This window comes from Flavobacterium sp. 2 (genome assembly GCF_049949195.1).
In the GTDB taxonomy this organism is placed as follows: Bacteria; Bacteroidota; Bacteroidia; order Flavobacteriales; family Flavobacteriaceae; genus Flavobacterium.
In genome coordinates, this window is sequence record NZ_CP188206.1 from 2,306,857 (window position 1) to 2,364,527 (window position 57,671).

Genomic DNA, 57,671 nt, shown 5'->3' on the forward strand with positions numbered 1-57,671 from the left:
TGAATTCAACAGCCTGAATCCAGTTTACACCAACTACAGGATATTCAGCATAAGAAGGATGTCTTAAATAGTTATTAGTCATCGTTTCGTTATATCCTAAACGATTTCTCCATACTAATGTATCAGGAGACGCCCCTGTGTAAATGTTTTTGTAATTTTCTTCTGTTGGAGGGAAAACTTTTTTCAACCACTCTAGGTATTCTAAGTACATACCATTAGTAACTTCGGTTTCATCCATGTAGAATGACTGAACGTGTTGTTGGGTTGGTGTGTTATTCCAATCGTGCATAACATCATCCTGTACTTTACCCATTGTAAATGTACCTCCTTCAACAAAAACTAAACCAGGACCAGCCTGTTGTTTTTTTCCTGCATTTCTAGCAGCCGTTCCATTCTGACTATCTACATCCCAACCTGTCGCTCGAGAAGCGTGAGAGGAACTCGATTTTTTGCTACAACTAGCCGTGCCCAACATCAATACCATTGACATCATTAATTGCAGGACTACAATTTTGTTTACTTTCATACTCATTCTTAGGTGATAAATTTAGGTGTTGCAATATAATAATTAACATTTAATTAGCAACATCTGTTCTAATAATTTTATTTAGCTGTTTTTTTACCAGAAAATAACCTATAGTTACGAACGCAAAAATATACTTTTTATTATTTACTATAACATGAAATACTATATTTTTACTTAGTAAAATAATTTGTTAACAATTTCGTTTTCTTAACCTATGAAACAAGCCCTAATCTTATACTTTTTTTTAGTTCCAATCCTTGCATTTTCCCAGATAAATGGGAGCTTCGCAATAGATTGGCAAGGCAAAAAAGAAATGAGTTTCGGTGATTTCAAAACCACAGTTCCTTATTTTTCCGGAAGCAGTTTTCGATACGATACTACTAAAAAAAGCCTAACACTGCTGCTTAACATCACTCAATCGAGCTCTGGAACGAACAATTCTGTGCAACTTTTTAATATTGTTTACGAAACAATTTCAATTAATGATCTTGGCGATTTAAATTCGGAAAACCTTCCTGAAAAACCAAATGAAACGTTAAAAATTGCTTCTTCAAGAGATCAAAAGCAACTTTTTCTTTCGCTTTCGCCAATTCTCAAAGATGGAAATGGCTTTAAAAGGATCCGATCTTTTTCCTATTCTTCAAACGGTTCAACATCAAAAAACACCAATACTTCTGCTTTTCAAAAATCAAGCGTAATTTCTAATTCTGTTTTAGCATCGGGAGATTGGTATCGTTTTTATGTAGAAAAATCAGGCGTTTATAAAATATCAAAATCATTTCTACAAAGTTTAGGCTTTGATCCAAGCAAAACCGATCCGAAAAGAATCAAAATATACGGAAACGGAGGAAGAATGCTTCCTTTAGCAAACAGTACTTATTATCCAGATGATTTGGCTGAAAATGCAATACAGATTATTGGCGAAAGCGACGGAATCTTTAACAATGATGATTACATCCTTTTTTATGCTGAAGGAGTCGAAAACTGGAATTCAGAAAGCCAGACCAACCTTAATCTATTTGACTCAAAATCGTATTATTACATCACAACGACTGGTGGTGACGGAAAAAGAATTCCGATTCTAAATCAGCCTTCAGGAAGTACGACTTTAGAACTAAATACGTTTGATGACTATCAATACCACGAAATTGACCAGACTAATATAGCGCATTTAGGCCGCCAGTGGTTTGGAGAATCATTTGACATCAATCAGGAACAAGAATTTACTTTTACATTTCCAAACGTAGACAACTCTGTTCCTGCAAAAATAGAAGTTGTTGGCGCTGCTGCTGCATTTACTCCGACATCTTTTGCTATAAGCGCAAACGGACAAAATATTGGAAACATTAACTTCAATTCTTTGGTTTCTAGTTCTGATATTAAATTTTATACTGGCAAATTACCTGTAAATTCAACATTTACACCTGCCGAAAGTGTAAAAATAAAACTTACCTATAATAATAATGGTGTACCAGGATCAAAAGGTTATCTTGATTACATTAATATTATCGCAAAAAGAAAACTACTCGGAACCGGAAAACAATTCAAATTCCAATATGATTTGGCCGGCTCAACACCTGGAATTGCAAATTATACCGTTGGAAACGCTGCAGGAATATCTCAAGTTTGGGACATCACAGATCCTTATAATGTTTCCAAAATTGAAAATTCAAATCAGGCAACTTTCAGCTTTAAAGCTTCATTGGGAGAAATCAGAAAATATATCGCTATTGACGCTTCAGATTATTTTACACCTTTAAAAGAAAATCAGTCAAAAGTTGCCAATCAAAATTTAAAAGGAACACTTTTTAGAAATGCTCAAAATAGTATTCAAGATATTGATTATGTTATTATCTCTCCTAAATCTCTTGCCTCTCAAGCTGAAAAATTAGCTGCGTTTCGTCGCACCTATTCCAATTTAAATGTAAAAGTGATTACTTTAGAAGATATCTATCAAGAATTTTCATCAGGAAAGCAAGATATTGCCGCGATTAGAAACTGTATACGATATATTTACGAAAACGCTTCTTCGCCAGACAAAAGAATCAAATATGTGAATTTATTTGGAGATGCATCTTATGATTATAAAGATCGAATTTCAAACAACACTAACATTGTACCTATATATCATTCCTTAATTAGCAACACAACAGGAGAAGCTTCTTTCGCATCTGATGATTTCTATGGATTGATGGATGCCGACGAAGGAAACATTACCAATTTCTTTGGTGGAATTGACATTGCCACAGGCAGAATGCTTGTTTCTGACAATACACAGGCAAATGAAATGGTAAATAAGGTTTTAGAATATCATGACACTAAATCTTATGGTAATTGGAGAAATAATTTTGTTTTAGTGAGTGATGACGCTGATCAAAGTTCTGATGCAACGCTTCAATCACGTCAAAATGCCCTTGCAGATGTTATCGCAACTCAAAAACCATTTTTTAATATTGACAAAATCATTTTAGACTCCTATACTCAGGAAGCTTCTGCAGGCGGATCAAGATATCCTAAAGCCCGTACTGATTTATTTGATGCATTTGAAAAAGGCGCTTTGGTTTTTAATTATTTAGGACATGGTGGCGAAGACGGATTAGCCAGCGAAAGAATTTGGGAAAAATCAGATGGACAAAATCTGAATAATCAGTATAAATATCCTTTATTTATAACAATCACCTGCGAATTTTCGAGATTTGATGACCCAACCCGACCAACAGCGGGAGAATATACTTTTTGGAATCCAAAAGGTGGTGCAATTTCAATGTTGACCACCATTCGGTCAATTGGTCAGTTTAATGCCGAGAATTTCAATGATAGCCTAAGCAAAAATTTACTTTCTTACGGATCAAACCAATACACCACTATTGCAGAAGCGCTTCGAATTTCAAAAAATGAAAATCCGAGCTCATCCAGCAATGTTATATTTTACATTGGAGATCCAGCACTTATGCTTGCAATTCCAAAACCGAGAATTAATTTAACAAAAGTAAATGATGTTGTGATTTCTCAAACCATTCCAGATTTAAAATCACTTTCAAAAATTAAAATTTCAGGAGAAATTACAGATGAAAACAATACACTTCTGAGCAATTACAACGGCGAATTAGCAACTGCAATTTTTGACAAATTAATCACAACATCGACTCTCAATAATGATGGATTCAGTCCGCCAATGTCATTTAAAACTTTAGGAGAAACTATTTTCAGAGGCAATGCTTCAGTCACAAACGGCCAGTTTGAATTTAGCTTTGTTGTTCCAAGAGACATTCGAATTAATGTCGATTATGGCCGAATCAGTTTTTATTCAAAGAAAAATCAAGCCCTAGAAAATCAATCAGGTTATAACACCACTATTAAAATAGGAGGTATAAATGAAAATGCTCCTCAGGACAATATTAGTCCAAAAGTGAAGTTATATATGAATGATGAAACATTTGTTTCTGGTGGCATTACAAATGAATCGCCGTTTCTTTTGGCGTTTCTGGAAGACGAAAACGGAATTAATACAGCGAGTGGAATTGGACATGATATAGTGGCAGTATTAGACGGAGACGTAAGCAATCCGTACATTTTGAATGATTATTATCAGACAAAACTAGATGATTATACAAATGGAAATTTACGCTTTCCGCTTCGAAATTTAAAAGCAGGACTGCACACGATAACTTTCACAGCATGGGATGTTTATAACAATCCTGTAACAAGTGAAATACAATTTATTGTAGTTGGAGATGAATCATTATCTTTAACCCACGTTCTTAATTACCCGAATCCATTTTCAACCTACACACAATTTTGGTTTTCGCACAATAGACCTTATGAACCACTAGAAGTTCAGGTACAGGTTATGACTATAACAGGAAAAGTAGTCTGGACAAAAAACCAAATTATTACAACAGAAGGATTTCTTTCAAGAGAAATTACCTGGGATGGAAGAGACGATTTTGGAGACCGGATAGGTAAAGGAGTTTATATTTATAAATTGACTGTTAAATCAAATTTAACAAATAAAAAAGCAGAAAAGTACGAAAAACTTGTCATCTTATAATATTATATATATTTTGCACCACCAAAAAACATTAGTCCCATAAATGAAAAAAATATCACTTTTATTAATTTGCCTTTTAATTATTACCTACGCTAAAGCCCAAGAAACCAGACCAATTACTACTGGAGTTCCTTTCTTATTAGTTGCTGCTGATGCAAGAGCGGCAGGTTTAGCTGATCAGGGCGTTGCTACCTCTGCTGACGTTTTCTCTCAGCAATGGAATCCTGCGAAATATGCATTTTCTAAAGATGCACAAGGACTTTCTATCAGTTACACCCCTTATTTAACTGATTTAGCCAATGACATTTCACTTGGACAATTAACTTATTACAACAAAATCAGTGACCGAAGCGCCTTTGCAGGAAGTTTTCGCTATTTTGGCTTTGGAGATATTGAGTTAAGAAAAACTGGTGACCCAAATGAAGTTCCGAATATTGTATCGCCAAACGAATTTGCTTTAGACGGATCGTACTCACAAAAACTAAGCGAAACCTTTTCGATGGCAGTTGGAGCAAGATATATACGCTCTAACTTAAGAGTTGCCTCAGAAGATGTAGATGCAACTGCAGGAACATCGTTTGCTGTTGATGTTGCCGGATTTTATCAATCTGAAGAAATTGCTTACAGTGATTTCAACGGAAGATGGAGAGCTGGTTTTAATTTTCAGAATATTGGACCAAAAATCAGTTATGACAATGACGATTTGAGTTCTAACTTTTTACCTGCCAACATGCGTTTAGGAGGAGGATTTGATTTTATTCTTGACGATTATAATAAATTTGCAGTTAGCGTTGAATTTACAAAATTACTTGTACCAACTCCTCCGGGACAACAAGCAGCGGTAGATTTAAACGGAGATGGTGATTTTACTGACCCAGGGGAAAGCGCACAGGATCAAAGCTCAATTGCCTACAACAAATATAATGACATAGGCTGGTTTCAAGGAATGTTTAAATCTTTTGGAGACGCTCCAGACGGATTTAGTGAAGAAATAAAAGAAGTAACTTATAGTCTTGCCGGAGAATATATGTACCAAGATTCGTTTGCATTTCGTGCAGGATATTTCCATGAAAGCCCTCAAAAAGGAGCTCGTCAATTCTTTTCTTTAGGCGCCGGTTTCAAATACAACATCGTAAAAGTTGACGTTTCATACTTATTCTCAACTTCAAAAGTTAAAAATCCGTTAGAAAACACGCTTCGTTTTTCTTTAACGTTTAACTTTGGCGACAAATACGAAGAATATTAAACGATCTAAATAAAAAAACAATAACAATCCAAATTTCTATTTTTAGGAATTTGGATTTTTTTTCCCATAAAAACAATGAAAGAAATAAATATTACGTCATCCTTTTTAGTTTACAGCGGCATTGAAGAACTTTCAGAGGAAATTCAGAATTTAATGAGCCAAGCTGTGGAGATTCGGAAAAAAGCCTATGCTCCCTATTCACAATTTAAAGTTGGAGCAGCTTTATTATTGGATAATGGAAAAATAGTTTTAGGCTCTAATCAAGAAAATGCAGCATATCCATCAGGATTATGCGCAGAACGCGTGGCGATTTTTCATGCGGGAAGCATTTATCCTGAAGCTAAAATCTTAAAAATAGCGATTACAGCTGCTTCAGACACAAACCAAACCACTGCTCCTATTCCGCCTTGTGGTTCTTGCCGCCAATCAATTGCAGAATACGAAATCAAACAAGATACCCCTATAGAAATCTATTTTATGGGCGAAATAGGCGAAGTTTACAAATCGGCATCCCTCAAAAATTTGCTTCCTTTTATGTTCGACAAAAAGTTCTTGTAAAAAAAAGCCAAAAAGTAGCCATTAAATTTTAGTTCTTAAATGTAATGTCTTATTTTTGCATCCCGACCTTTCGGGCGCAAATTTGTGGGAGGAAACTATTTTGCGTTATAGGCAACAATTGATAACACAAACAAACTTTAGCAAAAGAAAGAATTCAGATGAAAGAAGTTACAAAAGAAGTATATTTAAAGTGGTACGAAGACATGCTACTTTGGAGAAAGTTTGAAGACAAACTTGCAGCGTTATACATTCAACAAAAAGTTAGAGGTTTTTTACACCTATATAATGGTCAAGAAGCTGTATTAGCGGGAGCACTTCACGCTATGGACTTGACTAAAGACAAAATGATTACTGCTTACAGAAACCACGTTCAGCCAATTGGAATGGGCGTTGATCCAAGAAATGTAATGGCTGAGCTTTTAGGAAAAGCAACAGGAACTTCTAAAGGTATGGGAGGTTCTATGCACATTTTCTCTAAAGAACACCGTTTTTACGGAGGACACGGAATCGTAGGTGGACAAATTCCTGTGGGAGCTGGTTTAGCTTTCGCTGACAAATATTTCAACACTGGTGGCGTTACTATGACTTACTTTGGTGATGGTGCTGCTAGACAAGGTTCTCTTCACGAAGCTTTCAACATGGCTATGTTATGGAAACTTCCAGTAGTATTTATCGTTGAAAACAACGGATACGCAATGGGAACTTCTGTAGAAAGAACTGCAAACCACACTGATATCTGGAAATTAGGTTTAGGATACGAAATGCCTTGCGGACCTGTTGACGGAATGAACCCAGTAAAAGTTGCCGAAGCAATGCACGAAGCTATCGAAAGAGCACGTCGCGGAGACGGACCAACTTTCCTTGAAATGAAAACGTACCGTTACAGAGGACACTCAATGTCTGATGCACAATTATACCGTTCTAAGGAAGAGGTTGAAGAGTACAAAAAAATTGACCCAATTACACAAGTTCTTGATGTAATTCTGGATCAAAAATATGCTACAGAAGAAGAAATTGAAGTTATTGACCAAAGAGTTAAAGACTTAGTTGAAGAATGTCAGAAATTCGCTGAAGAATCTCCGTACCCAGACTTACAACAATTATACGATGTAGTATACGCACAAGAAGACTATCCATTTACACCTCATAAACTATAACATCATGGCGATTAAAGTAACAATGCCTCGTTTGAGCGATACTATGACGGAAGGAACGGTAGCGACTTGGCTTAAAAAAGTAGGCGACAAAATTAGCGAAGGAGATATCTTAGCTGAAATTGAAACAGACAAAGCAACAATGGAGTTCGAATCTTTTAACGAAGGAACTCTTTTACATATTGGAATTCAAGCTGGAGAAACTGCTCCTGTTGATTCATTATTAGCAATCATTGGTAAAGAAGGAGAAGATATTTCTGCTCTTTTAGCTGGTGGTGATGCTCCTGCTACTGAAGCGCCAAAAGCGGATGCTCCTGCTGCAGAAGCAAAAACTGAAACTGCTGCTCCTGCAAAAGCCGCAACAGAATTACCAAAAGGTGTTGTAGTTGTAACTATGCCACGTTTGAGTGATACTATGACTGAAGGTACAGTAGCAACTTGGTTAAAGAAAGTTGGTGATGCTGTAGCTGAAGGCGATATTTTAGCAGAAATTGAAACAGACAAAGCGACTATGGAGTTTGAGTCTTTCAATGCTGGAACATTATTATACATCGGAATTCAAGAAGGAAATACTGCTCCTGTTGACAGCTTATTAGCTATTATTGGGCCAGCTGGAACTGATATTTCTGGAATCGCTGAAAATTATACTGCTGGAGGCGCTGCAACTGCAAGTGCTCCTGCTGCAGAAGAAACAAAAGCTGCTCCTGCTGCTGAAAAAGCACCAGAAGCTATAAACAATACTTCAGATGGAAGAATTTTAGCTTCACCTTTAGCTAAGAAAATTGCTTCTGATAAAGGAATCCAATTGAACCAAGTTAAAGGTTCTGGAGAAAACGGACGTATCGTGAAAAGCGATATCGAGAACTTTACTCCATCTGCGCAAGCACAACCAGCCGCAGCTGCAACTTCTGCTGCTCCGAAAGCTGAAACTGCTGCTCCTGCTGCACCAAAAGTATTTGTTCCTGCTGGTGAAGTTTTCACAGAAGAGATCAAAAACTCTCAAATGCGTAAAATCATTGCTAAACGTCTTGCAGAATCATTATTCACTGCTCCTCACTACAACTTAGTGATCGAAGTAAGCATGGACGAAGCTATGCAAGCAAGAGCCGCTATCAATAGCGTTCCAGATACAAAAGTATCTTTCAACGATATGGTTATTAAAGCTTGTGCTTTAGCATTGAAAAAACACCCAAAAATCAACTCTACTTGGAAAGAAGATGCTATCATCATCAACCACCACGTAAACATTGGTGTTGCTGTAGCAGTTGAAGACGGATTAGTAGTTCCTGTATTAAGATTTACAGATGCTATGAGTTTATCTCAAATTGGTGGAAGCGTAAGAGATCTTGCTGGAAGAGCTAAAAACAAAAAATTAGGACCACAAGAAATGGAAGGAAGTACTTTTACAGTATCTAACCTTGGTATGTTTGGTATTACTGAATTCAATTCAATTATCAACCAACCAAACTCTGCTATCCTTTCTGTAGGTGCAATTGTTGAGAAACCAGTAGTTAAAAACGGGCAAATCGTAGTTGGAAACACAATGATGTTATCATTAGCTTGTGACCACAGAACAATCGACGGTGCAACTGGCGCTCAATTCTTACAAACATTAAAACAATACATCGAAAGCCCAGTTACAATGTTGGCGTAATTAGTTGTTAATTTTATAATTAAATCCCGTTTTGTTTATTCAAAACGGGATTTTTTGTTTAATTTTCATCCTCTAATTCAATACCTCACAATATGAAGAAATTAATTCTTGCCGCTTTATTTCTGACAGCAATTGCCTGCCAGAAAAAAGAGCAAACCGAAAAACCAACAGCTATTGTCGATGAGCACAGTTATTCGAAACCAGAGCTAGCTGTTGTAAAACATCTTGACCTTGATATTAAAGTTGATTTTGATACACAAACAATCTCAGGAAAAGCATCTTGGCAGATCGATAATATCAGCAAAGGAAATGAAATCATTTTCGACGAAAATACCTTAAATATTACAAAAGTAACTTTAGGCGATGATGAAAAAGAAACAAAATTCGAGCTTGGCGCAGACACAGAATTTCATGGAAAACCGCTCCATATTACTATAGAACCAAATACAACTAAAGTAAACATTTACTACAACACTACTAAAGATGGTGTAGCACTACAATGGCTAAAACCAGAACAGACAGCAGATAAAAAGAAACCTTTTGTTTTCTCTCAAGGCGAAAGTGTTTGGTCAAGAACATGGATTCCATGTCAAGATTCTCCAGGAATTCGTTTTACTTATAATGCAAAAGTTACGGTTCCTAAAGATTTATTAGCGGTTATGAGCGCTGTAAATCCGCAGAAGAAGAATGATACTGGCGTTTATACTTTCAAACAAGATAAAGCAATTCCTTCTTACTTGATGGCAATTGCAGTTGGAGATATTGAATTTCAAGCTATCGACAACAGAACTGGTGTTTATGCAGAACCATCAATGCTAAAAAAATCGGCTTGGGAATTTGCTGAACTTGGAAAAATGGTAAATGCTGCAGAAAAACTTTACGGACCTTATCGTTGGGGACGTTATGATGTTTTGGTTTTACCTCCAAGTTTCCCTTATGGCGGAATGGAAAATCCAAACTTGACTTTCTTAACTCCGGGAGTTATTGCTGGAGATCGTTCGCTAACGAGTTTATTAGCACATGAATTAGGCCACAGTTGGAGCGGAAATTTAGTTACAAACGCAACATGGGATGATATTTGGCTTAACGAAGGTTTTACAACTTATGTTGAACACAGAATTGGAGAAGCTATTTTCGGTAAGAAAGAATTTGAAATGCAAAATGTTATCACAAACAAAGAATTAACTGATAACGTTGCAGAATATGGCGATACAAATCCAGACACAAGATTAAAAGTCAGTTTAACTGGCCGAAATCCAGACGACGGAATCAGCCAAATTCCATACGTTAAAGGATATGCATTTTTAAGAGTTATTGAAAACGCTGTTGGACGCGATAAATTCGATCCGTTTATTAAGAATTATTTTGATTCTCATGCATTCCAATCTATCACAACAGAAGATTTTGTAAAGTATTTAAACGAAAATCTTATTAAAGGTGACAAAGCTTTAGCAGATAAAATTCAATTAGAAAATTGGATTTACAAACCGGGAATTCCGTCAAACATTCTTCCGGTAAGTTCAGTTGATTTTGATGCTATTGATGCAATCCAAAAAAGCTGGAGAGAAACTGGCATTACAGGTTTGAGCAAAAAAATCACAACGACTGCAGAAAAACAGCACTTTATAGATCATCTTCCAGCTGATATTACAGTCGCAGAAATGGACGCAATTGACAAAGAATTCAACTTTACAAAAGGTGGAAACTTCATTATCAAGCGTCAATGGTTTGTTCAGGCATTACGTCATCAATACAAACCAGCGTATCCTGCAATTGAGCAATTTTTGATTGGAATCAGTAGAACTGGATCTGTGATGATGCTTTATAAAGAAATGGTTAAAACTCCTGAAGGGAAAGTTTGGGCGAAACAGATTTTTGGCAAAGCGAAATCTGGTTATCATGCTACAACTATTCAGGCTGTTGAAGGTGTTTTGAAATAAACTTTCAATAATATAATTTCAAAATAGGCTGCTCCTAAGGAACAGCCTATTTTTTTTTTAAGTATTATTTGTCATTCCGAGGAACGAGGAATCTCCGCAAGAAACTCCTCAATCAGAATCGACAATCTTTGTCGAGCTACTTGCGGAGATTCCTCGTTCCTCGGAATGACAAGATTGCGAAAAGCTTTGCTACGAACTTTGACAAAGTTTACTACACACAAAGCTTTTCATTGCTGATAAAATAAACAAAAACAATCTTATGAAACTGAGTGCCCTAGCCCCGATAGAAGTGGAAATCCTTTTGTGGCGGGGTTCGCCACAAAAGATTGTAACGGATAGCGGGATTAGCTCCTAAAAAGGTCCTCCATCATTGAAATCTAAAACCCAGGATTGTACTCAAAAATAGAAGAGGGAAAATTATCCATCACATAGCGTACATTCTCCATGTTCTAAAATCTGTAATCGTCGCAACTTTGTAATGTCAAAAGACAACAACAAATAACAACTTAAAAAATTAAATAAAATGACACGATTAACAGCATTAAACCCAGACGAAGTAACAGGAAAAACTAAAGATTTATTCAACGCAGTTCAAGCTAAATTAGGCGTTGTACCAAACATGATGAGAACAATGGGAAATTCTCCAGCAGTTCTTGAAGGATATTTGAATTTAAGCGGTGCTTTAAGCCACGGAAAACTAAGTGCAAAAACTGGCGAATTAATTGCCTTGGCAGTTTCAGAAAGCAATTCTTGTGATTATTGTTTAGCTGCCCACACTTTTATTGGGGAAAAATTAGTTAAAGCGGATCCAGCAGTTTTAAAAGCAGCAAGATCAGGAAATTCTGCAGATGCTAAAACAGAAGCTATTTTACAATTAGCTAAAACATTAATCAGCAAAAATGGTTTAGTAAACGATGAAGATGTAAATAAAGCTAAAAACGCAGGAGTTTCTGACGCTGAAATTGCTGAAACTATTGCACATGTAGCTTTGAATGTTTTAACAAACTACTTCAATAATCTTGCTAATACTGAAATTGATTTTCCAGCAGTATAATTTAAAAAAGCAAAGTCACTATAACAAAAAACAATTTATAAGGATAGTTGTGAATTTATTTCATAACTATCTTTATATTTTCAAAAAAGAACCAAGATATGAGCTCTCAAAATGTTTCCACTTTAATAAATCCGCAAACTGGTAATTTGGCTTTTAAAATCCTTCCGTTTGAGGACAATATTCATTTTGATCATTTGCAGCGAAATAATTATTATTCGTTAATCTGGGTAAAGAAAGGAAAAGGCAAAGTAAAAGCCGATTTTGCAGAACATCATTTTGAAGAAAATTCACTTCTCGCCTTTTCTCCATATCAGCCTTTTATGCTTTGTGTAAACGAACCAATTGAAGGAATTGCGATTCATTTTCACCCTGATTTTTACTGCATTCACATGCATCAGAAAGAAGTTTCATGTAATGGCGTATTGTTCAACAACATTTATCAGCCGCCTTATGTAAAGGTTACGGAACAAGCTGAGCAAACTTTCAAAATGGTTTTAGAACAAATGAAAGCCGAAATTCAAAATGCAGAATTAGCACAATATGAATTGCTTATTTCGTATTTAAAAATCTTTTTAATTACAGCTTCAAGATTAAAAACCGAACAATTAGAAGAAATGAAATCGGTTCCAGATGCTAAAGAACCTGTTATTCTTCAAAACTTAAAAGATGCGATTGAACTGAACTTCAAAACCAAACATTCGGCAGGGAATTATGCTGATTTACTAAATATTTCCCCAAAAGCTTTAGCCAAATTATCGAAGAATTATTTCAATAAAACCCTTACTGATTTGATTTCAGAAAGAATAATTATCGAAGCTAAAAGAGAATTATATCTCACCAACAAAACCGTCAAAGAAATTGCATACGAATTAGGCTATGACGACGAACATTATTTCAGCCGTTTCTTTAAAACTAATGCTGATGTTTCGCCTCAAATGTATCGTGAAACAGTTGGATTTGGCAAAATGCAAGCTTAATTATTGTTCTTCGCTTCAATCCATTTTGACATATACATGGTGCTTTTATAGGCGTGATGTTGCAGCAAATTTCCCATAAAATTATGAAGACGATGACTTTCAGAATCAGTAAAAAGTGAATTTACCAGCAAAATTAATTCAGTTGAATAACTGCTTTTTTGATAACATTTATTAATAATTGCAATTCCGTTTTTTTGCGATTCTTTCCAGAGATTTTCATCTTGATAAAGTGCAATTGCCTTTTTTGCAAACTCCTCTGGATTATCTTCAATAAAACCATTCCAAGCTAAATCTTCATGCATTGCTTCAGAACCAATGGAAGTCGTTACGCTTGGTGTTCCGCATTGCATGGCTTCTAATAATTTTCCTTTTAAACCTGCACCAAAACGAATTGGAGCTAAAACAACTCTAGCATTTTTAACCACTTCATTAGCGTCTTCTGCCCTTCCCATTATAAAAAATCCATTTTTAGGCTGATGCAACTGCAATACTTTCTGTGACGGATAAGCGCCGTAAACTTCTAAAACTGCTTCTGGAAAATTCTTTTTTATTAAAGGCCAAATAGCTTCTTTTAGATATTGAACGGTATTCCAATTTGGTTCATGAAGAAAATTTCCAATGAAAACAAAGTTCTTTCGATCACTAAAAGAAGGCAGTTTCTGAAGATCTTCTTCATTCATTTTTTCGACCAAAAACGGAAGATAGAACAACAAATCATTGCTTATTTTGAAAACATCTCTCAAAATATTCATTTCAAATTCTGAAATAATCAAAGATAAATCACATCTCAAAATGCTGGCGATTTCACGTTTCGCCACTTCTTCAGACAATAAATCATGAATTTCAAAAGCTCGATTTTCTTTAAAAGCTTTTTGTCTTGCAGTTCTTAGGCAATGCAAATCTTCTGTATCTAAAATTCGGATTGCTTTTGGGCATTTTTCGGTAACTCGCCAGCAAAATTGCTCTTCAATCATAAAACGATCAAACAAAACAACGTCTGGATTTAATTCGATTATAAAATCATCAAAACTTGATGAATTGAGTTCGATGCTTTTTTTTGTTACCTTAAATTCAGCTAAATCAACCATAAAATCACTGTCTTGCGCGGCGCTGACAAAAGTAATTTCGAATCCGTTTTCCTTAAAAATCGAAATCAGTTGCATCATTCTTCCGCCCGCTGCAGAAGAATTTGGTTCTGGCCACACAAAACCAATTATTAAAAGTTTTTTTATCTGATTCATAATATTTGTTTCATATTACAAAATAATGCTTTTTTGCGCGGATTTGCACCCAATTTCCCAAGATTCGGTCATAAAAAAACACTAATTTTGCAGTAAATAAATGCTGGGAAATTATGTTGGGACTAAAATTAGCTACAGACCCTCGCTGGGTAAATATCGTTGAGTCAAATATCGAAGAAATTTTAACGGATCACGCTTGGTGTGAACAAAAAGCGGCTTCAAACGCGATTAGTATCGTTACTTACAACTCTGAACTTGAAGAATTGGTAACTGAAATGCTCGAAATTGCCAGAGAAGAACTAGAGCATTTTCAAATGGTTCACAACATTATAAAACAACGCGGACTCACTTTAGGCCGTGAACGAAAAGATCATTATGTAAATGAACTTTTTAAATTCATGAAAAAAGATGGCAGCCGAAGAGACGCTCTTTGCGACCGATTATTATTTTCAGCCATGATCGAAGCCAGAAGTTGTGAGCGTTTTAAAGTACTTTCAGAAAACATCAAAGATGAAGAATTGGCAAAATTCTACAGAGATTTAATGATTTCTGAAGCCGGTCATTATACTACTTTCCTTGGATTCGCCAGAAAATACCAAGACAATATCGACATTGACAAACGCTGGAAAGAGTGGATTGAATACGAAGGTTCTATCATTACCAATTATGGTAAAAATGAAACTGTTCACGGATAAAACAACTCCAGTTTTACCATTTTTTACCCTTTTTCTAATCTAAATATTTTATCATGTCCAAAAGCAAAACCAAATCCATTTTATTAAAAATCGCAAAGTATCTTGGAATAACTTTCGCCGTTATTATCGCCCTGCTTTTTTTGACTCCGATTGTTTTTGCCGATAAAATCAAAGAACAAATTAAAAAAACAGCCAATGAAAAGCTTAGCGCAGAATTAAATTATTCTGATGTTTCGGTTTCGTTTTTTCATCATTTTCCTTCACTGACACTGACACTAAGCGACTTAAATCTTAATGGATCTGCACCTTATGCAAAGGAAAAATTCATTACTGCAAAAGAAGTTTCTTTCGGAATAAATGTTGCCAGTCTGGTTTTCAGCAAAACCGTAAAAATTGATCAAATTTACCTATCCGATTCTTTTATCAATGTAAAAGTGAATCCAAAAGGAGAAGCTAATTATAACATTTATAAATCTTCAAAACCTTCAAATCCTAAAGACAGCACCGAAACAGCTTTGAAATTAGAGCGAATTGAAATTTTAAACAGCAAAATAATTTATGATGATCAGTCGACAAAAGTTCATTTTGATGCTTTTGGTTTTGATTATTTAGGAAAAGGAGATTTAAACAAATCGATTTTTGATCTGTATTCAAAAGCTAAAATCGAAAAGCTGAATGTAGTTTATGAAGGCGAACCATATTTAATGAATAAAAAGGTCGATGCTGATTTGATTACCAAAGTAAACGTAAACTCGCTTTCTTTCTTTTTTCAACAGAACAACTTAAAAATCAATCAACTTGTGGTTGATTTTAAAGGAAAATTTGACTTCTTGAAAGATGGTTACAATATGGATTTTGTCATAAAATCAAACAACAGCAACTTATACGATGTTTTTACGGCGTTCCCGCCAAAATACATTACATGGCTTTCTAAAACCGAATTAAAAGGAAATACCAATCTGCTTTTAACACTGAAAGGCGATTATATCGCTTCTCAAAATATTGCGCCAGAATTAGATTTGGACGTAAAAATTGACAGCGGATTTGTAAATTATAACAAAAGTGCATTTCCGGTTTCAAATTTGAATTTAGATATTAAAACCAGAGTTCCAAATCTAAATCCGGATCTTGCAGATATTGAGGCTAAAAATCTCTCATTAAATATTAATAAAGATTATTTGAAATCGAAATTTCACGTAGTCGGTGTAAATACTCCAAATATTGACGCGGATTTAAAAGCAAAAATAGACCTTGGGAAATTGATGTCAGCTCTTGGAATTCCAAATATTGTATTAAAAGGAAATCTTGATGGAGATGCCGTTGTAAACGGAAAATTCGACCAAAAAAACAGACTTTTCCCAAAAACGCAAGGAACTATTAATTTAGAAAACGGTTATTTAAAAACACCTTATTACCCAAATCCAATTACCAATATCACTGTTAAATCCAGAATTGACAATCAAAAAGGAACCTATGACGATTTGAAAGTAAAACTAAAACCAGCGCAATTTACTTTTGAAGGAAAACCAGTTTTTGTAGAAGCAGATTTAAGTAATTTTGATGATCTGACCTATGACATCAAAGCCAAAGGAGAATTGGATGTTAATAAAATCTACAAAGTTTTTTCTCAAAAAGGTTTTGATTTAGATGGATTTGTAAAAGCTGATGTTGTTTTAAAAGGAAAACAAAGCGATGCCGAAAAAGGAAATTACAGCAAACTCCATAACAAAGGAACGCTTGAATTAAGAAATATCGGCATTACATCTGAATATCTTCCTAAAAAATTTATTATCAAGGAAGGGATTTTCAAAATTAACCAGGACAAGATGTATTTCAACAACTTTTTGGCCGCATATGGAAAATCTGATTTTAAAATGAACGGTTATTTGCAGAATGTATTTAACTACGCAACTACAAATACTGGTATTTTAAAAGGTGCTTTTACTTCTACATCCCGATATATTAATGTTGACGAATTCATGTCTAGCACAGATCCGAATGCATCAGTAAAAACAAATTCAGGCTCACAAGAAGAATCTAAAAAAACAGAAACTACCCAAACAGGAGTTATCATAATTCCGTCAAACTTGAATTTGCAGTTTACAGCCAATGCGCAGAAAGTCAATTTCGACAAACTTAATTTGCAAAATGCGACTGGAAATTTAAGCATGAAAAACGGCAAACTGACAATGCAGAACACTGGCTTTGATTTAATTGGCTGTAAAGTAGCCATGAATGCCAATTATCAGGCTGTAACGCCTCAAAAAGCAAATTTCGATTATGCTATAAAAGCTTCTGATTTTGATATTAAAAGAGCTTATAATGAAATAGAAGTTTTCAGAAAAATGGCCAGCGCCGCTGAAAAAGCACAAGGAATTGTTTCTTTAGATTACCAATTAAAAGGACGTTTGAACGGAAAAATGGAACCTGTTTATCCTTCACTAACCGGAGGAGGAATACTTTCTGTTAAAGATGTAAAAGTTCGAGGCCTGAAAATGTTTAGCGCAGTAAGCAAAGAAACAAATTCTGAATCGATGAAAAATCCTGATGTTTCTAAAGTTGATATTAAAACTACAATCAAGAACAATATCATGACCGTAGAACGCTTTAAATTCAAATTTGCAGGCTTTAGACCTAGAATTGAAGGCACAACAAGTTTAGACGGAAAACTGAACTTAAAAATGCGTTTAGGATTACCTCCTTTGGGCATTTTCGGGATTCCTCTTATGGTTACCGGAACTCAGGATAATCCAAAAATAAAAGTTGGAAAGAAATCTCAGGATTTGGAAGAAACTAAAGATACTGAGGAATAAAAAGTTCAAACTCTAAATCTTAAATTCCAAATTCCAATTATTGCTAATAACATAAAAACCTTTGTCAAAATTTTAAACTTTGACAAAGGTTTTTTCTTTTTTGTGATTTCTCCTTTCGTCGAAATGACATACTTTATCTTGATAAAAAAAACAAAAAACCCGATCATTTCTGAACGGGTTTTTTATAAAAAGTAATCTTTGATTATTATGCCTCGAATGGGATAATAGATACATAAGATTTGTTATCTCTTTTCTTTTGGAACTTAACAACTCCAGCTACTCTTGCGTGTAGTGTGTGATCTTTACTGATGTAAACGTTTTCACCTGGATTATGTTTTGAACCTCTTTGTCTAACGATGATGTTACCAGCAATAGCAGCTTGACCACCATAAATCTTAACGCCTAAACGTTTTGATTCTGATTCTCTACCATTCTTCGAACTACCGACACCTTTCTTGTGAGCCATGACGTATGAGTTTAAATATTGTTATTATTCTTTAGTAGTCTCTTTTTTTGCTTTTGGAGCTGCTTTTTTTGCTTTTGGAGCCTCTACTTCTTCAGTAGCTACTTCTTCTGCTACAACTGCTTTTTTAGCTGCTGCTTTTTTAGTTCCTCCTGCTGCAGTAATACCTTCAATTACAATTTGAGTAAGATATTGTCTGTGACCATTTCTTTTTTTGTATCCTTTTCTTCTTTTCTTTTTGAAAACGATAACTTTATCACCTTTTAAGTGTTGTAACACTTTAGCTTCTACTGAAGCACCTTCTATAGCTGGGGCGCCTAAAGTTACATTTCCATTATCGTCTAACAAAAGAACTTTATCAAAAGAAACTTTTGATCCTTCTTCGTTAGCTAAACGGTGAACATAAACCTTTAAGTCTTTGCTTACTTTAAATTGTTGCCCTGCTATCTCTACGATTGCATACATATCAAATTGATTTATTGATTTTTAAGGTTGCAAATATACAACTAATAATTTACTACGCAATCCCTCGATGCAAAAATATTTTTTTCCTGTTTAACAGCTGTTTTTCAACTCTTTTTAATGTTTTTAAAATCAAAATTATAAGTAAATTTTTACTAATTTCTAATGATAAAGGCATAAGTTCTAAAATAATACACAAAAAACACTATTTTTGGAGTAACTATATTCAACTTTTTGCTACCTACTTATTTTAGGTATCATAAATTTATTAATCTTATATGAAAAATTCGATAATGATGTTAAGTGCAGCACTAATGCTTGGCGGAGTAGCACATGCTCAAAAGGTGGCTTTTGAAGAATACAATCTAGATAACGGAATGCACGTAATTTTGCATAACGATCCATCGGCGCCTGTGGTTATTACATCTGTAATGTATCACGTAGGTTCAAAAGACGAACGTCCTGACCGAACGGGTTTTGCACATTTTTTTGAACATTTATTATTTGAAGGCACTCAAAATATAAAACGCGGCGAATGGATGAAAATCGTTACTGCAAACGGAGGTGTCAACAATGCCAATACTTCTGATGACAGAACCTATTATTATGAAGTTTTTCCATCAAACAATTTAGAATTGGGATTATGGATGGAATCAGAACGATTAATGCATCCTATTATTAATAAAATTGGAGTTGATACGCAAAATGAAGTTGTAAAAGAAGAAAAAAGAATGCGTTACGACAATCAGCCTTACGGAAATATTCTTCCGGAGGTTAAAAAGAACATGTTCAAAAATCATCCGTATCGCTGGACAACTATTGGTTCAATGAAAGATTTAGACGCCGCAACTCTTGAAGAATTTCAGGCATTCAACAAAAAATTCTATACACCAAACAATGCCGTATTAGTAGTTGCCGGAGATTTCGATAAAACAAAAGCTAAAGAATGGGTTCAGAAATATTTCGGACCAATTCCAAAAGGGGAAACAGTAAAAAAACAAGTCTATACCGAAGAACCTATTACACAAACTATAAAAGCAACATACGAAGATCCAAATATTCAAATTCCGATGGTTGTTGCTTCGTACAGAACGCCGTCAATGAAAACCAGAGACGCGAGAGTTTTAGATTTAATCTCTTCGTATTTAAGTGACGGAAAAAGTTCTAAACTTTACAAAAAAATCGTTGATGACAAAAAAATGGCACTTCAAATTGGCGCTGTTGGTTTTAGTCAGGAAGATTATGGAACTTATATATTATATGGATTGCCAATGGCTCCAAATACAACAACAGACATTTTAAAAGAAATGGATGAAGAAATCGTAAAAATCCAAACTGATTTGATTTCTGAAAAAGATTACGAAAAATTACAGAATAAATTCGATAATAATTTTGTGAATGCGAATTCAAGCGTAGAAGGAATTGCAGAAAATCTTGCTTCTTATTATTTGCTTTATGGAGACGTAAATTTAATCAATACTGAAATTGATATTTACCACTCTATAACGAGAGAAGAAATCAGAGAAGTTGCAAAGAAATATTTGAATCCAAACCAACGCTTGATTTTAGATTATATTCCAACTGCAAAATCTCAAAACTAAGAAGTATCGAATCATGAAAAAAATATATCCTTTTTTAATCCTTTTTTTCCTAACAGGAATTATGATAGCACAAGATCGTCCACAACCGAAACCAGGAAACGCCCCAGTAGTCAACATTAAAAAGCCGCAAACTTTTGTGTTGGCAAACGGCATGAAAGTTTTAGTTGTCGAAAACCATAAATTGCCAAGAGTCAGTTTCAACTTAACACTAGACAATGCTCCTTTTACTGAAGGTAGTAAAAAAGGTGTTGACGAATTAACCAGTAGTTTAATTGGAAACGGAACCAAAAAAACAACTAAAGAAGCTTTTAACGAAGAAATTGATTTCTACGGCGCAAACATCAACTTTACCTCACAAGGTGCTTTTGCGAGTTCGCTTTCTAAATATTCTGGACGCGTTTTAGAGCTTTTGGCAGAAGGCGCTTTACAGCCAAATTTCACTCAAACTGAATTCGACAAAGAAAAAGCAAAATTGATTGAAGGATTAAAGGCCGAAGAAAAAAGTGTTCCGGCAATTGCAAATCGCGTTGTTGATGTTTTGGCTTTTGGAAAAAACCATCCTTCAGGAGAATATCTTTCTGAAGAAACAGTAAAAAATGTAACTCTTGCTGATGTTCAAACAAATTACAATACGTATTTCGTTCCAGAAAATGCTTATTTAGTGATCATTGGAGATGTAAAATTTAAAGATGTAGAACCTACTGTTGAGAAACTTTTTGGCGGATGGAAAAAACAATCTGCTCCAAAAAATACCTATCCGAATCCGGAAAACGCATCTAAACTTCAAATTGATTTTGTAGACGTTCCAAATGCAGTTCAGTCTGAAATTTCGTTGGTAAATACGGTAAACTTAAAAATGAGCGATCCTGATTTTTTTCCAGCAGTAATTGCGAATCAAATTTTAGGAGGCGATTTCAATAGTTATCTGAACATGAATTTACGCGAACAACACGCTTGGACATATGGCGCAAATTCAAGTATTGGAACCGGAAAATATGTTGGCAAATTCAAAGCTTCATCTGCCGTCCGTAACTCGGTTACAGACAGTGCTGTTGTTCAATTTATAAAAGAAATCAAAAGAATCAGAACCGAAAAAGTTTCTGAAGATGTCTTGAAAAATGTAAAGGCTGGATATATTGGGCGCTTTGTAATGCAGGTTGAAAAACCTCAGGCTGTTGCGCGTTATGCTTTAAATATCGAAACGGAAAAACTTCCTGCGGATTTCTATGAGAAATACATTCAAACTATAAATAATGTAACTGCCGATGATATTTATCGTGTTGCAAACAAATATTTCCTGCTTGACAATATGCGAATTGTTATCGTCGGAAAAGGTTCTGATGTAATTTCAGGCATAGAGAAACTTCAAATTCCGATTTATTATTTTGATAAATACGGAAATCCGGTTGAGAAACCAGCAACTAAAAAAGAAGCTCCTGCGAGTGTTACTGCAAAAACAGTTTTCGAAAATTATATTAAAGCAATTGGAGGCGAAAAAGCAGTGACTTCAGTAAAAACGCTTTATATGAATGGAAGCACGACTATTCCGCAAGCCCCTACTCCATTGACGTTTACTTCAAAATTGGATTCAAAAGGAAAAATGATGGTTTCGCTAGCTATGGGAACTATGAGCTTGATGAAACAAGTTGTAAATGAAAAAGGTGCTTATATTGAACAACAAGGTCAGCGCAAAAATCTTGAAGGCGATGATTTAAAAGAAATGAAAGCAAACGCAGCTCCTTTTGAAGAACTTCAATTAATAAAAAGAACCGATTTAAAAGTTGACAGCATAGAACCTATCAACGGAAGTGATGCTTATGCAATTAAAGACGGCAAAACAACTTATTTCTACGATATCAAATCTGGATTAAAAGTAGCAGAATCTAAAGTTCGCGAACAAGGCGGAAAATCGGTTACGCAAATCACAAACTTCAATGATTATAAAGAAGTAAAAGGTGTAAAAGTTCCTTTTAATTTAATTCAGAATGTTGGTTTTGAGTTGGATATCAAAATGTCCGATATCAAAATAAATGAAGGAGTTTCTGATGCAGATTTTCTTTAAGAGATGCTAAGATTCTAAGGCGCTAAGTTGCTAAGGTTTCTTTTCTGATAGGCTTCGTCAAAGGTTTAAACTTTGACGAAGCTTTTTTTTATTGAATTAGTCCATAAAGTTTGTCATTTCGACCGAAGGGAGAAATCACAATAAAAACTCCACATTGTGTGTCGCCAATCTTTATCGAATTCCGCGTGCGATTTCTCCCTTCGGTCGAAATGACAACTTTATCTATAATTTTAGAAAAATCTTATTTCTTAGCCGACAAATAAACTCCAATCAAAATAATAAATGCTCCAAAAAACTGAATTGGCGTCAGCATTTCATTATCTAACAATCCCCAGAAGAAAGCAACAATCGGAATTAAATAAGTAACAGAGGTTGCGAAAACAGGAGAAGATATTTGGATCAATTTAAAGAACAAAACATTTGCAATTCCGGTTCCTAAAACCCCTAAAATCATTACAAAAAATATGGAATGCTGCGTGATATCAATATTTATTCTTTGAGAAATATTGGTCGTGCTCAAAATAATTAATGCAGGCAAAAGCAAAACCATAAAATTTCCAGTTGTAATACTTAGCGAATTCAAATCAGACAAATACTTTTTAATCAAATTTACATTTATTGCATAACAAAGCGTTGCAATTACAACCAAAACCACATAATAGTAGTTTTGTCCCGGATGCGCTGATGCACCGCTCAAAACCAGCAAAAGACAACCAACCAATCCAACAAAAACACCCAATACTTGTCTTTTTTGAAACTGAATTCCGAAAATGAGAATTCCTAAAACCAATGTATTTAAAGGCGTAAGTGAATTTAAAATCGCTACAATTGAACTATCAACTTCTGTTTCGGCAATAGCAAAAAGATAAGCTGGCGTAAAGGTTCCGAAAAATGAAGTTATGGCAACAAATTTCCATTGGCGAAGCGAAATTTTCTTCAAACTTCTAAATCCAACAATCAACAAAAATAAGGCTGCAAAAATAATTCGGAAAGATCCAACCTGAATTGCGGTTAAACCTACCAATCCTCTTTTAATTAAAATAAAAGAACTTCCCCAAATAAGAGAAAGAACTAACAAATACGCCCACTTTAATTGTTTTGCATCCATAAACACCATTTTACTGCAAATTTGTACTATTTTTACGAACTGACCTCTTGAATTTTATTAATTTTGCAACAAACATATTGACAATTTAAAAATCATAAATATGAAATTCACTAAAATATTTGCATCATTAGCTATTGCCGGTTTAGTATTCGTTAGCTGCAAGAAAGAAGAAGATAAAAATTTGGCTAACATAAAACCATTAGAAACAACTTCAAAAGAACACAAAGCAATTGCTGCCGAAAACGTACAAACAGCAAGTTTCGAAATTGAAGGAATGACTTGCGCAATGGGATGTGCCAAAACTATTGAAAAAGAATTATCAAATCTTGATGGCGTTGAAAAAGCAACTGTTGATTTTGACAAAAAAATAGCAAATGTAACTTTTGACAAAACAATCCAAAATCAAGAATCTTTAACTAGAATTGTTCAAGGAACTGGAGATGGAAAAACATATAAGGTTTCGAATTTTAAGTCTTAAATTCTGAAATCAATAATTAAAAAAGGCGTTCAAATTTGAACGCCTTTTTTAATATCTTTTATTTCCATTTTATCGTTTCCATCAAACGCTGCATATCATTTTTGATATAACTCGCAGCCGGCATAACTGAGTCAAAATTAGGTTTTGCATAAAAATAAACCGAACCGATTAAAAAGTGTTTTGTACTGTCTGTAACGTAAAATTGTGAGTTTGTGGCGGCGTTTCCATCAACTTGATAAAACATTCCGTATACTTTCTTTTGAGGATTAAGATACGGTTGTTCTAAAATATCATCGGCTTTTATAACGTGCTCGTATGTTAGTTTTTGAGCATCTTTTAAAAGCTTATTAATATCTCCGTGAACAGGTTTATAAGTCAGATAAATTGTGGCTTTCATTTTTGGATACGTAATCGCAAATCCGCAATCTTTTTCACCTTTAATAATTGCCGCTTCATTCATATCAAAAGCAAACGGACAAGTATTTTCAAAATGAACATATTTTGCTTCCGGATAATCCAAACGCAGAAAACTTGCCGGTTTTGGCAAAACGTCATCTTTACAGCTTACCACAGTTAGAGTCAGTAAAATTACTGCCGTTGAAATTATCTTTTTTAACATCTTAATCTATCGTTACTTTTATTTGTTTTACACGCTTTTTGTCAACTGTTTCAATCGTAAAAACGCAGTTTTCAAAAGCTATTTTTTGATCTTTTTTCGGAAAATTTCCTAAGATTTCCAGGATAAATCCCGCCAATGTTTCGGCCTCACCTTTCCGTGCATCAAAAACATCTTCATCAACATCTACAATTCTGTAAAAATCTTTCAGATTGATTTTTCCTTCAAAAAGAAAATTCTTTTCATCAATCTGCGAGAAATTCAGATTTTCATCATCAAACTCATCACTTATATCTCCTACTATTTCTTCGATAACATCTTCTAAAGAAACCAAACCTGACGTTCCTCCATATTCATCAACCACAATTGCCAAATGGCTTTTAAGACTTTGAAAATCCTTTAATAAATTATCCAATTTTTTATTCTCTGGAACAAAAAACGCTTCTCTCATTAAGGTAGTCCAATCAAATTCTTCTTTATCAATATGAGGCAGTAAATCTTTTACGAACAAAACGCCTTCAATTTGATCAATATTGTCTCTATAAATCGGAATTCTTGAAAAACCACTTTCAATAATTTTAGGGTAAATTTCTCCAAATGTTTCTGAAATTTCCAAAGCAAAAATATCAATCCTCGGACTCATAACTTGTTTCGTATCCGTATTTCCAAAAGAAACAATTCCCTCTAATATTTTTTGTTCTTCGGTTGATGTTCCTTCAGAATCTGTAAGCTCCAAGGCTTGCGAAATCTGATTTATTGAAAAACTGTTTTTCTGTTTTCCCAATTTACGCTGCAAATATAAGGTAACAGCGCGCATCGGCAAACTTATTGGCGAAAGTAATTTGTCTAAAAAAGCGATGGGATAAGCAACACGTTTTGCGAATTTTAAATTGTTTCGGCTGGCGTAAACCTTCGGCAATACTTCTGCAAATAATAATATCAGAAAAGTGACCAAAACTACTTCTAAAAAGAATTTAAAAGCAGGAGAAGTAATATGAGAAAAAATATTTCGACCAATAAACGAAAACAGAATAACAACCCCGATATTCAGAAAATTATTAGCAACTAAAAGCGTTGCCAGCAATTTCTTCGGCTTATCTAAAAGATTTGAAATGATTTTTCCTTTTGAGAGATTTTCGTTCAGTGCTTCATCAATATCTTTTTGAGACAAAGAAAAAAGAGCGACTTCGGCACCTGAAACAATGGCTGATAAAAACAGCAAAATAAATATTCCGACAAAACCAATTATTAAATTGATGTCTAAAGTTGTAGATAAAAGTAAACTGGGCTCTGGGTCCAAATTAAAAAAAATTAGTTAAACAATCAGAAAGGCAAGTCGTTTATAGGCAAGCTTTCGTTTGAAGCGTCAAAGTTAGTGTTTTTTGCCGATTCCTGATCCTGATGTGGCTTATGATTTCCGGTTTCTTTTTTGGTTGTCAGGAAAGTAAACTCTGTAACCTGAATTTCTGTAGTATATTTTGTCGTACCGTCTTCTGCCTGCCATTGACGGGATTTTATACGTCCTTCGACATAAATTTTATCCCCTTTTGATAAATATTTTTCACAAATTTCAGCAGCTTTGTTGCGTACAACTAAATTATGCCACTCCGTCGAAGTTATTTTTTCATTAGTGGTTTTATTAATGTAAACTTCATTTGTAGCTAACTGAAAACGTCCTATGCAGTTTCCTCCATCAAAATAATGCATTTTTACATCATCACCTAAATGGCCAATTAGCATCACCTTATTTAATGTTCCGTTCATAGTTTTTGGTAGTATTTCTCCCAAAGATACATTTTTTTAGCAATTTATTTCTTGCTTTTCAATAAAATTATAAATCACAATTGGAAAAGGAAACGTTTTTAACTCACTGGAACTCAAACCATTCTCTATTTCAGAATTAATTTTAACCTTCCAGAACTGTATATGAAGGTGTTGGTGCGAAAGTTTGTGTACAACAGTAGTTTCTGCGCATTCTTCTATGCCTATAATAGTATAGGAAGGAAAAATGTCTTTTTGCATCGCTTTTGATATTATTTCAAAACCCACAATTTCATCCGTTTCCAAAAGAGGGAATTCGTATAAATTATGCCAAATTCCTTTAGCCGTTCTTTTTTGGATTAATGTATTACCTATAATGTCTTCTAAAACCAAATAATTAAAGTAACGATTTGTGACTTTTGTCTTTTTCAGTTTTACAGGCAAATCGGCTACTTTCTTTTTTTGCAATGCGGCACAACTTTCGTTAAAAACACAAACCATACAATTAGGACTTTTCGGCACACATTGCAAAGCGCCAAATTCCATTATCGCCTGATTGAAGATTGCAGCGTTGTCTTTCGGCATTAATTCATAGGCTAATTCTGTAAACTCTTTTTTAGTCGCCGGCAAAGCAATATCAGACTCTATATCAAAATAACGAGAAAGTACTCTGAAAACATTTCCATCAACAACAGGAACAGCCTCATTATAGGAGAAAGATGCAATCGCGGCGGCTGTATATTCTCCTACTCCTTTTAATTGTAACAAACTTTTATAATTTTCCGGAAAAACGCCATTAAGCTCATTTGCTACATATTGAGCCGTTTTATGCAAATTTCGAGCACGAGAATAGTACCCTAATCCCTGCCAAAGTTTCAAAACTTGCTCTTCTGAGGCATTTGCCAAATCAAAAACAGTAGGAAATTCCTTTGTAAATGCAAAAAAATAAGGCATTCCTTGAGCGACACGAGTCTGCTGAAGCATAATTTCTGAGAGCCAAATCAGGTAAGGATCGGCCGTTTTACGCCATGGCAAATCGCGTTTGTTTTGTAAATACCAATTTATCAGTACGTTATAAAAATCCATTGAAAAATACTTAGAAAACAAAAGTAAATGTTTATGTAATTAAAATTTAACGATTTAGCTTGATTAATTATTTTTTTAATTCCTATATTTGCAAACTCAAAAAAATAGTACATCATTTATAAAATAAAATAGGAAAGAAAATGACGAAAGCAGATATCGTAGCGAAAATTTCAGAGAAACTTGGTCTTGAAAAAGGAGATGTTCAAGCAACAGTTGAAACTTTTATGGAAGAAGTTAAGACTTCATTAGAAACTGGTGACAATGTTTACCTAAGAGGTTTCGGAAGCTTTATCGTTAAAACAAGAGCTGAAAAGACTGGTAGAAACATTTCTAAAAACACAACTATCAAAATTCCAGCACACAACATCCCTGCGTTTAAGCCTGCAAAAGTTTTTGTAGAAGGAGTAAAAACGAACAACGAAGCAAAATAATACTATTAATTAACATAAAATCTGACACGATATGCCAAGTGGTAAAAAAAGAAAGAGACATAAGGTAGCTACTCACAAACGTAAAAAAAGAGCGAGAGCTAACCGTCACAAAAAGAAAAAGTAGTTTTAAACTACTTTTTTCTTTTTAAACGTTCATTGAAATTGAAAAAAGATGAAAGAGAAAAGAAAATAGAATATAGACAACAAAAAGTCTATTCTCTTTACTCTATTCTCTACTAATCTTCTTTTCACCGGGTTAATACCTGTTAAAAATATTGTTTAATCCATCCTTGTAGAAGTTGATGGTTTTTGGTTTTTGGTTTTTGGTTTCTTTACCAACAACTATCAACAAGCAACCGACAACCAATTCACGGATAAAAATTTACAGTGTGAATAAAGAATTAATCATTAGATCTAGTTCTGAAGCAGTAGATTTTGCCTTATTAAAAGATGGAAAACTAATTGAATTACACAAAGAAGAAGAAAAAAGCAACTTTCAGGTTGGTGATATTTTTATTGCCAAAATCAGAAAACCAGTTGCTGGACTTAACGCTGCTTTTGTAAATGTAGGCTTCGAAAAAGATGCCTTTTTACATTATCACGATTTGGGTCCAAATCTAGCTTCTCAGCTGAAATTCATAAAACTTGTAAGCGCAGGTAAAATAAAAGATTTCTCCCTAAAAACCTTTCAGTTTGAAAAAGAGATTGACAAAGATGGCATCATTACTGATATTTTAAGTGCCAATCAATCTGTCTTAGTTCAAGTAGTTAAAGAACCTATATCGACCAAGGGTCCAAGAATAAGTGCTGAGCTTTCTCTTGCCGGAAGATTTATCGTTCTAGTTCCTTTTTCTGATCGTGTTTCTATTTCTCAAAAAATAGAAGACAAAAAAGAAAAGGATCGTCTAAAAAAACTTGTTCTATCGATCAAACCTAAAGGATTTGGTGTTATTGTTCGTACAGTAGCCGAAGGCAAAAACGTAGCCGAATTAGAAAAAGATTTGCAGAACCTGCTTGGCAGATGGTCTGCAATGTGTAAAAAATTACCAACTGCTCATCATCCATCAAAAGTATTAGGAGAGCTTAACAGAGCTTCTTCAATATTAAGAGATGTATTCAATGATACCTTCAGCGGTATTCAAATAGATGATGAAGAGTTGTACCACCAAACGAAGGAATATCTGCAAGAAATTGCACCTTCAAAACAATCGATTGTTAAGTTTTATCAATCAAATGACACTCCGATTTTCGAGAAATACAATATAGAGAGACAAATCAAAACTTCTTTTGGCCGAACTGTTTCGATGAGTAAAGGTGCTTATCTTATCATTGAACACACTGAAGCGTTGCACGTTATTGACGTCAACAGCGGAAACCGTTCAAACAAAGCAACCAACCAGGAAGATACAGCCATGGAAGTTAATATGATTGCCGCTGCAGAAATCGCAAGACAACTTCGTCTGCGAGATATGGGCGGAATTATAGTTGTTGATTTTATCGATATGTCTAATCCAGAAAACAGGAAAGTTTTGTTCGACTTCTTGCGAGAAGAAATGAGCGACGATAAAGCAAAGCATAAAATATTACCGCCAAGTAAGTTTGGTTTGGTCCAAATTACAAGACAGCGCGTAAGACCAGAAGTTAATATTAAAACTAGAGAAGAAGATCCAGATAAAATTAATGGCGAAATTGAAGCGCCAATATTAATAATTGACAAGATCGCCTCTGATTTAGAAAGACTTTTAAAAACCCACAATAAAGTTGTGTTAAACACACATCCGTTTGTGGCTGCATACCTCAGCAAAGGTTTTCCATCATTACGTTCAAAATGGTTTTTTGAACATAAGAAATGGGTGAAAATCATACCTCGTGACGCTTACACGTACTTAGAATACCATTTCTATGATAAAAAAGGAAATGTTATTTCAGAATAAAAAAACAAAACCGCCTTTCGAAAGATTGGCGGTTTTTTTGTGGCTTTTTTTTCGCCACGACCCGAGCGACAGCGAACAGGCGATGCAATTCACGAATTTATTTTTATAATAATTCGTGAATTCGTGGCGGAAAATTTATTCTCTTACAATCTCAATTTTTCTCCTTATTTCATTACCTGAAGCATCCACAACCGTGATATAATGTATTCCTGTTGTTGGCGTAATTGGTAATTCATGAAATGTTTTTGTTGTGGCTTTATAAACATCATCTACATACCAAAACAATTCTTTATCTCTTTCAGAATAAGCTACTTTTAAAATTACAGGCTGAACATTACTATTAAAATCCTTCGTTAAATAGATTTTACTGTTTGCTTTTGGATAAATAAAATCCATTGTGGTGGTTTGCGTTCCTTCACAACCTTCTTTAAATGGTGGCAAAGGCAAATATTCAATGTGTTGACTTTTATAATACCAAGCCATAACCGGAGGCAGAACAAACCAATTTTTAGTCACAATATTATCTATACTTTCGCAGCTGCTATTAACCTGAAATTGTTCTGTTTTATCTAAATGAACGGCTTTATGATACGGACAAACTTTCGTCGATTTTCCTTTTTTAGGAATCCATTGTTTGATTTTCGGACAATTGTCTTTTGCCAAATAACCGCTTAAACGACAAACCTCAACCTCGGCTAAATCTGTATACGGAGTATCAAACCATCTTTGCCTTGGCAATAAATTAAAAACATCGAATAAAATTGGTGCGGCACTTGTAACTCCAGTTAAAGTTGGCCTTCCTTCTCCAGTTGCATTCCCAACCCATATTCCAACCACATATCTTGAGTTAGTTCCAATAGCCCACGCATCTCTATTCCCAAAACTTGTTCCTGTTTTCCATGCAATTTTAAGCGAACTATCGTAAAACTTCCAGGCTTCATCGCCTTCCGGTCTGTTGACTTCTTCCATTGCATTGTATGTTAACCAAATTGACCCCGCACCTAAAGTGTTTTTTTGATCCGTTTCTGATCCGAAATCAGGTTTAAAATCATTTTTATAATTTAATTCTGCAAATTCATTAGTTCGATATTTACCATTGTTTCTATTGAAATAATTAACCGTAGAAGAAAGATTTGCATAGGCTCTACATAAATCCCACAAATTACTTTCAGCACCTCCCAAAATAAGCGATAAACCATAATGGTCTGGTGTTTTGTTGATGTTCTTTAATTTGAATTTCTGCAATTCTTCATAAAATTTATTTACGCCAAAATCTTGCAACATCAAGACCGCTGGAATATTTAATGACCGTGATAATGCCCGATGTGCCGGAACTGCTCCATCAAAAGTAAGGTTGAAATTTTGCGGTGTATAACCTGAAATTTGCGTTGGAATATCAGCAATTAAAGTATTTGGTAATAATTCACCGTCATCTAGCATTGCTCCATACAAAAGCGGTTTCAAAATACTTCCTGTACTTCTTGGCGCATCAATAATATCGACATCTTTTTGATGATCTGCATCGGCTGGAGAATTTCCAACATAACTCATTACATTCCTGTTTTGAACATCTATTACCAAAATAGCCAGATTATGCACTTCATTCTGTTTGTATTGATTGTAATAATATCTTGCAATCTGATTAACTCTATTCTGTAAAGCATAATCAATTGTGGTTTTAACTCTTGTTCCTTCTTCATTTTTAGCCACTCTTTGCAATAAGTGAGGCGCAATTTGAGGCAAATCATATGGCTTTTGAGGAAGAGGCTCTTCTATCGAAAGTTCGTAAGTCTGCTTATCAATAATTCCTTCCTGATGTAGTTTTAACAACAATCGATTTCTCTTGTTTAGTAATTTTATCTGATTTTTTCCAGGATAAATCAAGCTTGGAGCATTTGGCAATACAGCCAAAACAGCATTTTCCGCCCAAGATAATTGATTGGCCTGAACACCAAAATAACGCCAAGAAGCCATTTCTAATCCAACAACATTTCCTCCAAATGGCGCATGAGCAGCGTACATTTCAAGAATTTCATTTTTAGAATAACCTAATTCTAATCTTGTCGCGAGAATAATTTCGATAATTTTTTCAAAATACGTTCTGTTTTTTCCTTTTCGGGAAAGTCTGATAACTTGCTGTGTTAAGGTACTTCCGCCTCGAACTACTTTTCCAGCTTTTCTGTTTTGTTTAAAGGCATTGATCATCGCTCCAGGATTAAAGCCGGGATGTTTATAGAAATATTCATCTTCAAAATAAACAATACATTTTTTGAATTTATCAGGAACACTATCTTGTGCCGGAAAACGCCATTGCCCGTCACGAGCGATTTTAGCCCCGAGCAATTCTCCTTCTTTGCTTTCAATCACAGTTGAATAAGGCTCTTTGAACAAAGTTCGTGGTATAGAAAAATAGTAAATCAGCAAAAGCAGAAATGCAATTGCCGATTTAATTTTGTTTCTTTTAATCCAGTTTATGATGCGTTTAAGAAACGCTTTTAATTTATTTTTCAAGACTAATAATGTGGTTTAACCGCAAAGAGCGCTAAGTTATTCGCTAAGTACGCAAAGATTTTTTTTGCCACAGATTACACAGATTAGCACAGATTAAAAAGATTTTAAAATCTGTGCTAATCTGTGTAATCTGTGGCCAATAATTTTACTTTACAACCTCAACCCAGAATCCTTTTGTTCTTGCTAAGAAAGTATTATCATACATGGCTTCACACTGCAAACCTGGTAAGTAATAGTTTCCTAAATAAGATGCATTTAACAGAATTCTGAAAACTTTGGTTTCTCTAGATTTCATCCCAAAATAGAAATTAGTCCTGTCGTCACGAATATCAATATAATCTGCAATATTGTTTACAGCATCTCCATAATCTGTGAAACGAGTATTTACAATTTCAAATCCGGAAGGCAGAATTTGAGACAATGCTACATTTTGAACGCTTTCATTCCTTTGGTTTTTAATGGTTACTTCAGCAACAAATTCAGTTCCCTGACTAATTTTAGAAACATTGATTAAGCTTCCTTTTCTGTTCTTGAAAACAATTGTTGCAGAAACATCATTTTGAACCACATTTTCCTGTCCGATTGGTAGTATTCCAGTATTAAGTACACGAACATAAACTGTATTCGCTTTATTGTTTTTCAATGTAATACTGTTGGTACCAGAAGCAGCAGAAAGACTACGATCTGCAACTGATTTTTGAGTATTAATCGTTTCTCCTTTTCCGTTTTTACTAAACTGAATATTGATTCCCTTTGGACCATTACTTACTGCAAATTTCGACATTGCATACAAACAATAAGCTGTCGTCTGTGTACTCATCCATTGATTAGCCGACATTTCTTTGGCTAATTTAGTCGCCGTTGCAAATGCTTTTTGTTTCTGATCTAAAAGCAGCATCGTCTCTAAAGCCATTGCTCTGTTTCTTTCGCTTGAACCATAATAGTAATAGCTATAGTCATCTGAATTACTGTCAATACTTGTTTTCAGGAACAAACTTTGTCCCGCCGATTTCTGACCCGCTAAAACATAAGCTGCAGCTAAACGAAGCATACTTTCATTCGAAATGCCTTTTGTTTCACGCAATCTGTTCATTGAAGATAAATCGGCGTTTCCGGCTAAAGCCAATGTGTATAAACGATACGCCTGAGCCAAATCATTTCCGTATTTAGGTTCAAAACGCCATTGTTTGGCTTCTTTTTGTTGATAGCTTAACCATTTTGATTTGAAGTTTATTGGCAACACATATCCCTTTTTCTCTGCTTCAATTAAGAAATGTCCAGCATATGAAGTTCCCCAATCATCAGCAATTGCATTTCCTTGCCAGTAAGGCATTCCGCCGTTAGACAATTGGAAATTACCTAATCGGGCAATTCCTGCAGTTATATTTTTTTGGATTAATCCTTTACGAATTGCATCTATATCAGCCACATCGCCTAAATACAATTGTGGAAAAACAGATGAAGTTGTCTGCTCCACACAACCATGTGGATACTGAATTAAAAATTGCAATCTTCCATTTAGATTCATCGACGGCATTGACGAAACTTCCAATCTTGCTTTGTTGCTTCCGGCAATTCCAAAGGTTTTCCATGAAATTGTTTTTGAACTATTTGGCGTTAAGACAACATCAATAAAAGTACTCGTAACCGGATTCGGATTCGTCATATCAATTTCAACATCATAAACTGATTTTTCATTTCCTGAAGTTGCTATTACCTGCACTTTTGCAATTCCGGTTGCAGCGCCTACAACTAAATTAAAATAAGCCATTTTTTCGTCTGGCTGTGCAAAATTTAATTTTTGAACCGCACTTCCCATTACTTGCAAACCATTGCTTGTTTTTACCTGAACCGAAACATTTTTTATTTTATTCTCCGTTGCAAAAACCGTTACAGGAAGCGTTACTTTTTCTGAAGGAGAAATTTTTCTCGGCAAAGAAGCCAGAACCATCAGCGGGCTTTTAACCGGAGTTGCTTTTTCTACACTTCCGTAAGCACTTGTTGCGGCATCTCCGGCAACAACCATAGTTCTAACAGAACCAATGTATTTTGGCAATTTTAATTGATGCGATTTTGTTTGTCCTTTTTCCAATTTAAATGGTCCGTAATACAATACAACTGGTTTAAAACGATTTGCTTTCTTCGCTTTTCCACCGCCTAAATCCTGATCTCCACCAATACTGAAAATCTGATTTATTTTTCCGCCATAAGCGCCAATTACATCATCATACACATCCCAGGTTTTCACACCCAAAGCTTCACGAACATAAAAACTATCCCATGCATTTGGTGTTTTAAAACGGGTTAAATCAAGAAGACCTTCATCGACAACTGCAATAGTATAAGTCATCTCTTTACCTGATTTTTCACCAACTTTCACTGTAAAAGCTTGTTCTGGCTTCAAAACATCTGGCATTGAGATTGTCGGCGCCAGAATCGTATTTTTGTCCACAACTTCAATTGGAACAATTCCATACATACGAATTGGAGAATCATTTTTGGTTGAAGCATGAGGCTGTAATAATGTAATATTAAAATATACGTTTGGTGCCATTGCTCCCGTAATTGGAACTTCTACTTTGGTTTCTCCATTTTTAGTTTCGGCCCAAATTGTCTGTACTACTTTTGATCCGTTTTCAATTGAAATCAATGCACGTCCGCCTTCACTTGAAGGGAAAGAAATTTGCGCTTTTTCTCCAACTGCATAATTTTTCTTATCAGTAGAAAACACCAACATATTTGCTGTTGAAGCATCTCTATTGCGCGTTTTTCCAGACCAGATTGGCCAATCAATATTTACAGTCAAAGCAGTTGCGTGTCCATCCGGATTATCAGAAACACGAATTAAATAGCGTCCCCATTCTTCATCAGTTAAAGCAAACTGAATATTTCCTTTTCCATTTGAATCCGTATTGACTATAAAAGTTTTATATGAAGTCGTCGCGTTCGAAGAATTATAATTCGATAAATTATCACTTGAAGCATCCCACCACCAGCGCCAATCAACTTTAAACACTTTTACTTCTAAATTTCGAACTGATTTTGGTCTTCCATTTTCATCAACTGTCACAATATCAAAACGATTATTAGTTCTTGTTTCAAGCATATTGTACTTGTTTAATTCTGGCGCTTTAATTCCGACATAGGTTTTATACGGAGAATAAGTCGTAGAAATTACATCAGTACTAAAATCGCCCCCTTCTTCATAGACTTTTGTGATGAATGAAGCACGAAGCATTCCAGGTGCCTGGCCTTGCAATTTTGGCTGAATATTTACTGATGCTTTTCCATTTTCATTCAATTTTCCTGAGAAAACATTGATTTCTTCGGTATTGAATTGACGAACTAAATCATCAAAAGTAAATTTTTCATAACCTTTGAAAGTTGTTGTTTGCTGAGAGAATTTCGCTTGCATTTCAACATTCAAATTCTTAGCAATTGCTCCGTGAAGCCAAATCACTTCAAGATTATCTGTGTTTGGATAAGAGGATGAAAGCGTTTTTCTACTAAACGTATTTTTGATTTTTAAACGGTTTGGTTTAATGGTTTCGATCTTGATGCTTTTGTAAAATTTAGCTCCACCAACACTCACCATTGCTTCCCAATTTCCTGTTGGCGCATCTTGGTTTGTTGGAACTGTAAAAGCATAATGATTCAGTTCGTTTGTTTTTTGAACTGTTTGATAAACCGTTTTTCCATTCGGATCGTTTAATCGGAATTTAATCGGATGTGATTTTGGCAATTTATTCGAAGCATCATTTAAAATAAAAGACAAATACAAATTATCGCCCGGACGCCAAACACCTCGTTCGCCATAAATAAATCCTTTTAAGCCTTTTTGCAAAGTCTCACCCGCAACATCAAAATTACTAACAGACAACGAAAGTCCGTCATCAAGTTTCACATAAGTAGATTGTTGTCCTAAAGTTACAATCGCAAAATAAGCAAACTTATCTAGTTGAAAAGAAGCAATTCCTTCACTACTTGTTGCTTGAGTTCCAATTTTCTGTTGTTGGAAATTATACAAATCAACTCTAGCATTCGAAACTGGTTTTGTCGTCACAATATTATTCACAGCAAATAAATACGATTTGTTTTCACCTCTTTTGGCTATCACACCCAAATCTGAAGCTAAAATATTTGTTGCAATTTTTGCGCTGTAATAATAAGAACTTGAGCAAGGATCCTGACTTTCTCTCCATTCATAATCATCATAATAATAATCGTCGTAAGAGTTGCCACTGTAATTCACATCATTTTCGTCAACTTCTTCTTCCTCTGTTTCATCATCATTCCCTTCTGAAGTTTCACATTTATACAAAGAGTATTTCTTTTTAAAAACAAATTCTACTCTATAAATTGCTCCTGGTTCTGGTGTAATTATTTTAGATAAATCCAATGCAAAAGTATTCCATTTACTCGGATTTATAAGTTTACTTTCAATTAAATTCAGCGTTGTCTTAGCGATGGGTTGTGCGACTTTCTTGAGATTTTGGCCTCCATTCAATTCATTATACTGAAGAAACTGCAGTATATTGTTTTTGTAGATTTTATACACTTTTACGTCAACTGCACTTAAATTTACTGCTTCGAAATTCAGTTTCAAATTGTTTGAACTCGGCAAGATTGTTCCATTTTTAATAAATCGGACATTTGGTTTTATCTGATCAAAAGAAATTTTCTCAGAATAATTGGCATCCATTTTTTTGCCGTACTGACTTTCGATTCCCTGAAAAACTTCAATCAATAAATCTCCCACCGTAATTTGTTCTGGTTCCGATTCTTCTTCCTGAACCACTTCTACTGGTTCAGAAACAGCTGCAGCAGCGCTATCTACTATAACAGCCGCTGAATCAACAAGTGAAACCGCCGTTTCTTCAACCGGAACAATAACTTCTTTTTTTGCAGGTGCTTCTTTTTCATTATTAAAATAAACTTTCAGCAAATTTCCCTGAGTTGAAAATTTTAAATTATTCGTGTTCTGAATCGAAATCAAACCTTTAAAATCTTGTCCTTTTTCCAATGGTTCAGAAAAATTAATCAAAACTGATTGATTGCTTCCATCCGGAACTTCAACTTTTACGATTTTAAATTCATTTATATTGGTAATCGGAAAATCAATTTGTCCTTTTTGTTCGATATCAAAATCGCTTCCATCATATAAAATTTCCAAATTTGAAGCTTCAGAATAACGCTGAATACTGTCGATAATAAAACGAAATTCTTTACCAAAACCTGATTTTTGCTCAAATTTGACTTTAAGATTATTTCCTTTTTGTTTTGCTTCGACTAATTTTTTAGCCGTTTCAATATCAATATTATCTGCAGTTTTTAAAACACAATTCAAATACTGATATTCTTTACTATACGACTGAACATCGGCCGTATTGATTGTAAAATCCTGCTTTATGGTTTTGACTGTAAAATTGAATTCAGAAAGCGTTTTTTCTTTCTCTTTTGGAAGTGTAATAATTTTATCCAGCTTTAAAGTCACCTGATATTCGGTACCCGGTTTCAACTTTTTTTCTGGAATAAAAGCAATTGTATTTGGCGAAAGCGCAACCACTTTTCCATCGACGCTTGGCGAAATATCAAATAAATCGCTGTCTAAAACCTGATTGGCTTTCCAGTCTTTTTTATCAAAAGCCAAAACCACCCTAATATCTGATTCCGCCGAGACTATTCCTCCCGTGAAACTGACTATATACTCTTTAAATAATGAAAAATCGGAATTAAAATCGGCTGCTGATTTTCGGCCGCAAGATTGAAAAATAAAAAACACACAAAACACGAGAACTAATCCTTTTGCTTTCACTTTTATTTAGAGTTAATGGGTTACAATTTTTAAAGAAATCAGAGAACATTTTAACATTTGACTGTTACATCCTATAACTATCAAATGATTAATATATTGTAGTAAATATAAAATATTTTCTGAGCTTTTTTAAGAAGAAATTTCTTTAGTAAAAATATTTAACTTTTGTTGAAGTTTAAAAGCAATTTTGAGATGAATTAGAGTAAATTTCAAAAGATTATTTACGTCTTTCCAAAAAAAAACGTTTCATTAAATCTGCCGCTTCATTGGCCATTATACCAGAAATGACGGTAGTTTTTGGATGAAGTTTAGTTCCCATAGCAATGAAACCACGTTGCTCGTCGCGCGCACCGAAAACAATTTTTGAAATCTGACTCCAATACAAAGCTCCTGCACACATTTGACAAGGCTCGAGCGTAACATAAAGTGTGCAATCTTTTAGATATTTTCCTCCAAGAAAATTTGCTGCTGCAGTTATGGATTGCATTTCGGCATGAGCCGTCACATCATTTAATAATTCCGTCAAATTATGACTTCTTGCGATTATTTTATCTGCAACAACAATTATAGCTCCAACAGGAATTTCGCCTTTTTCAAAAGCCATTTCAGCTTCCTGCAAAGCTTTTTTCATAAAATATTCGTCGGTAAAAGGATTTTCCATAAATGCAAAAATAAGATTTTAGAACTTATTTTTTATTACATTTATTTTTTGATATTTGAATATGGAAAGAAAATACAAAATAGCAATTCCCGAACCCTGCCATGAAAACTGGGATGAAATGACGCCAAAAGATAATGGCCGTTTTTGTATGAACTGTTCTAAAACCGTTGTTGATTTTACTTCCATGCTTCCTGAAGAAGTTCAGCATTATTTCATTCAAAATCAAAATAATAAAATTTGCGGAAGGTTTAAAAATTCGCAATTAAAAACAATCACAATTCAAATTCCGAGTCGCGTTCTTTATTCTCAGACCAATTATCATAAAATGTTCTTATTGGCCTTATTTATTGCTATGGGAACAACTTTATTTAGCTGTGCAGATAAAGATGGGAATAAAAACAAAATTGACAATATCGAGATTGTTGAAAATTCAACTCAAAATCAAGACGGAAGTGAGGAAGTTTCTTCATGTTATGGGCATCAGGTCGAATCTAAAAAAGTAAAAACAAAAAAATATAGTGAAAGAATTATGATGGGTGCGGTAGTTCCTCCTAATATTATTGAGACAGGAAGTTTTAAATATAGTATAATATACAATTCAGCCGATTTAGATGTTTCTCCAGTTCCCGAAAATGGAATGAAAAATTTCTATGCGTTTTTCGATAAAAATTATGTTCAGACAGATCGATCAGAAAAATTTCAGGGAAAAATATCTATGGTGCTTGTTGTAGAGGAAGATGGCACTTTAAGCAATTTCAACATTGCTAAAAACACACCAAAAGAAATTGGAGAAGAAGCAATTAAAGTTTTAAAAACAGCTCCAAACTGGATTCCCGGAAAACTTAACGGCAAAATTGTACGTTCGTCTTATACTTTACCAATCACAATTAAATAATGGAAAGAAATCTTAAAATTACAATTCCGGAACCATGCCATGAAAATTGGGATAAAATGACGCCAATCGAAAATGGCCGATTTTGTTTGAGCTGTTCTAAAACCGTTGTTGATTTTACATCAATGCTTCCGGAGGAAATTCAGCATTTCTTTATTCAAAATCAAAGCAATAAAATTTGTGGCAGATTTAGAAAATCACAATTAGATTCAATAACAATTCAAATTCCTAATCGTATTTTGTATTCTCAAACCCATTATAGTAAAATGTTTCTTTTAGCATTGTTCATTGCTATGGGAACGACTTTGTTTAGTTGTCAAGACAAAGACGGAAATAAGAAAAAAATAGATACAATTGAAGTTGTTGATACTGATAAGAATCAAAATGATAAGCTGAAACAAATTCCGCCTCCGCCTCCACCGCCTCCACGTGAAAAAAATGCCAATCAAGAAAATTCTGAAAAACTTAATAAAATGGTTAGCGGAGAAGTTATTACGGAAAATCAGGCAACAAATGATAGGGAGTCCAAAAATAAAAAGGCAACAAGTTATTCTTCTACTGCAAAAAACAATAAAGAAGAAAAGACAAAACCAACAAAAGCCAACAGCAAGAAGGCAATAGAAGAACCTGTATATAATGGCGGAATCGCCGTTGAAACCAATGCCGAATTCCCAGGCGGAATTGAACAATTCTATAACTTTTTTGAAAAAGAATTTAAAAAACCGCAAAGCTCAGAAACGGCAAATCTTAAAATCAATCTCTCTTTTGCAGTAGAAAGAAACGGATCCGTAACTTATCTTCAATCCATTCCTGAAATTGACAGTTCTACAGAACAGGAAATCAAAAGAGTTTTGAGTTTATGTCCAAAATGGCAACCAGGAGAAACTAATGGCAAGAAAGCAAGGAGATTATATTCTTTACCAATAGTATTGAAATAGAACTCACAATAAAATTAAATTTAAAACCGTAAATTTGCTTTTTACCTTACAATGAAAAGCAATTTACTTTCAAACATATACAATCCTGCCGATTTACGTCTTTTAAAAGAAGAGCAACTAACACAAGTTGCCCAGGAATTACGTCAATTCATCATTGATATAGTTTCTGTAAAAGAAGGACATTTGGGAGCGAGTTTAGGCGTTGTAGAACTTACAATTGCTTTGCATTATGTTTTTAATACTCCAGACGATTTATTGGTTTGGGATGTTGGACATCAGGCTTACGGTCACAAAATCCTTACCGAGAGACGAGAAAACTTCCATACAAACAGACAAATAGACGGCGTTTCTGGTTTTCCAAAAAGAAGCGAAAGTATTTACGATACTTTTGGAGTTGGACATTCTTCGACTTCTATTTCTGCAGCGCTCGGAATGGCGATTGCTTCTAAACTAAAAGGTGATTTTGAGAAAGAACATATCGCAGTAATCGGCGACGCGTCGATTGCTAGCGGAATGGCTTTTGAAGGCCTGAATCACGCCGGAGTTACTGATGCCAATATTTTAGTTATTCTAAACGACAACGCTATCGGAATTGATCCAAGTGTTGGTGCTTTAAAAAAATATCTGACTGCAGTTAAAAATGGAAAAAATCCGAAGCAGAATAACATTATAAAATCGCTGAATTTTGATTATTCTGGCCCAATCGACGGACATGATTTCCCTACATTGATCAAAGAATTAAATCGATTAAAGAAAATAAAAGGCCCTAAATTTCTTCATATTGTAACCACAAAAGGAAAAGGTTTGCAGCAAGCTGAGGAAAATCAGGTAAAATATCATGCTCCAGGAAAGTTTGATGCTTCAACTGGAGAAATTCATTTAAAATCAGAAGAAAATCTTCCTCCGAAATATCAGGATGTTTTTGGTTTGACTATTTTGGATTTAGCCAAAAAGAACGAAAAAATAATCGGAATCACACCCGCAATGCCATCTGGAAGTTCTTTAAAATTCATGATGGACGAATTGCCGGAACGTGCTTTTGATGTTGGAATAGCAGAACAACATGCCGTAACACTTGCGGCTGGAATGGCTACGCAAGGCATGATGGTGTATTGCAATATTTATTCGACTTTTTTACAACGTGCCTACGATCAGGTTATTCACGATGTAGCGTTGCAAAATTTACCCGTAATTTTCTGTTTAGACCGAGCTGGTTTAGTTGGGGAAGATGGCGCAACGCATCACGGCGTTTTTGATATTGCTTATTTGAGAGCCATTCCAAATATCATTATTTATGCTCCACTCAACGAAATTGAGCTTCAAAACATTTTATATACGGCACAATTAGGATTAAATCATCCGATTGCGATACGATATCCTCGCGGACGCGGCGTTTTACCTAAATGGGAAGTAGAAAATTTCGGACATTATGAAAAAATTGAAATTGGTCCCGCAAAATGTTTAAAAGATGGTACGGAAATTGCTGTGCTTTCGACCGGAACAATTGGAAATAATGTTATTGAAGCCTTAAAAGAATGTAGCAATTCAGATTCTTTTGCTCATTACAGCTTCAGCTTTATTAAACCACTAGACATCAATACATTAAAACATATATTCTCAACCTTTGAACATATTATTACAATCGAAGACGGGGTTAAAAATGGTGGTTTTGGAAGTGCTGTTTTAGAATATGCAGCAGCAAATAATTTTAAAAACAACATTGAAATTTTAGGCATTCCGGATCATTTTATTGAGCATGGAAGCGTGCTGCAACTGCAACATTTATGTAAAATTGACGTTAAAAGTTTGATAAATCTTTTTTCTAATCGTTCAAAATAATTATTTTGCACAACCAAAAAAAAACCAAAATTAAGCCTAATGAAATTATTACGTTCTGCCCTTTTGCTGTTGTTATTATTGAGTACTTCAAATAATTTTGCTCAGATTATACAAACGACTTTGGATCCAAATCAGATTCCAAAACTTCCTTCAAACTGGAGTGCAAAAAACAAATTGGGTTTTGATATTTCTGAAATTGCTTTTGTGAATTGGAGCGCCGGGGGAACCAGCTCGATTTCTGGGCTTTTTAAGGGTGAATTTGGAAGAAATTACATCAAAGGAAATCACAAATGGGTAAATGAACTTATTGTGAAATATGGTTTAAATAAACAGGACGGAATCGAATTAAGAAAAACAGACGATGCCGTTCAATTCAACTCAACTTACGGTTTTAGAAAAGATACTCTTTCAAACTGGTATTACTCAGCAAAATTAAATTTCAATACGCAGTTTACAAATGGTTATAACTATCCAAATCGCGATGTTGCAATTTCGAAACCATTTGCACCAGCATATATTTTCCTTGGAGCCGGAGCTGAAAACTCAAATAAGAAAAAAGACAGAGTATTTTATTTCTCACCTATAACTTTAAAGACTACTTTAGTTCTTGATCAATATTTAGCGAATCAAGGTGCATTTGGGGTTAAAAAAGCAGTTTATATAGCTGATCCGGTTGATCCTACTAGTCAAATCTTGGTTGAAGAAGGTCAGAAGGTAAAAGCCGAATTTGGTATTTTGTTTACAGCTTACATGAAAAACGAAATTTACAAAAACGTGTTTTATGAAAACAGACTGAGCTTGTACACTGATTATTTAAACAAATTTGGAAACGTCGATATCGACTACGACACAAAACTGGATCTAGTTGTGAATGCTTATGTAAAAGCAAATATTGGCGTTCATTTAGTATATGACGACGATATTAAAACAAAAAAAGACGTTGTTGATCCTGTTACAGGAGCAAAAACACAAGTTAACGATGGGCCGAGAATGCAATTACGTCAAGTTCTTGGTGTTGGTTTAGTTTATGCTTTTCAATAAATAACTTTTCATCTCATAAAAAAACAGCCGATAAAACAAATGTATTATCGGCTGTTTCTTTTATAGCAAAGAAAATATTATCTCTTTTTTCGACCGCTGATCATTTCATATAATTCAAGCGCATTTCCATCTGTTAAAAGGGAAACATAATGACAAATATGAAGCAGACGTTCGTATAAATTACCTTTTTCTAAATGATGTTTTTCAGGAAGCATCTTAAGGATTAGCTTATCGTAATTTGACGCTGTTCCTTCATATTTATTGTTGAATGCCGTAATAAATTTATCCAATAAAGTCTGGATGATTTGATAGCCTACAATTTCTTTCTCAATAACTTCACGGCTTTGATAAATTTTGTCAACGCTTAATTTGATGATATCATTCATCTGTGCTTTGTATTTGCTTTTATCGGTTAAAGCAAAAGGGAAATTTCCAGCCAAAATTGCTTCTTCATTTTCGATAAAAACATCAACAGCATCATTGATTAAGGCGCCAATTGCTAAAGCTCGCAAATAACTAATTCGGTCTTCTTTTGTCTCTAATAATTTATATTTGGCAACACCAATATTATCTTTTACCAGTTTGATTAAATATTCTAAAGCGTAATCTTCAGAAACCAAACCAAGATTTATTCCGTCTTCAAAATCGATTATCGTGTAGCAAATATCATCTGCAGCTTCAACCAAATAAGCTAAAGGATGTCTTTCAAAACCAATATCGCCATCTTCTTTATTGGCAATCAATCCCATATCCTGAGCTACTTCTTCAAAAAACAATTTATCTGATTGGAAAAAACCATATTTTTTATCCGAAATATTGTTTGTAGGCTTTTTAGGAAGACTTTCTTTTGGATATTTCATAAAAGCGCCTAAAGTAGCATACGAAATTCTAAGTCCGCCTTCAATTCCCGGACGGCTTGCTGTTAAAACAGAAAATCCATTGGCATTTCCTTCAAAATCAATTAAATCCTGCCATTGTTTTGCTGTTAATTTATCCTTGTATTTCAATCCTTTTCCGCTAGAAAAATATTCTCCGATTGCTTTTTCACCTGAATGTCCAAAAGGCGGATTCCCAATATCATGTGCCAAAGAAGCCGCAGCCACAATCGCACCAAAATCATTCATCTGATAACCGTGAATTTCTTTTAAATAAGGATATTTCTCAAGAATTTTCTTCCCGACCAAACGTCCTAAAGATCTTCCAACAACAGAAACTTCCAAACTATGCGTTAATCTGGTATGCACAAAATCTGTTTTTGAAAGTGGAATAACCTGGGTTTTATCCTGTAAACTTCTAAATGCAGACGAAAAAATAATTCGGTCATAATCAACCTCAAAACCTAAACGTGTGTCATCTTGTTCTACTCGTAATCTTTTGCTTGTATCGCCCTGACGTTTTAATGATAAAAGTTGTTCCCAGTTCATTTTTATATTTTAGATTTCTGATTTTAGACTTTAGATTATTCATCTAACCGTCAAAAATACGTTTTATTTTAGGATAAAATATGTCACTTATTAAGTTTTATTCGCCACGAATTCACGAATTATTTAAACATAATGATTTGTAAAAATTCGTGAATTCGTGGCGAAAAATTTAGTCATTAAGTATAAAATCATAATCGCGGCATTATTTTTTTAGAAGCAGAAAATTTTTGGTTTCAAAACAAGTATAGTCCCGCTATCCGCTATATCTTTTCCTGGCTAAAGAAGCCAGAAAAAGGATGCCGCTCCTATCGGGGCTAAACGAGAAATTTTTAATTTCAAAAGATCTTTATCCAACAAAAAAGCATCCGGCTAAGCGGATGCTTTTTTTATATAATTTTGAAATTAAAAATTCTTTGAAACACCCACAGAAAAAGACTGTCCAAAAGTGAAATTAAAGTTTTTGGAAGTTGTTTCTCCGCTATCGCCATCATAATTCAAAGTTCCATACTCAAGTCCTCCAATATTAAAATTCAAGCCAAAACCATTATGGACATTAATAAAAATTGCTGGTGTAAGATTTGTGTAAAATCCATTTCCTTTGTCAATTGTACTTGAATTTATTGCTTCGTTATTATATGTATGTTTTGTATTTTGATACCCCATGCCCAAATCAGCATAAGCCGCAAAAGTCTGATTTAAAGTTTTAGTATAACGCAAAAAACCTCCAACAGAAAACGCATTTGTTTTATTAGAATACGAATTTGGAATCTTATCTTTTACTGTCGATACTCCACTTTCAATACCCGCCGCCCAATTTTCATGAAATTGATATCCAACTTTTGGTGAAAAACCAAAATAATTATATGTATTATCTCCTGGGATATTTGATCTTTTTTGAGAATTATAACTTACACTTCCCATAACCAAAACCGACCCTTTTTTTTGGGCATTTGCAAAACTGAACATTGCCAGTGCAACAACAACTAGAATTTTTTTCATAAGTGATATTTGTTAAATTTTGTAATCTATTTAACAAGAAAGATGCCAATGAATCATTTTGTTATGTTCCTAACAAAAAGAACTCAATTACAACACTTTAAAAACTTTATTCGTCATTATAAAGACACAAAAAAACATCCAATAAGGATGCTTTTTTTTTGTGCTTTAATATAATTTTGAAATTAAAAATTCTTTGAAATACCAATAGAAAATGACTGTCCGAAATTAAATTCAAAAGTCTTCGTTTTACCCTTCATACCAGCTGCTAAATCAGCATTTAAAGCCGAATAATTCAATCCTCCGATATTAAAGTTTAATCCAAAACCTTTTTTAATATCGATAAAAATCGCTGGCGTTAAACTTGCATAAAATCCGTCGCTATCATTGTACGTTTGGCCTGTTGTATTTCTAAAAGTCTCTTTCCTGTTTTTATAACCGATGCCTAAATCTGCATAAGCTGAAAAAATACCACCTAACGGTTTAGAGTAACGCAAAAAACCTCCAAGTTTATAATTATGATCTTTGTATAAACTTCCGTCACTTAAATCATTTTTGGAATTTGAAATCGCACCTTCAATACCAGTTGTCCAATTTTCATGGAACTGATAACCAATTTTCGGCTGAAAGCCAAAAAAGTTTTGACTGTTTTCAAAATTCGAATTTGAATCCTTTTGAGAATTATACATAACACTTCCCATAACTAAAATTGAACCTTTTTGAGCATTTGCAAAGCTGAACACTACCAGTGCAACAATAACTAGAATTTTTTTCATATTTAATATTTGTTAAATTTAATTTATTCAATTTAACAAGAAAGATGCCATAAAATAAGTTTTAGTATTTACTTAACATAAAACCCCCTTGTATACCACAATAGAAGATATTTTTAACATTTATCAATAAAAAAGCGCCCCAATTGGAGCGCTTTCTGAAATTGAATATAAACGTAAGACTAGAAGTTTTTAGAAACTCCAATATTAAATGTTTGACCAAAGTTGAAGTAGAACTTGCTGTAATCAGGACCATTATTATCATAACTTAAAGTCTCGTATCCTAAACCACCAATGCTGAAGTTCAAACCGAAACCTTTTTTCATGTTAATAAAAAGAGCTGGAGTAATACCTACATACACACCATCAGCTTTGTCTTTTGAAAAAGCATTTCCAGGACCGTACGTTTTATTTTTTAAGTTTTGAAAACCTGCTCCCATATCAGCAAAAACAGAAAACGTTTGGCTTAATGGTACTGAATAACGTACAAATCCTCCTAATCTGAATCTGTTGTCTTTTTCTTCAATGTTTCCATTGTCTGTAGTAACTGAACTAACTGTAAACTCTCCACCTACTGTCCAGTTATCATTAAATTGGTAACCTACTTTTGGAGAAAAGCTAAACTCGCTTGATTTTGCTTCACTAAATTGGAATTCTGATTTTTCAGAAGTGTAGCCAATGTTTCCACCTACTAAGATTGTTCCTTTTTGAGCGTTTGCAAAACTGCAGATAGCTAATGCAGCCATCACTAAAATTTTTTTCATGATTTGGGTATATTTAAATTTAGCATTCCCTTAACAATAACGATGCCGTGAATAAAGGGCTCTGCTATTTTTTATCTTTATTTTTAAAAGACAAAATGTAGTAATCGAAACTATTTCTCGTTACTTTTGCAGTAAATAAAAAGTCCATGTCGATAGAAGTAAACAGCATATCAAAAAGTTACGGAGCGCAAAAAGCTTTAAATGAAATTTCTTTTAAAATTGAGAAAGGAGAAATCGTAGGATTTCTTGGTCCAAACGGAGCTGGAAAATCTACTTTAATGAAAATTTTGACTACCTATTTACTTGCCGATAGCGGTTCAGCCCTTGTAAATAGCCACGATGTCATGACAAACACCAAAGAAGTGCAACGATCGATTGGCTATTTACCAGAACACAATCCGTTGTATTTAGATTTGTATGTTCGTGAATATTTGGCTTTTAATGCCGATGTTTACAATGTTCCGAAATCAAGAATCGAAGAAGTTATTCAACTGACAGGACTGACACCGGAAAGCCATAAAAAGATAAGTCAATTGTCAAAAGGATACCGCCAGCGTGTGGGGCTTGCCAATGCTTTACTACATAATCCAGACGTTTTAATTTTGGATGAACCAACTACCGGACTGGACCCTAATCAGTTAATGGAAATTAGAAATGTAATCAAAAATGTAGGGAAAGATAAAACCGTTTTTTTATCAACACACATTATGCAGGAAGTCGAAGCAATTTGTGATCGTGTCATAATTATTGACAAAGGACAAATTGTTGCCGACAATAAATTGGACCATTTAGTTGCTACAGATAAAGAGCAAGTCATTGAAGTTGAGTTTGATTATCAAGTAGAACAACAACTTTTGGCGAAACTAGAAAACATAGCTTCTTATGTAAATACACATGACATGACATGGGAACTTACATTTGTAACCGAAAAAGATATGCGCCCTGCAATATTTGATTTTGCTAATGAAAATGGCTTGAAAACACTTCAACTAAATCAGAAAAATAAAAATCTGGAAGCTGTTTTCAGAGAAATCACCAAATAATATTTTTCATAAAAACATATAAAGCCAATTTGTTCTTTTCACAGAATAAATTGGCTTTTCTTTTTTAAACAACTTCTAAAAAAACCTTTTCTAACTTTTTTGTTTTTAAGCACAGCTTATTAACTCGTTTTCAAACGATTAAAATTTTATTATTTATTTTTAACTATTTTTATTTAGACTTGATACAAATAGTACTATATTTGCACAGGAAATTATAATAATTTTATGATTTAATCAACCTTTCGATTCTTGTTTTTTTGTTTTTTTTGTGTTAGTAAAGAGCCTGATTGTAGTTAACAGGCTCTTTTTATTTTATTGAAACTATTATATTTCTAAATCAAGAATAGATGTTTTTAATTCTTCTATAATGATTTTAATATCTTCTTCCGTTGTGCGCCAATTTACAAAAGAAGCCCTGATTCCTTTTCGACCTTCATAAACTGTCGGCGTCATGAAGACTCTTCCTTTATCATTCAAAATAGTCAAGAACTCGCCTACTTTATCCTGATTGTGATTTCCTTTTAAAGTAAAACAAACATTATTCAATCTAATTGGTGCCATTAACTCAAAACTTCCAGTTGCAATCAAGGCATTTCCAAAATGCAATGCCAATGAAGTACTGTTTTCAATAATATCTTTAAATCCTTCTTTTCCATAAGCACGCAAAGAAAACCACGCAGGAAGGGCTCTTAAACGACGTGAATTTTCAGGAAGCACATTCAAATAATTAAAATTCTCCAACGGATTTCCTAAATAAGGCGCATTCGAATTTTGAAATGTTTCAACCTGCAGATTTGCATGTTCTTTTTTAATCAAATAAAAAGCACTTTCATAAGGTACATTCAGCCATTTATGACAATCAATTGTAATACTGTCTGCTCCTTCCCAACCTTCAACTAAATGCTTAAACTTTTCGGAAACTGCGGCAAAGCCACCAAAAGCGGCATCAATATGCCACCAGAATTTGTATTTTTTTCTCAGTTTTGAAATGGCTTCAAAATCATCAAAATCTGCTGTATTTACAGTTCCTGCGCTTGAAATCAAAATAAATGGTTTTCCATTTAATTTCTGAATATTTTCTTCTAAATCAACAAGATCAAGAGCTTCACGATTGCCTTCTAATGTTTTTACGGTCGTATAATTTTGGCTTCCAATTCCAAGCATTGATAAACATTTAATGGAAGAAGAATGTGGTGTTGCTGTTAAAATATTTATCGTTTCTGAAATTCCGTTTTTGGCAAAATCTTTTCCGAGCTGTTTTCCAAACCATTGTCTAGCAACACCTAAAGAGGTGAAATTCGACATGGTTGCACCAGTTACAAATCCGCCAATAAATGAATCTGGCAATTCTAGTAATTGCAATAACAAATTAATCGTTTCAAACTCAATCAATGCCGACGCACCGCCCTGTGCTTTTATAGCCTGCGTATTTTGATCGTAAACCGAAGCAAGCCAGTCACCAACAATAGATGCCGGCGTTGAACCACCCGTAACAAAACCTAAATAACGTGGTCCAGGCGAAGCAACCATTAAAGGAGCCAAACGTTCATTAAATTCCTTTAAAGCCTCAATCGAACCTAAACCAAATTCGTTTAGATTATTTGCAGGATCAATTGTATTTTTATTTGAAGTTGGAATATTGTCAAGGTCATTCAAAAAATTAATTCCTTGTTGTTTTGCTTTTTCTAAGATATTTTCGAAATTGTTTAGATCATGTTGTAATATCGGATTCATAAGTTTGTTGTATTAGTTATGTCGCGCAGAATGCACGGATGAAAAAAGTTTAATAAAATTTGCGTTTTTATAGAGAAACTACCATTTTGTCTTTTCCGAAAACCTTGAAACCAACATCGAGCATATTACATCGCCATTGGCATTTAGTAAAGTAGCGATTGGATCGACCAGAGTTCCTAAAATCATCGCAACTGGCAAAGCTTGCTCCATCGGGAAACCGTAAACCGTAATCGCTAAAACTTCTCCAATATAACCTCCGTTTGGAATTCCGCCTTCGACAATAGAAACGATTACTGTAATTCCCAAAGCCAAAAGAATGGTTGACGGCTCTGTAAAATCCTTCCCAAACATGGCAAACAAAAAGGTTATTTTTAAGATGGATGACATACTTGAACCATCTTTATGCAAAGGTGCTCCAAGCGGAATCACCAAATTACGAACATGTGCCGGAATTCCCATTTTTTGCGCTGCATCAAGATTTGCAGGAATCGTGGCAATACTGCTGCAAGTTCCTATTGCGGTTAACGAAGGCGTAATATTGTTACTCCAAAAAACTTTAAAAGCTCTTTTCCCTCCAGCCACAAGCGCATATAAACTAAAAAATAAAAAGAAATAAAAGATGCAAGCTGCATAATAAACGGCCATTGGTTTTGCATAAACGCCAAATAATTGCGGTCCAAAAATACCAACCTGATAGGCAAAATAGGCTCCCAAACCAATTGGAGCGAATTTCATTATAATATTCAAAAGCTGTTTCATCACCTCGTTTCCTGAATCCAGAAAACTCTTAAATGCATTTCCTTTTTCACCAGATTGCAATGTTGCAAAGCCAATTAAAAAAGAAAAAACAATAAGTGCCAGCATACTTTTTCGCGAAAGCAATTCAAAAAAATCATTTGCTGTAAGCAATTTTGCAATTTGATCTCCGACGGATCCGGATTCAATCTTTTCAAACGGAATTTTAGTAATCGCTATATCCTGATGAATAGGAAAAAGATAAACAGCAAAAATCATTACAATTGCTGAAATAAGAATCGTAGTCAGAAAAACCAAAATCATTACAACGAATAGTTTTCCTAATTTTTCTGTCCTTTCCAAATTAGCAATCGAAGAACCGATTGTAAAAAATATAAGTGGAATAATCGCTGTAAAAAGCAAATTCAGGAATATATCACCAAGCGGTTTTATGATCAAAACATTTTCTCCAAATACTAATCCGAAAATGCTTCCTACTATAATTCCGCCAAGAAGTAAAAGTATACTGCTATAATTCTGTAAAAAATTGATTTTTTTAACTTCCATAATTGCTAGGATTATAATTCAGAAAGATTAGTAATAAAGAATGAAAGTACTCAAAAAAAGATTGCGAAAATTGATTCGTTACTTTTCCAAAACAATCGTAGTAAAAACCCTATCGGCAAGTTCGCCTGTTTTGCTTTTTACTTGTTCTGTCTGACTTTCAATATAAACAATTTTAAAAGCTGTTTTTTCAATTAGTTTTTGTGCTTTTTCAGTGTTGTAAAGCTCAAATTCAAATTGCGTAAACGGAAGCTGCTTCATGAAATCTTCCTGAGCAAACGTCAAGCAGAAATTCCCGTTTGGTTTTAAAACCCTATAAATTTCCGAAAGTAATTCTTCAGGCTTCTGCCAAAAGTAAATTGTATTTACCGTAAAAATTTTATCGAATAACTCATCTTCAAACGGAATCGTATTTCCGTCATAAAGTGAAAAGAAAGCTTGTTTTTGAGAAACAAAATTTCGATTGATCTGGCGTGCTTCCTGAAACATCAATTCCGACATTTCCAGCCCGTAGTATTTAAGTTTTTCAGCTTGTTCAAACAAAAATTCAACGTGACCTGCGTTCCCGTGGCCCAGTTCCAGAATTCTGTTTTCGTTTGAAATATTTAGATTTTTAATCGAATGTTTTGTCATATTGATGTTCGTTTCGTTCATCATATTGCCCATTTCGATTCCTTTTTCTCCCGATGGATGTTTTAATTGAGAGGCTATGGCTTGTAATTCTTCTTGTTTCATGACTCGAAAATTTAAACTTCTAAATTAAACAAAATCCTTCAGCAATTTGTTGTCACTTGGCTCGGATCCCAACTAACGCTTGTTTTGTCATTCCGAGGAACGAGGAATCTCCACAAGAAACTCGACAAAGATTAGCGATTCACTGGATGGAGCTACTTGTGGAGATTCCTCGTTCCTCGGAACGACAAAATGCTTGCAGATTAAAAAACCTGACTCGCAATCTGGCGAATATTCTCAGATTTCCCCATTGAATAATAATGTAAAAACGGAACTCCAGCCGCTTTTAATTCCAATGACTGCTGAATCGCCCATTCAATTCCGACTTGTTTGATTTCAGCGTTGTTTTTGCATTTATCTACAGCATCGATTAAATCTTCAGGCAAATCGATTCTGAAAATCTGTGGTAAAACTTGCAAGTGTCTTTGAACAGCAATTGGTTTAATTCCAGGAATAATCGGAATTGTGATTCCCATTTCTCTTGCTTTTTCTACAAAGGCAAAATATTTTGAGTTGTCAAAAAACATCTGTGTTACCACATAATCTGCTCCTGCGTCTACTTTTTCTTTTAATCTTTTTAAATCTGATTGTAAAGATGGTGATTCCAAATGCTTTTCAGGATATCCCGCAACTCCAATACAGAAATCAGCTTTATTGTCAATATCCATCACTTCATGCAGATATTTTCCGCAATTCAAATCTTTGATTTGACGAACCAAATCAACTGCGTAATGATTTCCTCCTGCTTTCGGTACAAAAGATTGTTCATCTTTCATTGCATCGCCGCGAAGCGCCATTACATTGTTGATTCCTAAATACTGACAATCAACCAGCATGTATTCGGTTTCTTCTTGTGTAAATCCACCACAAAGCAAATGTGGAACGGTATCTACATTATATTTGTGTTTTATAGAAGCGCAAATTCCAAGCGTTCCCGGACGCATACGAGTTAATTTTTTGTCTAAAAGTCCGTTGCCTTTATCAATATAAATATACTCTTCGCGAGAAGTTGTTACATCAATAAACGGCGGTTTAAACTCCATCAACGGATCAATATTATCGTATAATTCCTGAATGCTTTTCCCCTTTTGAGGCGGAATAATTTCAAATGAGAATAATGTTTTTCCTTTGGCGTTTTCTATATGCTCTGTTACTTTCATTTTTTGTTTTTTGTTTCATGTTTCAGGTTTCATGTTTCAAGTTCTCTACTGTAACTTGAAACTTGAAACCTGAAACAAAAATAACTTTTCGTTAATCTGCTATATTAGGGTTTAACCACTTCATTGCGTAATCCGTTGGAACATTACGTCGTTTGGCGTAATCTACTACCTGATCTTCTTTTATTTTTCCGAGTCCGAAATACCTGCTTTTTGGGTTTCCAAAATAATATCCAGAAACTGAAGAAGCCGGCCACATCGCCATGCTTTCTGTCAAAGTCACTCCAATTTCTTCGGCAACATTTAAAAGCTTCCAAATCGTTGGTTTTTCCAAGTGATCAGGACAAGCTGGATAACCTGGCGCCGGACGAATTCCTTTATAATTTTCCTTAATCAATTCTTCGTTAGTTAAAGATTCTTCTGAATCATAACCCCAGAAATCTTTACGCACTCTCTCGTGAAGATATTCGGCGAAAGCCTCCGCAAAACGATCGGCAAGTGCTTTCACCATAATCGAATTATAGTCGTCTAAATTCTTTTCGTATTCCGCTGCCCATTCGTCAACACCAAAACCAGTTGTTACGCAGAAAGCTCCTATATAATCAGTTACGCCACTGTCTTTTGGCAGAATAAAATCGGCTAAAGCGATATTTGGAGCGCCTTTTGTTTTTTGTGACTGCTGACGAAGCGTTAAAAATTTCTCTAAAACTTTTCCGTTTTCATCACGCAATTCGATATCGTCGTCATCAACCTGATTCGCAGGGAAAATTCCGTAAATACCTTTTGCTTTTAGTTTTTTCTCTTCCAGAATTACTTTCAACATTGCCTGAGCATCGTTAAAAACAGAAGTCGCTTGTTCTCCCACAACCTCATCCGTTAAAATTGCCGGATATTTTCCGTACAATTCCCAAGTCTGAAAAAACGGCGTCCAGTCGATATACGGAACCAAAACATCCAATTCAACTTCGACAACTTGCTTTCCAATTACTTTTGGTTTAGTCGGCGTGTATTCCGACCAATCCAATGGTAATTTGTTTTTACGGGCATCTTCAATCGTCAGGAAGTTTTTATCTCTTGAACGATTTAAAAATGTTTCTCTAAAAGAATCGTATTCTGCACGAATATCTGCCGCATATATTTTTCTATTATGATCTAACAGGTTTCCTGCAACAGTAACAGCTCTCGAAGCATCGTTTACGTGAATTACAGTTTCTCTATATTGAGGCGCAATTTTCACGGCAGTATGCGCACGAGAAGTGGTTGCCCCGCCAATCATAATCGGAATTTTAATATTTTGTTTGTCTAATTCTTTGGCCAAATATACCATTTCGTCAAGCGAAGGCGTGATTAATCCGCTTAATCCGATTATATCTACATTATGCTCAATCGCCGCCGCAATGATTTTTTCCGGAGGCACCATAACACCAAGATCTACAATCTCGTAATTGTTACAAGCTAAAACCACCGAAACGATGTTTTTTCCAATATCGTGAACGTCACCTTTTACAGTCGCCATCAGGATTTTTCCGTTTCCTTGTTTGTCTCCGGCTTGTTTGCTCGCTTCGATAAATGGCAATAAATAAGCCACTGCTTTTTTCATTACACGAGCCGATTTCACCACCTGAGGCAGGAACATTTTTCCGCTTCCGAATAAATCTCCAACCACATTCATTCCTGTCATCAAATTGATTTCGATAACCTCAATTGGTTTTGTTGCTGCTAAACGAGCTTCTTCTACATCTTCTTCAATAAAAGCATCAATTCCTTTTACCAATGAGTGTGTAATACGCTCCTGAACCGTTCCAAAACGCCATTCCTGAACTACTTTTTCATCGCTCTTCGCTTCGCCTTTTACATTTTCTGCAAAATCCAAAAGTCGTTCTGTCGCATCGTCGCGTCTATCTAAAATTACGTCTTCAACGTGTTCTAATAAGTCTTTCGGAATATCATCGTAAATCGTAAGCATCTCCGGATTAACGATTCCCATCGTCATTCCGTTTTTAATCGCATGGTATAAAAACACCGAGTGCATAGCTTCACGAACGGTATCATTTCCTCTAAAAGAAAACGAAACGTTACTCACTCCACCACTGATATGCGCGTGCGGAAGATTTTCGCGAACCCATTTTGTCCCTCTAAAGAAATCCAAAGCGTTCAATCTATGCTCTTCCATTCCCGTTGCAACCGGGAAAATATTCAAATCGAAAATAATATCCTGCGGAGGGAATCCTACTTTGTTCACCAAAATATCATACGAACGCTGACAAATCTCTACTCGACGATCGTAATTATCGGCCTGACCAACTTCGTCAAAAGCCATGATAATTGCCGCCGCTCCGTAACGTTTGATTAATCTCGCGTGATGAATAAAGGCTTCTTCGCCTTCTTTTAACGAAATCGAGTTTACAACGCTTTTTCCTTGTACTACTTTTAGACCTGCCTCGATGATTTCCCATTTCGAACTGTCGATCATAATCGGCACTCTCGAAATGTCTGGTTCTGCCGCAATTAAATTCAAAAATTTAGTCATTGCATTTACACCGTCAAGCATTCCTTCATCCATATTAATATCGATGATCTGTGCTCCACCTTCTACTTGTTGTCTTGCAATATCAAGCGCCTCGTCATATTTCTCTTCCTTGATTAATCTCAAGAATTTTCTTGAACCTGTTACATTTGTACGCTCACCAACATTCACGAAAACACTTTCCGGCGTAATAATCAACGGTTCTAATCCTGATAATACAAGGTCTCTTCTTTTTTCTGTCATTTCTTTTTAAGTTTCTACCCCGATAGCTATCGGGGCTAAGATGCTTAGATTCTGAGTTTTTTTATTCTATTTTCTTTCCTGCGAGGTTTTTAAAGCCTTGTAGGTATATTCGTTTTCAATATTTTAATTTGGGCGTGATTCGCCGCGGCGAACCGGGCTATCCGTTACAAGTCCTCGCTCTTCCTTCGTCAGGCTGTGGGCTTTTCACTTCTATCCCTCACGCAAACTCGGTTTCATAATAACGTTTTGTTTTTCACCGAAATCATTTCCATTTTGATTTCTCTAAATATTTAGCGATCGCATCATCATATTCATAATATTTAGTTTTAGTAAAACCCACTTTTACGAGTGATAAAGAATCAGGTTTTAATTCTTCTTCTAAGAAAATTTCATTTTCTTCAGGATTATTCATATCGTACTTTACTCTATAAAACTTATTTATCTCTTTGTATAAACTATTATAACGTGATCTATTTCCAATTTTTCCTAAAATCTTTCGATCTGTATAAAAATAATATCTTAAAACTTTATCTTCTCTGGAACCTTCGTTTATAGTTACTAACGCAATTGTTTCGCCTTTGAAAGATTTCCTATAATTATCTTGCTGAATATTCCTACATACTTCATATATTAGTAAACCAGCTATCATAAATAAAAAAATAGTCTTCCAATTATTCATTTCGCTTTACTATTATTTTTTGCTTTCCAAGAACAAAATCTTCTTCATATTTATTGAAAAACTCATTTATGAATTATGCAATAACCGGCGCCACTCTAGGCTTATAATCCTTCGCAACCTCAGCCATTAATCGAATATGATCTGGAGTTGTTCCGCAACAACCTCCAATGATATTAATTAAATTATCCTCTAAATATTCTTTAATGAATACCTGAGTCTGCTCTGGCGTTTCATCGTATTGCCCGAAAGCATTTGGCAATCCTGCATTTGGATGTGCTGAAACATTAAAGCTTGTGTTATGCGCTAATGTTTTCAAATACGGTTTCAGCAAATCGGCTCCAAGGGCGCAATTGAATCCTACGCTTAATAACGGAATATGTGAAACTGAAATCAAAAATGCTTCAACTGTTTGTCCTGAAAGTGTTCTTCCAGAGGCATCTGTAATTGTTCCTGAAACCATGATTGGAATATTAAGATTGCGTTCTTCTTTTACTTCTTCTATTGCAAAAAGTGCTGCTTTTGCATTTAAAGTATCGAAAATTGTTTCTACCAAAAGTAAATCACAGCCACCGTCCATTAAAGCTTCTGCTTGTTGTTTATACGCAATTCGTAAATCGTCGAATGTTACGGCTCTGTAACCCGGATCGTTTACATCTGGCGACATACTTGCTGTACGGTTTGTTGGTCCAATT

Annotated in this window: 43 protein-coding genes (2 of these 43 only partly in view); 20 read left to right on the forward strand and 23 right to left on the reverse strand. The window is 34.6% G+C overall.

The features are described from left to right. Positions 1-526, reverse strand: partial view of a gliding motility lipoprotein GldJ gene (gene gldJ, locus ACNFIH_RS09915; RefSeq protein WP_426486723.1) — the start only. 1,160 nt of this gene lie to the left of the window's left edge; only the first 526 of its 1,686 coding nucleotides appear in the window; its start codon is at positions 524-526; its stop codon lies off the left edge, out of view. Between the two features lie 214 nt (positions 527-740). Between gldJ and porU the strand changes: the two genes are divergently transcribed. The 8 genes from porU (at position 741) to ACNFIH_RS09955 (ending at position 13,160) form a co-directional block, all read left to right on the forward strand. Further along, the gene (porU, locus tag ACNFIH_RS09920) at positions 741-4,577 is read left to right on the forward strand and encodes a type IX secretion system sortase PorU (protein WP_426486492.1); all 3,837 of its coding nucleotides are present in this window, start codon (positions 741-743) and stop codon (positions 4,575-4,577) included. Between the two features lie 43 nt (positions 4,578-4,620). Then, positions 4,621-5,823 carry a type IX secretion system outer membrane channel protein PorV gene (gene porV / locus ACNFIH_RS09925; protein ID WP_426486493.1) on the forward strand — a complete coding sequence of 401 codons (1,203 nt, stop codon included), beginning with the start codon at positions 4,621-4,623 and terminating at the stop codon, positions 5,821-5,823. A 75-nt stretch (positions 5,824-5,898) separates the two neighbouring features. Continuing rightward, positions 5,899-6,381 carry a cytidine deaminase gene (cdd, locus tag ACNFIH_RS09930; protein WP_426486494.1) on the forward strand — a complete coding sequence of 161 codons (483 nt, stop codon included), beginning with the start codon at positions 5,899-5,901 and terminating at the stop codon, positions 6,379-6,381. Between the two features lie 158 nt (positions 6,382-6,539). Beyond that, entirely contained in the window at positions 6,540-7,538 is a 999-nt protein-coding gene (gene pdhA, locus ACNFIH_RS09935; RefSeq protein ID WP_035645485.1) for a pyruvate dehydrogenase (acetyl-transferring) E1 component subunit alpha, read from the forward strand. A 4-nt stretch (positions 7,539-7,542) separates the two neighbouring features. Next, on the forward strand, positions 7,543-9,189 hold the full coding sequence (locus tag ACNFIH_RS09940) for a 2-oxo acid dehydrogenase subunit E2 (protein ID WP_426486495.1): 1,647 nt from the start codon (positions 7,543-7,545) through the stop codon (positions 9,187-9,189). A 92-nt stretch (positions 9,190-9,281) separates the two neighbouring features. Further along, complete coding sequence (locus tag ACNFIH_RS09945) at positions 9,282-11,129, forward strand: leukotriene A4 hydrolase C-terminal domain-containing protein (protein WP_426486496.1); 1,848 nt, start codon at positions 9,282-9,284, stop codon at positions 11,127-11,129. A 523-nt stretch (positions 11,130-11,652) separates the two neighbouring features. Further along, a complete protein-coding gene (locus ACNFIH_RS09950) occupies positions 11,653-12,183 on the forward strand; it encodes a carboxymuconolactone decarboxylase family protein (protein ID WP_426486497.1) in 531 nt (176 codons plus the stop codon). 98 nt (positions 12,184-12,281) lie between these two features. Beyond that, the gene (locus tag ACNFIH_RS09955; protein WP_426486498.1) at positions 12,282-13,160 is read left to right on the forward strand and encodes a helix-turn-helix domain-containing protein; all 879 of its coding nucleotides are present in this window, start codon (positions 12,282-12,284) and stop codon (positions 13,158-13,160) included. Here the strand turns inward: ACNFIH_RS09955 and ACNFIH_RS09960 are convergent. Further along, positions 13,157-14,401 (reverse strand): glycosyltransferase, encoded by a 1,245-nt coding sequence (locus ACNFIH_RS09960; RefSeq protein ID WP_426486499.1) that lies wholly within the window; start codon positions 14,399-14,401, stop codon positions 13,157-13,159. The genes ACNFIH_RS09955 and ACNFIH_RS09960 overlap by 4 nt on opposite strands. Before the next feature lie 113 nt (positions 14,402-14,514). On the opposite strand from ACNFIH_RS09960, the gene ACNFIH_RS09965 reads away from it, so the two are divergent. Together ACNFIH_RS09965 and ACNFIH_RS09970 are read left to right on the forward strand one after the other, a co-directional pair. After that, a complete protein-coding gene (locus tag ACNFIH_RS09965) occupies positions 14,515-15,096 on the forward strand; it encodes a tRNA-(ms[2]io[6]A)-hydroxylase (RefSeq protein WP_426486500.1) in 582 nt (193 codons plus the stop codon). Positions 15,097-15,149: 53 nt separating this feature from the next. Beyond that, entirely contained in the window at positions 15,150-17,909 is a 2,760-nt protein-coding gene (locus ACNFIH_RS09970; RefSeq protein ID WP_426486501.1) for an AsmA-like C-terminal region-containing protein, read from the forward strand. Between the two features lie 205 nt (positions 17,910-18,114). On the opposite strand, the gene rpmA is transcribed toward ACNFIH_RS09970, so the two are convergent. Further along, complete coding sequence (gene rpmA / locus ACNFIH_RS09975) at positions 18,115-18,375, reverse strand: 50S ribosomal protein L27 (protein WP_012023622.1); 261 nt, start codon at positions 18,373-18,375, stop codon at positions 18,115-18,117. A 24-nt stretch (positions 18,376-18,399) separates the two neighbouring features. Next, a complete protein-coding gene (rplU, locus tag ACNFIH_RS09980) occupies positions 18,400-18,837 on the reverse strand; it encodes a 50S ribosomal protein L21 (RefSeq protein WP_142450305.1) in 438 nt (145 codons plus the stop codon). A gap of 275 nt (positions 18,838-19,112) precedes the next feature. Here rplU and ACNFIH_RS09985 point away from each other — a divergent pair, with 275 nt between their 5' ends. Together ACNFIH_RS09985 and ACNFIH_RS09990 are read left to right on the forward strand one after the other, a co-directional pair. Continuing rightward, positions 19,113-20,435: a M16 family metallopeptidase gene (locus tag ACNFIH_RS09985; protein ID WP_426486502.1), complete on the forward strand. Its 1,323-nt coding sequence runs from the start codon at positions 19,113-19,115 to the stop codon at positions 20,433-20,435. Between the two features lie 13 nt (positions 20,436-20,448). Then, positions 20,449-22,497, forward strand: coding sequence for an insulinase family protein (locus ACNFIH_RS09990; RefSeq protein ID WP_426486503.1), 2,049 nt, complete (start codon positions 20,449-20,451; stop codon positions 22,495-22,497). Positions 22,498-22,738: 241 nt separating this feature from the next. Here ACNFIH_RS09990 and ACNFIH_RS09995 read toward each other — a convergent pair whose 3' ends face one another. Continuing rightward, complete coding sequence (locus ACNFIH_RS09995; RefSeq protein WP_426486504.1) at positions 22,739-23,605, reverse strand: DMT family transporter; 867 nt, start codon at positions 23,603-23,605, stop codon at positions 22,739-22,741. A 100-nt stretch (positions 23,606-23,705) separates the two neighbouring features. Between ACNFIH_RS09995 and ACNFIH_RS10000 the strand changes: the two genes are divergently transcribed. Beyond that, on the forward strand, positions 23,706-24,083 hold the full coding sequence (locus ACNFIH_RS10000) for a heavy-metal-associated domain-containing protein (RefSeq protein WP_426486505.1): 378 nt from the start codon (positions 23,706-23,708) through the stop codon (positions 24,081-24,083). A 58-nt stretch (positions 24,084-24,141) separates the two neighbouring features. On the opposite strand, the gene gldD is transcribed toward ACNFIH_RS10000, so the two are convergent. From gldD to mutY, 4 genes are read right to left on the reverse strand one after another with little or no spacing between them, the layout of a single operon-like run. Then, positions 24,142-24,702 carry a gliding motility lipoprotein GldD gene (gene gldD / locus ACNFIH_RS10005; RefSeq protein ID WP_426486506.1) on the reverse strand — a complete coding sequence of 187 codons (561 nt, stop codon included), beginning with the start codon at positions 24,700-24,702 and terminating at the stop codon, positions 24,142-24,144. Position 24,703: 1 nt separating this feature from the next. Next, positions 24,704-25,999 (reverse strand): gliding motility-associated protein GldE, encoded by a 1,296-nt coding sequence (locus ACNFIH_RS10010; RefSeq protein WP_426486507.1) that lies wholly within the window; start codon positions 25,997-25,999, stop codon positions 24,704-24,706. Between the two features lie 23 nt (positions 26,000-26,022). Next, positions 26,023-26,463: a single-stranded DNA-binding protein gene (locus ACNFIH_RS10015; protein ID WP_026983816.1), complete on the reverse strand. Its 441-nt coding sequence runs from the start codon at positions 26,461-26,463 to the stop codon at positions 26,023-26,025. Positions 26,464-26,499: 36 nt separating this feature from the next. Continuing rightward, positions 26,500-27,546, reverse strand: a complete 1,047-nt coding sequence (mutY, locus tag ACNFIH_RS10020; RefSeq protein ID WP_426486508.1) for an A/G-specific adenine glycosylase — start codon at positions 27,544-27,546, stop codon at positions 26,500-26,502. Between the two features lie 140 nt (positions 27,547-27,686). On the opposite strand from mutY, the gene ACNFIH_RS10025 reads away from it, so the two are divergent. Both ACNFIH_RS10025 and ACNFIH_RS10030 read left to right on the forward strand, forming a co-directional pair. Then, the gene (locus ACNFIH_RS10025; protein WP_007805026.1) at positions 27,687-27,977 is read left to right on the forward strand and encodes an HU family DNA-binding protein; all 291 of its coding nucleotides are present in this window, start codon (positions 27,687-27,689) and stop codon (positions 27,975-27,977) included. Between the two features lie 389 nt (positions 27,978-28,366). Then, on the forward strand, positions 28,367-29,911 hold the full coding sequence (locus ACNFIH_RS10030) for an Rne/Rng family ribonuclease (protein ID WP_142450299.1): 1,545 nt from the start codon (positions 28,367-28,369) through the stop codon (positions 29,909-29,911). Between the two features lie 135 nt (positions 29,912-30,046). Here ACNFIH_RS10030 and pbpC read toward each other — a convergent pair whose 3' ends face one another. The 3 genes from pbpC to ACNFIH_RS10045 form a co-directional block, all read right to left on the reverse strand. Further along, complete coding sequence (pbpC, locus tag ACNFIH_RS10035; protein ID WP_426486509.1) at positions 30,047-32,422, reverse strand: penicillin-binding protein 1C; 2,376 nt, start codon at positions 32,420-32,422, stop codon at positions 30,047-30,049. Positions 32,423-32,567: 145 nt separating this feature from the next. Further along, entirely contained in the window at positions 32,568-38,237 is a 5,670-nt protein-coding gene (locus tag ACNFIH_RS10040; protein ID WP_426486510.1) for an alpha-2-macroglobulin family protein, read from the reverse strand. Between the two features lie 217 nt (positions 38,238-38,454). After that, on the reverse strand, positions 38,455-38,898 hold the full coding sequence (locus ACNFIH_RS10045; RefSeq protein ID WP_426486511.1) for a nucleoside deaminase: 444 nt from the start codon (positions 38,896-38,898) through the stop codon (positions 38,455-38,457). 61 nt (positions 38,899-38,959) lie between these two features. On the opposite strand from ACNFIH_RS10045, the gene ACNFIH_RS10050 reads away from it, so the two are divergent. From ACNFIH_RS10050 to ACNFIH_RS10065, 4 genes are read left to right on the forward strand one after another with little or no spacing between them, the layout of a single operon-like run. Next, the gene (locus ACNFIH_RS10050; RefSeq protein ID WP_426486512.1) at positions 38,960-39,793 is read left to right on the forward strand and encodes an energy transducer TonB; all 834 of its coding nucleotides are present in this window, start codon (positions 38,960-38,962) and stop codon (positions 39,791-39,793) included. Further along, positions 39,793-40,728 (forward strand): hypothetical protein, encoded by a 936-nt coding sequence (locus ACNFIH_RS10055; RefSeq protein WP_426486513.1) that lies wholly within the window; start codon positions 39,793-39,795, stop codon positions 40,726-40,728. Before ACNFIH_RS10050 ends, ACNFIH_RS10055 begins: the two co-directional genes overlap by 1 nt. A gap of 51 nt (positions 40,729-40,779) precedes the next feature. After that, positions 40,780-42,567, forward strand: a complete 1,788-nt coding sequence (locus ACNFIH_RS10060; protein ID WP_426486514.1) for a 1-deoxy-D-xylulose-5-phosphate synthase — start codon at positions 40,780-40,782, stop codon at positions 42,565-42,567. 39 nt (positions 42,568-42,606) lie between these two features. Beyond that, complete coding sequence (locus tag ACNFIH_RS10065; protein ID WP_426486515.1) at positions 42,607-43,608, forward strand: DUF3078 domain-containing protein; 1,002 nt, start codon at positions 42,607-42,609, stop codon at positions 43,606-43,608. Between the two features lie 77 nt (positions 43,609-43,685). Here the strand turns inward: ACNFIH_RS10065 and ACNFIH_RS10070 are convergent, their stop codons facing one another. The 4 genes from ACNFIH_RS10070 to ACNFIH_RS10085 all read right to left on the reverse strand — a co-directional run bounded on the left by ACNFIH_RS10070 (position 43,686) and on the right by ACNFIH_RS10085 (position 47,565). Then, on the reverse strand, positions 43,686-45,032 hold the full coding sequence (locus tag ACNFIH_RS10070) for a deoxyguanosinetriphosphate triphosphohydrolase (RefSeq protein WP_035645548.1): 1,347 nt from the start codon (positions 45,030-45,032) through the stop codon (positions 43,686-43,688). Positions 45,033-45,434: 402 nt separating this feature from the next. Beyond that, positions 45,435-46,031, reverse strand: a complete 597-nt coding sequence (locus tag ACNFIH_RS10075) for an outer membrane beta-barrel protein (RefSeq protein ID WP_426486516.1) — start codon at positions 46,029-46,031, stop codon at positions 45,435-45,437. 182 nt (positions 46,032-46,213) lie between these two features. Further along, the gene (locus ACNFIH_RS10080) at positions 46,214-46,804 is read right to left on the reverse strand and encodes an outer membrane beta-barrel protein (protein WP_426486517.1); all 591 of its coding nucleotides are present in this window, start codon (positions 46,802-46,804) and stop codon (positions 46,214-46,216) included. Positions 46,805-46,983: 179 nt separating this feature from the next. Continuing rightward, positions 46,984-47,565: an outer membrane beta-barrel protein gene (locus ACNFIH_RS10085; protein ID WP_426486518.1), complete on the reverse strand. Its 582-nt coding sequence runs from the start codon at positions 47,563-47,565 to the stop codon at positions 46,984-46,986. Between the two features lie 146 nt (positions 47,566-47,711). On the opposite strand from ACNFIH_RS10085, the gene gldA reads away from it, so the two are divergent. Continuing rightward, positions 47,712-48,608 carry a gliding motility-associated ABC transporter ATP-binding subunit GldA gene (gene gldA / locus ACNFIH_RS10090; RefSeq protein ID WP_426486519.1) on the forward strand — a complete coding sequence of 299 codons (897 nt, stop codon included), beginning with the start codon at positions 47,712-47,714 and terminating at the stop codon, positions 48,606-48,608. A gap of 324 nt (positions 48,609-48,932) precedes the next feature. Here gldA and ACNFIH_RS10095 read toward each other — a convergent pair whose 3' ends face one another. The 7 genes from ACNFIH_RS10095 to ACNFIH_RS10125 form a co-directional block, all read right to left on the reverse strand. Beyond that, positions 48,933-50,342, reverse strand: a complete 1,410-nt coding sequence (locus tag ACNFIH_RS10095) for a pyridoxal phosphate-dependent decarboxylase family protein (protein ID WP_426486520.1) — start codon at positions 50,340-50,342, stop codon at positions 48,933-48,935. 78 nt (positions 50,343-50,420) lie between these two features. Next, a complete protein-coding gene (locus tag ACNFIH_RS10100; RefSeq protein WP_426486521.1) occupies positions 50,421-51,644 on the reverse strand; it encodes a dicarboxylate/amino acid:cation symporter in 1,224 nt (407 codons plus the stop codon). 78 nt (positions 51,645-51,722) lie between these two features. Then, positions 51,723-52,376 (reverse strand): class I SAM-dependent methyltransferase, encoded by a 654-nt coding sequence (locus ACNFIH_RS10105; RefSeq protein ID WP_426486522.1) that lies wholly within the window; start codon positions 52,374-52,376, stop codon positions 51,723-51,725. Positions 52,377-52,576: 200 nt separating this feature from the next. Then, positions 52,577-53,533: a methylenetetrahydrofolate reductase [NAD(P)H] gene (metF, locus tag ACNFIH_RS10110; RefSeq protein ID WP_095928056.1), complete on the reverse strand. Its 957-nt coding sequence runs from the start codon at positions 53,531-53,533 to the stop codon at positions 52,577-52,579. A gap of 91 nt (positions 53,534-53,624) precedes the next feature. Further along, on the reverse strand, positions 53,625-56,300 hold the full coding sequence (metH, locus tag ACNFIH_RS10115) for a methionine synthase (RefSeq protein WP_426486523.1): 2,676 nt from the start codon (positions 56,298-56,300) through the stop codon (positions 53,625-53,627). Positions 56,301-56,562: 262 nt separating this feature from the next. Then, on the reverse strand, positions 56,563-56,979 hold the full coding sequence (locus tag ACNFIH_RS10120) for a hypothetical protein (protein WP_426486524.1): 417 nt from the start codon (positions 56,977-56,979) through the stop codon (positions 56,563-56,565). Positions 56,980-57,052: 73 nt separating this feature from the next. After that, a protein-coding gene (locus ACNFIH_RS10125; protein ID WP_426486525.1) for a homocysteine S-methyltransferase family protein crosses the window boundary here: on the reverse strand, positions 57,053-57,671 show its 3' portion. Its footprint extends 386 nt past the window's final position; only the last 619 of its 1,005 coding nucleotides appear in the window; the start codon falls outside the window, past its right edge — the gene reads right to left on this strand; it ends in the stop codon at positions 57,053-57,055.

Coding starts and splice junctions, on each gene's coding strand:
- mutY (WP_426486508.1), bottom strand. CDS start 27,546: ATGGATTTTTATAACGTACTGATAAATTGGTATTTACAAAACAAACGC.
- ACNFIH_RS10070 (WP_035645548.1), bottom strand. CDS start 45,032: ATGAACTGGGAACAACTTTTATCATTAAAACGTCAGGGCGATACAAGC.
- ACNFIH_RS09940 (WP_426486495.1), top strand. CDS start 7,543: ATGGCGATTAAAGTAACAATGCCTCGTTTGAGCGATACTATGACGGAA.
- ACNFIH_RS09965 (WP_426486500.1), top strand. CDS start 14,515: ATGTTGGGACTAAAATTAGCTACAGACCCTCGCTGGGTAAATATCGTT.
- ACNFIH_RS10050 (WP_426486512.1), top strand. CDS start 38,960: ATGGAAAGAAAATACAAAATAGCAATTCCCGAACCCTGCCATGAAAAC.
- ACNFIH_RS09990 (WP_426486503.1), top strand. CDS start 20,449: ATGAAAAAAATATATCCTTTTTTAATCCTTTTTTTCCTAACAGGAATT.
- gldD (WP_426486506.1), bottom strand. CDS start 24,702: ATGTTAAAAAAGATAATTTCAACGGCAGTAATTTTACTGACTCTAACT.
- metH (WP_426486523.1), bottom strand. CDS start 56,300: ATGACAGAAAAAAGAAGAGACCTTGTATTATCAGGATTAGAACCGTTG.
- ACNFIH_RS09970 (WP_426486501.1), top strand. CDS start 15,150: ATGTCCAAAAGCAAAACCAAATCCATTTTATTAAAAATCGCAAAGTAT.
- ACNFIH_RS09955 (WP_426486498.1), top strand. CDS start 12,282: ATGAGCTCTCAAAATGTTTCCACTTTAATAAATCCGCAAACTGGTAAT.
- ACNFIH_RS10085 (WP_426486518.1), bottom strand. CDS start 47,565: ATGAAAAAAATTTTAGTGATGGCTGCATTAGCTATCTGCAGTTTTGCA.
- rpmA (WP_012023622.1), bottom strand. CDS start 18,375: ATGGCTCACAAGAAAGGTGTCGGTAGTTCGAAGAATGGTAGAGAATCA.
- ACNFIH_RS10080 (WP_426486517.1), bottom strand. CDS start 46,804: ATGAAAAAAATTCTAGTTATTGTTGCACTGGTAGTGTTCAGCTTTGCA.
- ACNFIH_RS09995 (WP_426486504.1), bottom strand. CDS start 23,605: ATGGATGCAAAACAATTAAAGTGGGCGTATTTGTTAGTTCTTTCTCTT.
- rplU (WP_142450305.1), bottom strand. CDS start 18,837: ATGTATGCAATCGTAGAGATAGCAGGGCAACAATTTAAAGTAAGCAAA.
- ACNFIH_RS10055 (WP_426486513.1), top strand. CDS start 39,793: ATGGAAAGAAATCTTAAAATTACAATTCCGGAACCATGCCATGAAAAT.
- ACNFIH_RS10000 (WP_426486505.1), top strand. CDS start 23,706: ATGAAATTCACTAAAATATTTGCATCATTAGCTATTGCCGGTTTAGTA.
- metF (WP_095928056.1), bottom strand. CDS start 53,533: ATGAAAGTAACAGAGCATATAGAAAACGCCAAAGGAAAAACATTATTC.
- ACNFIH_RS10100 (WP_426486521.1), bottom strand. CDS start 51,644: ATGGAAGTTAAAAAAATCAATTTTTTACAGAATTATAGCAGTATACTT.
- ACNFIH_RS10065 (WP_426486515.1), top strand. CDS start 42,607: ATGAAATTATTACGTTCTGCCCTTTTGCTGTTGTTATTATTGAGTACT.
- gldA (WP_426486519.1), top strand. CDS start 47,712: ATGTCGATAGAAGTAAACAGCATATCAAAAAGTTACGGAGCGCAAAAA.
- ACNFIH_RS09945 (WP_426486496.1), top strand. CDS start 9,282: ATGAAGAAATTAATTCTTGCCGCTTTATTTCTGACAGCAATTGCCTGC.
- ACNFIH_RS10060 (WP_426486514.1), top strand. CDS start 40,780: ATGAAAAGCAATTTACTTTCAAACATATACAATCCTGCCGATTTACGT.
- ACNFIH_RS10105 (WP_426486522.1), bottom strand. CDS start 52,376: ATGAAACAAGAAGAATTACAAGCCATAGCCTCTCAATTAAAACATCCA.
- ACNFIH_RS10075 (WP_426486516.1), bottom strand. CDS start 46,031: ATGAAAAAAATTCTAGTTGTTGTTGCACTGGCAATGTTCAGTTTTGCA.
- ACNFIH_RS10120 (WP_426486524.1), bottom strand. CDS start 56,979: ATGAATAATTGGAAGACTATTTTTTTATTTATGATAGCTGGTTTACTA.
- ACNFIH_RS09985 (WP_426486502.1), top strand. CDS start 19,113: ATGAAAAATTCGATAATGATGTTAAGTGCAGCACTAATGCTTGGCGGA.
- ACNFIH_RS10095 (WP_426486520.1), bottom strand. CDS start 50,342: ATGAATCCGATATTACAACATGATCTAAACAATTTCGAAAATATCTTA.
- ACNFIH_RS10025 (WP_007805026.1), top strand. CDS start 27,687: ATGACGAAAGCAGATATCGTAGCGAAAATTTCAGAGAAACTTGGTCTT.
- porV (WP_426486493.1), top strand. CDS start 4,621: ATGAAAAAAATATCACTTTTATTAATTTGCCTTTTAATTATTACCTAC.
- cdd (WP_426486494.1), top strand. CDS start 5,899: ATGAAAGAAATAAATATTACGTCATCCTTTTTAGTTTACAGCGGCATT.
- ACNFIH_RS09960 (WP_426486499.1), bottom strand. CDS start 14,401: ATGAATCAGATAAAAAAACTTTTAATAATTGGTTTTGTGTGGCCAGAA.
- ACNFIH_RS09950 (WP_426486497.1), top strand. CDS start 11,653: ATGACACGATTAACAGCATTAAACCCAGACGAAGTAACAGGAAAAACT.
- ACNFIH_RS10015 (WP_026983816.1), bottom strand. CDS start 26,463: ATGAACGGAACATTAAATAAGGTGATGCTAATTGGCCATTTAGGTGAT.
- porU (WP_426486492.1), top strand. CDS start 741: ATGAAACAAGCCCTAATCTTATACTTTTTTTTAGTTCCAATCCTTGCA.
- pdhA (WP_035645485.1), top strand. CDS start 6,540: ATGAAAGAAGTTACAAAAGAAGTATATTTAAAGTGGTACGAAGACATG.
- ACNFIH_RS10045 (WP_426486511.1), bottom strand. CDS start 38,898: ATGGAAAATCCTTTTACCGACGAATATTTTATGAAAAAAGCTTTGCAG.